64 protein-coding genes, 1 tRNA gene and 1 pseudogene (1 of these 66 running past the window's edge) are annotated in these 53,173 nt (G+C 70.0%); 36 read left to right on the forward strand and 30 right to left on the reverse strand.

The features are described 5' to 3' along the window. Positions 1–1,245, forward strand: partial view of an IS66 family transposase gene (gene tnpC, locus AC3AOF_RS29455; RefSeq protein WP_236993540.1) — the 3' portion only. It extends 39 nt beyond the left edge of the window; only the last 1,245 of its 1,284 coding nucleotides appear in the window; its start codon lies beyond the left edge, outside the window; it ends in the stop codon at positions 1,243–1,245. Here tnpC and AC3AOF_RS29460 read toward each other — a convergent pair. Both AC3AOF_RS29460 and ygfZ read right to left on the reverse strand, forming a co-directional pair. Further along, positions 1,235–1,873, reverse strand: coding sequence for a hypothetical protein (locus tag AC3AOF_RS29460; RefSeq protein ID WP_488347271.1), 639 nt, complete (start codon positions 1,871–1,873; stop codon positions 1,235–1,237). The two genes, tnpC and AC3AOF_RS29460, sit on opposite strands and share 11 nt — an antisense overlap. Before the next feature lie 546 nt (positions 1,874–2,419). Further along, positions 2,420–3,253, reverse strand: coding sequence for a CAF17-like 4Fe-4S cluster assembly/insertion protein YgfZ (gene ygfZ / locus AC3AOF_RS29465; protein ID WP_236987491.1), 834 nt, complete (start codon positions 3,251–3,253; stop codon positions 2,420–2,422). Positions 3,254–3,348: 95 nt separating this feature from the next. Here ygfZ and AC3AOF_RS29470 point away from each other — a divergent pair, with 95 nt between their 5' ends. From AC3AOF_RS29470 to AC3AOF_RS29485, 4 genes are all read left to right on the forward strand, one after another. Beyond that, a complete protein-coding gene (locus AC3AOF_RS29470; protein WP_236987490.1) occupies positions 3,349–4,689 on the forward strand; it encodes a dihydroorotase in 1,341 nt (446 codons plus the stop codon). Positions 4,690–5,021: 332 nt separating this feature from the next. Further along, complete coding sequence (secG, locus tag AC3AOF_RS29475; protein ID WP_236987489.1) at positions 5,022–5,441, forward strand: preprotein translocase subunit SecG; 420 nt, start codon at positions 5,022–5,024, stop codon at positions 5,439–5,441. 148 nt (positions 5,442–5,589) lie between these two features. After that, positions 5,590–7,218, forward strand: a complete 1,629-nt coding sequence (gene pyrG / locus AC3AOF_RS29480) for a CTP synthase (RefSeq protein ID WP_488347272.1) — start codon at positions 5,590–5,592, stop codon at positions 7,216–7,218. A gap of 165 nt (positions 7,219–7,383) precedes the next feature. After that, positions 7,384–7,593, forward strand: a complete 210-nt coding sequence (locus tag AC3AOF_RS29485; protein WP_236987487.1) for a DUF2934 domain-containing protein — start codon at positions 7,384–7,386, stop codon at positions 7,591–7,593. 255 nt (positions 7,594–7,848) lie between these two features. On the opposite strand, the gene AC3AOF_RS29490 is transcribed toward AC3AOF_RS29485, so the two are convergent. Both AC3AOF_RS29490 and bcp read right to left on the reverse strand, forming a co-directional pair. Then, positions 7,849–9,141, reverse strand: a complete 1,293-nt coding sequence (locus tag AC3AOF_RS29490) for a M23 family metallopeptidase (protein WP_488347273.1) — start codon at positions 9,139–9,141, stop codon at positions 7,849–7,851. Between the two features lie 378 nt (positions 9,142–9,519). After that, entirely contained in the window at positions 9,520–9,984 is a 465-nt protein-coding gene (gene bcp, locus AC3AOF_RS29495; RefSeq protein WP_236987486.1) for a thioredoxin-dependent thiol peroxidase, read from the reverse strand. A gap of 331 nt (positions 9,985–10,315) precedes the next feature. Here bcp and AC3AOF_RS29500 point away from each other — a divergent pair, with 331 nt between their 5' ends. Both AC3AOF_RS29500 and AC3AOF_RS29505 read left to right on the forward strand, forming a co-directional pair. Beyond that, entirely contained in the window at positions 10,316–13,693 is a 3,378-nt protein-coding gene (locus AC3AOF_RS29500) for a YhdP family protein (protein WP_442919334.1), read from the forward strand. 97 nt (positions 13,694–13,790) lie between these two features. Next, positions 13,791–13,865, forward strand: a tRNA-Gly gene (locus AC3AOF_RS29505). Positions 13,866–14,125: 260 nt separating this feature from the next. Here the strand turns inward: AC3AOF_RS29505 and AC3AOF_RS29510 are convergent. From AC3AOF_RS29510 to AC3AOF_RS29555, 10 genes are all read right to left on the reverse strand, one after another. Then, on the reverse strand, positions 14,126–15,994 hold the full coding sequence (locus AC3AOF_RS29510) for a hypothetical protein (RefSeq protein WP_488347274.1): 1,869 nt from the start codon (positions 15,992–15,994) through the stop codon (positions 14,126–14,128). Positions 15,995–15,996: 2 nt separating this feature from the next. Then, a complete protein-coding gene (locus tag AC3AOF_RS29515; protein WP_488347275.1) occupies positions 15,997–16,254 on the reverse strand; it encodes a hypothetical protein in 258 nt (85 codons plus the stop codon). Beyond that, a complete protein-coding gene (locus AC3AOF_RS29520) occupies positions 16,254–16,484 on the reverse strand; it encodes a hypothetical protein (RefSeq protein WP_488347276.1) in 231 nt (76 codons plus the stop codon). Before AC3AOF_RS29520 ends, AC3AOF_RS29515 begins: the two co-directional genes overlap by 1 nt. Positions 16,485–16,554: 70 nt before the next feature. Further along, positions 16,555–17,502, reverse strand: a complete 948-nt coding sequence (locus AC3AOF_RS29525; RefSeq protein WP_488347277.1) for a hypothetical protein — start codon at positions 17,500–17,502, stop codon at positions 16,555–16,557. A gap of 124 nt (positions 17,503–17,626) precedes the next feature. Then, the gene (locus AC3AOF_RS29530) at positions 17,627–17,899 is read right to left on the reverse strand and encodes a hypothetical protein (RefSeq protein ID WP_488347278.1); all 273 of its coding nucleotides are present in this window, start codon (positions 17,897–17,899) and stop codon (positions 17,627–17,629) included. Between the two features lie 56 nt (positions 17,900–17,955). After that, positions 17,956–18,459, reverse strand: coding sequence for a hypothetical protein (locus AC3AOF_RS29535; RefSeq protein ID WP_488347279.1), 504 nt, complete (start codon positions 18,457–18,459; stop codon positions 17,956–17,958). Continuing rightward, the gene (locus AC3AOF_RS29540; RefSeq protein WP_488347280.1) at positions 18,456–19,286 is read right to left on the reverse strand and encodes a hypothetical protein; all 831 of its coding nucleotides are present in this window, start codon (positions 19,284–19,286) and stop codon (positions 18,456–18,458) included. The genes AC3AOF_RS29535 and AC3AOF_RS29540 overlap by 4 nt, the downstream gene beginning before the upstream one ends. Positions 19,287–19,295: 9 nt before the next feature. Continuing rightward, entirely contained in the window at positions 19,296–19,832 is a 537-nt protein-coding gene (locus AC3AOF_RS29545) for a hypothetical protein (protein WP_488347281.1), read from the reverse strand. Beyond that, on the reverse strand, positions 19,829–20,341 hold the full coding sequence (locus AC3AOF_RS29550) for a GcrA family cell cycle regulator (protein ID WP_488347282.1): 513 nt from the start codon (positions 20,339–20,341) through the stop codon (positions 19,829–19,831). The genes AC3AOF_RS29545 and AC3AOF_RS29550 overlap by 4 nt, the downstream gene beginning before the upstream one ends. A gap of 53 nt (positions 20,342–20,394) precedes the next feature. Next, a complete protein-coding gene (locus AC3AOF_RS29555) occupies positions 20,395–20,688 on the reverse strand; it encodes a hypothetical protein (protein ID WP_488347283.1) in 294 nt (97 codons plus the stop codon). A gap of 246 nt (positions 20,689–20,934) precedes the next feature. On the opposite strand from AC3AOF_RS29555, the gene AC3AOF_RS29560 reads away from it, so the two are divergent. The 3 genes from AC3AOF_RS29560 to AC3AOF_RS29570 all read left to right on the forward strand — a co-directional run bounded on the left by AC3AOF_RS29560 (position 20,935) and on the right by AC3AOF_RS29570 (position 22,754). Continuing rightward, positions 20,935–21,354: a hypothetical protein gene (locus AC3AOF_RS29560; protein WP_488347284.1), complete on the forward strand. Its 420-nt coding sequence runs from the start codon at positions 20,935–20,937 to the stop codon at positions 21,352–21,354. A gap of 72 nt (positions 21,355–21,426) precedes the next feature. Beyond that, positions 21,427–21,795: a hypothetical protein gene (locus AC3AOF_RS29565; RefSeq protein WP_488347285.1), complete on the forward strand. Its 369-nt coding sequence runs from the start codon at positions 21,427–21,429 to the stop codon at positions 21,793–21,795. A gap of 47 nt (positions 21,796–21,842) precedes the next feature. Next, a complete protein-coding gene (locus AC3AOF_RS29570; RefSeq protein ID WP_488347286.1) occupies positions 21,843–22,754 on the forward strand; it encodes a hypothetical protein in 912 nt (303 codons plus the stop codon). Between the two features lie 80 nt (positions 22,755–22,834). Here AC3AOF_RS29570 and AC3AOF_RS29575 read toward each other — a convergent pair whose 3' ends face one another. Next, entirely contained in the window at positions 22,835–23,176 is a 342-nt protein-coding gene (locus tag AC3AOF_RS29575) for a hypothetical protein (RefSeq protein ID WP_488347287.1), read from the reverse strand. A 434-nt stretch (positions 23,177–23,610) separates the two neighbouring features. On the opposite strand from AC3AOF_RS29575, the gene AC3AOF_RS29580 reads away from it, so the two are divergent. Together AC3AOF_RS29580 and AC3AOF_RS29585 are read left to right on the forward strand one after the other, a co-directional pair. Continuing rightward, the gene (locus AC3AOF_RS29580; RefSeq protein WP_488347288.1) at positions 23,611–23,958 is read left to right on the forward strand and encodes a hypothetical protein; all 348 of its coding nucleotides are present in this window, start codon (positions 23,611–23,613) and stop codon (positions 23,956–23,958) included. Between the two features lie 51 nt (positions 23,959–24,009). Then, positions 24,010–24,636 (forward strand): hypothetical protein, encoded by a 627-nt coding sequence (locus AC3AOF_RS29585; protein ID WP_488347289.1) that lies wholly within the window; start codon positions 24,010–24,012, stop codon positions 24,634–24,636. On the opposite strand, the gene AC3AOF_RS29590 is transcribed toward AC3AOF_RS29585, so the two are convergent. Together AC3AOF_RS29590 and AC3AOF_RS29595 are read right to left on the reverse strand one after the other, a co-directional pair. Then, positions 24,624–25,085, reverse strand: coding sequence for a hypothetical protein (locus AC3AOF_RS29590; protein WP_488347290.1), 462 nt, complete (start codon positions 25,083–25,085; stop codon positions 24,624–24,626). The two genes, AC3AOF_RS29585 and AC3AOF_RS29590, sit on opposite strands and share 13 nt — an antisense overlap. Before the next feature lie 105 nt (positions 25,086–25,190). After that, positions 25,191–25,727 (reverse strand): hypothetical protein, encoded by a 537-nt coding sequence (locus AC3AOF_RS29595; protein WP_488347291.1) that lies wholly within the window; start codon positions 25,725–25,727, stop codon positions 25,191–25,193. 377 nt (positions 25,728–26,104) lie between these two features. On the opposite strand from AC3AOF_RS29595, the gene AC3AOF_RS29600 reads away from it, so the two are divergent. Together AC3AOF_RS29600 and AC3AOF_RS29605 are read left to right on the forward strand one after the other, a co-directional pair. Beyond that, positions 26,105–26,740, forward strand: a complete 636-nt coding sequence (locus AC3AOF_RS29600) for a hypothetical protein (RefSeq protein ID WP_488347292.1) — start codon at positions 26,105–26,107, stop codon at positions 26,738–26,740. Positions 26,741–26,966: 226 nt separating this feature from the next. Then, positions 26,967–27,140, forward strand: a complete 174-nt coding sequence (locus AC3AOF_RS29605; RefSeq protein WP_488347293.1) for a hypothetical protein — start codon at positions 26,967–26,969, stop codon at positions 27,138–27,140. A gap of 60 nt (positions 27,141–27,200) precedes the next feature. Here the strand turns inward: AC3AOF_RS29605 and AC3AOF_RS29610 are convergent, their stop codons facing one another. Beyond that, the gene (locus AC3AOF_RS29610; RefSeq protein ID WP_488347294.1) at positions 27,201–27,686 is read right to left on the reverse strand and encodes a S49 family peptidase; all 486 of its coding nucleotides are present in this window, start codon (positions 27,684–27,686) and stop codon (positions 27,201–27,203) included. Continuing rightward, positions 27,687–28,124: a hypothetical protein gene (locus tag AC3AOF_RS29615; protein WP_488347295.1), complete on the reverse strand. Its 438-nt coding sequence runs from the start codon at positions 28,122–28,124 to the stop codon at positions 27,687–27,689. A 410-nt stretch (positions 28,125–28,534) separates the two neighbouring features. Here AC3AOF_RS29615 and AC3AOF_RS29620 point away from each other — a divergent pair, with 410 nt between their 5' ends. From AC3AOF_RS29620 to AC3AOF_RS29660, 9 genes are all read left to right on the forward strand, one after another. Further along, complete coding sequence (locus AC3AOF_RS29620; protein WP_488347296.1) at positions 28,535–30,610, forward strand: hypothetical protein; 2,076 nt, start codon at positions 28,535–28,537, stop codon at positions 30,608–30,610. A gap of 229 nt (positions 30,611–30,839) precedes the next feature. After that, a complete protein-coding gene (locus AC3AOF_RS29625) occupies positions 30,840–30,971 on the forward strand; it encodes a hypothetical protein (protein WP_488347297.1) in 132 nt (43 codons plus the stop codon). A 250-nt stretch (positions 30,972–31,221) separates the two neighbouring features. Further along, positions 31,222–32,061: a glycoside hydrolase family 108 protein gene (locus tag AC3AOF_RS29630; protein WP_488347298.1), complete on the forward strand. Its 840-nt coding sequence runs from the start codon at positions 31,222–31,224 to the stop codon at positions 32,059–32,061. Next, positions 32,058–32,258: a hypothetical protein gene (locus tag AC3AOF_RS29635; protein ID WP_488347299.1), complete on the forward strand. Its 201-nt coding sequence runs from the start codon at positions 32,058–32,060 to the stop codon at positions 32,256–32,258. Before AC3AOF_RS29630 ends, AC3AOF_RS29635 begins: the two co-directional genes overlap by 4 nt. After that, the gene (locus AC3AOF_RS29640) at positions 32,255–32,569 is read left to right on the forward strand and encodes a hypothetical protein (RefSeq protein WP_488347300.1); all 315 of its coding nucleotides are present in this window, start codon (positions 32,255–32,257) and stop codon (positions 32,567–32,569) included. The genes AC3AOF_RS29635 and AC3AOF_RS29640 overlap by 4 nt, the downstream gene beginning before the upstream one ends. Then, positions 32,566–32,778 (forward strand): hypothetical protein, encoded by a 213-nt coding sequence (locus tag AC3AOF_RS29645; protein WP_488347301.1) that lies wholly within the window; start codon positions 32,566–32,568, stop codon positions 32,776–32,778. Before AC3AOF_RS29640 ends, AC3AOF_RS29645 begins: the two co-directional genes overlap by 4 nt. Positions 32,779–33,252: 474 nt before the next feature. Next, the gene (locus AC3AOF_RS29650) at positions 33,253–33,561 is read left to right on the forward strand and encodes a hypothetical protein (protein WP_488347302.1); all 309 of its coding nucleotides are present in this window, start codon (positions 33,253–33,255) and stop codon (positions 33,559–33,561) included. Positions 33,562–33,697: 136 nt separating this feature from the next. Further along, positions 33,698–33,850, forward strand: a complete 153-nt coding sequence (locus AC3AOF_RS29655) for a hypothetical protein (protein ID WP_488347303.1) — start codon at positions 33,698–33,700, stop codon at positions 33,848–33,850. Next, positions 33,834–34,109 (forward strand): hypothetical protein, encoded by a 276-nt coding sequence (locus AC3AOF_RS29660; RefSeq protein WP_488347304.1) that lies wholly within the window; start codon positions 33,834–33,836, stop codon positions 34,107–34,109. The genes AC3AOF_RS29655 and AC3AOF_RS29660 overlap by 17 nt, the downstream gene beginning before the upstream one ends. An 87-nt stretch (positions 34,110–34,196) precedes the next feature. Here the strand turns inward: AC3AOF_RS29660 and AC3AOF_RS29665 are convergent, their stop codons facing one another. The 3 genes from AC3AOF_RS29665 to AC3AOF_RS29675 form a co-directional block, all read right to left on the reverse strand. Then, entirely contained in the window at positions 34,197–34,565 is a 369-nt protein-coding gene (locus AC3AOF_RS29665) for a hypothetical protein (protein ID WP_488347305.1), read from the reverse strand. Between the two features lie 616 nt (positions 34,566–35,181). Continuing rightward, positions 35,182–35,421: a hypothetical protein gene (locus tag AC3AOF_RS29670; protein ID WP_488347306.1), complete on the reverse strand. Its 240-nt coding sequence runs from the start codon at positions 35,419–35,421 to the stop codon at positions 35,182–35,184. A gap of 10 nt (positions 35,422–35,431) precedes the next feature. Further along, on the reverse strand, positions 35,432–37,099 hold the full coding sequence (locus AC3AOF_RS29675; protein ID WP_488347307.1) for an AAA family ATPase: 1,668 nt from the start codon (positions 37,097–37,099) through the stop codon (positions 35,432–35,434). Between the two features lie 398 nt (positions 37,100–37,497). Between AC3AOF_RS29675 and AC3AOF_RS29680 the strand changes: the two genes are divergently transcribed. The 7 genes from AC3AOF_RS29680 (at position 37,498) to AC3AOF_RS29710 (ending at position 41,799) form a co-directional block, all read left to right on the forward strand. Next, positions 37,498–37,725, forward strand: a complete 228-nt coding sequence (locus AC3AOF_RS29680) for a hypothetical protein (RefSeq protein ID WP_488347308.1) — start codon at positions 37,498–37,500, stop codon at positions 37,723–37,725. Further along, a complete protein-coding gene (locus AC3AOF_RS29685) occupies positions 37,722–37,946 on the forward strand; it encodes a hypothetical protein (protein ID WP_488347309.1) in 225 nt (74 codons plus the stop codon). The genes AC3AOF_RS29680 and AC3AOF_RS29685 overlap by 4 nt, the downstream gene beginning before the upstream one ends. Before the next feature lie 130 nt (positions 37,947–38,076). Then, a complete protein-coding gene (locus tag AC3AOF_RS29690) occupies positions 38,077–38,325 on the forward strand; it encodes a hypothetical protein (RefSeq protein WP_488347310.1) in 249 nt (82 codons plus the stop codon). Further along, entirely contained in the window at positions 38,322–38,492 is a 171-nt protein-coding gene (locus tag AC3AOF_RS29695) for a hypothetical protein (RefSeq protein WP_488347311.1), read from the forward strand. Before AC3AOF_RS29690 ends, AC3AOF_RS29695 begins: the two co-directional genes overlap by 4 nt. Positions 38,493–38,859: 367 nt before the next feature. Beyond that, positions 38,860–39,309, forward strand: a complete 450-nt coding sequence (gene nikR, locus AC3AOF_RS29700; protein WP_091744806.1) for a nickel-responsive transcriptional regulator NikR — start codon at positions 38,860–38,862, stop codon at positions 39,307–39,309. Positions 39,310–39,399: 90 nt separating this feature from the next. After that, the gene (locus tag AC3AOF_RS29705; RefSeq protein WP_488347312.1) at positions 39,400–41,574 is read left to right on the forward strand and encodes a TonB-dependent receptor; all 2,175 of its coding nucleotides are present in this window, start codon (positions 39,400–39,402) and stop codon (positions 41,572–41,574) included. Positions 41,575–41,607: 33 nt separating this feature from the next. Then, on the forward strand, positions 41,608–41,799 hold the full coding sequence (locus tag AC3AOF_RS29710) for a hypothetical protein (protein ID WP_048427058.1): 192 nt from the start codon (positions 41,608–41,610) through the stop codon (positions 41,797–41,799). A gap of 245 nt (positions 41,800–42,044) precedes the next feature. Here AC3AOF_RS29710 and AC3AOF_RS29715 read toward each other — a convergent pair whose 3' ends face one another. From AC3AOF_RS29715 to AC3AOF_RS29725, 3 genes are all read right to left on the reverse strand, one after another. Beyond that, positions 42,045–42,791, reverse strand: a complete 747-nt coding sequence (locus AC3AOF_RS29715; protein ID WP_091744804.1) for a MauE/DoxX family redox-associated membrane protein — start codon at positions 42,789–42,791, stop codon at positions 42,045–42,047. 69 nt (positions 42,792–42,860) lie between these two features. After that, positions 42,861–43,253 (reverse strand): CopM family metallochaperone, encoded by a 393-nt coding sequence (gene copM, locus AC3AOF_RS29720; RefSeq protein ID WP_091744802.1) that lies wholly within the window; start codon positions 43,251–43,253, stop codon positions 42,861–42,863. A gap of 226 nt (positions 43,254–43,479) precedes the next feature. Beyond that, on the reverse strand, positions 43,480–43,965 hold the full coding sequence (locus tag AC3AOF_RS29725; protein ID WP_244538223.1) for a hypothetical protein: 486 nt from the start codon (positions 43,963–43,965) through the stop codon (positions 43,480–43,482). A 214-nt stretch (positions 43,966–44,179) separates the two neighbouring features. Here AC3AOF_RS29725 and AC3AOF_RS29730 point away from each other — a divergent pair, with 214 nt between their 5' ends. The 4 genes from AC3AOF_RS29730 to AC3AOF_RS29745 all read left to right on the forward strand — a co-directional run bounded on the left by AC3AOF_RS29730 (position 44,180) and on the right by AC3AOF_RS29745 (position 48,181). Beyond that, positions 44,180–45,262 (forward strand): YeiH family protein, encoded by a 1,083-nt coding sequence (locus AC3AOF_RS29730; protein WP_091744799.1) that lies wholly within the window; start codon positions 44,180–44,182, stop codon positions 45,260–45,262. A gap of 195 nt (positions 45,263–45,457) precedes the next feature. Further along, complete coding sequence (locus tag AC3AOF_RS29735) at positions 45,458–46,645, forward strand: molybdopterin-dependent oxidoreductase (protein WP_091744797.1); 1,188 nt, start codon at positions 45,458–45,460, stop codon at positions 46,643–46,645. An 11-nt stretch (positions 46,646–46,656) separates the two neighbouring features. Then, on the forward strand, positions 46,657–46,995 hold the full coding sequence (locus AC3AOF_RS29740) for a c-type cytochrome (RefSeq protein WP_058617457.1): 339 nt from the start codon (positions 46,657–46,659) through the stop codon (positions 46,993–46,995). Positions 46,996–47,101: 106 nt separating this feature from the next. Further along, positions 47,102–48,181, forward strand: a complete 1,080-nt coding sequence (locus AC3AOF_RS29745; protein ID WP_091744794.1) for a molybdopterin-dependent oxidoreductase — start codon at positions 47,102–47,104, stop codon at positions 48,179–48,181. Positions 48,182–48,195: 14 nt separating this feature from the next. On the opposite strand, the gene AC3AOF_RS29750 is transcribed toward AC3AOF_RS29745, so the two are convergent. The 4 genes from AC3AOF_RS29750 to AC3AOF_RS29765 all read right to left on the reverse strand — a co-directional run bounded on the left by AC3AOF_RS29750 (position 48,196) and on the right by AC3AOF_RS29765 (position 50,825). After that, a complete protein-coding gene (locus AC3AOF_RS29750; protein WP_091744790.1) occupies positions 48,196–48,555 on the reverse strand; it encodes a YidH family protein in 360 nt (119 codons plus the stop codon). Then, positions 48,552–49,439: a LysR family transcriptional regulator gene (locus tag AC3AOF_RS29755; protein WP_091744788.1), complete on the reverse strand. Its 888-nt coding sequence runs from the start codon at positions 49,437–49,439 to the stop codon at positions 48,552–48,554. Before AC3AOF_RS29755 ends, AC3AOF_RS29750 begins: the two co-directional genes overlap by 4 nt. Before the next feature lie 79 nt (positions 49,440–49,518). Then, a complete protein-coding gene (locus tag AC3AOF_RS29760; protein WP_048427050.1) occupies positions 49,519–50,316 on the reverse strand; it encodes an anti-sigma factor family protein in 798 nt (265 codons plus the stop codon). Then, complete coding sequence (locus AC3AOF_RS29765) at positions 50,313–50,825, reverse strand: sigma-70 family RNA polymerase sigma factor (protein WP_048427049.1); 513 nt, start codon at positions 50,823–50,825, stop codon at positions 50,313–50,315. Before AC3AOF_RS29765 ends, AC3AOF_RS29760 begins: the two co-directional genes overlap by 4 nt. A gap of 211 nt (positions 50,826–51,036) precedes the next feature. Between AC3AOF_RS29765 and copM (AC3AOF_RS29770) the strand changes: the two genes are divergently transcribed. Then, a complete protein-coding gene (gene copM / locus AC3AOF_RS29770; protein WP_048427048.1) occupies positions 51,037–51,438 on the forward strand; it encodes a CopM family metallochaperone in 402 nt (133 codons plus the stop codon). A gap of 36 nt (positions 51,439–51,474) precedes the next feature. Further along, entirely contained in the window at positions 51,475–52,914 is a 1,440-nt protein-coding gene (locus AC3AOF_RS29775) for a YncE family protein (protein ID WP_091744786.1), read from the forward strand. Positions 52,915–52,968: 54 nt separating this feature from the next. Here the strand turns inward: AC3AOF_RS29775 and AC3AOF_RS29780 are convergent. Beyond that, positions 52,969–53,070, reverse strand: a pseudogene (locus tag AC3AOF_RS29780) (EamA family transporter); the annotation flags it as partial. Positions 53,071–53,173 lie beyond the last annotated feature (103 nt).

The raw sequence follows: 53,173 nt of genomic DNA on the forward strand, positions 1-53,173 counted from the left end.
CTGATCGAGCTGGTGCTGAAGCTGCACCGGCCGGAGAAGACCTCGCGCACCTCGTCCAAGCCGCCGGCCACGGATCGCAAGGAGAGGCGGGAGAAGTCCCGTCCCGGCGGGGCCAAGCCCGGGCATGAGGGCCACAAGCGGGCGCTGACCCCGGATCCGGATCAGGTGGTGGAGCATCGGCCCTGCGCCTGCTCGTCGTGCGGCGAACCACTGCCGGCCGACCTTCCGGCCGAGGTCGTCAGCGTGCACGAGCGGATCGACCTGCCGCTGGTTCGCCCGGTGGTGGAGCAGCACCGGCGCCTGTGCGTGACCTGCCCGGCCTGCCGGACCCGGGTCGCCGCCCGACGCCCGGCGGGAGCCGACGCGACACCCTTCGGGTCGCGGCTGCACGCGGTGGCGACCTACCTGAAGACCTTCCAGGCGCTGTCCTACGAACGGTTGCAGGCGGCGTTGTCGGACCTGTTCGGGCTGAAGCTCAGCCAGGGCGGGCTGATGAACGTGCTGCGGCGCGCCCAAGGCTGCTTTGCCGGGGGCCGGGACGCGGCGCTGGCGCGTCTGCGGCAGGCGCCGGTGGTGGCCTCGGACGAGACCGGGGTGCGGATCGAGGGCACCAACAGCTGGCACTGGGTGTTCCGCTGCGAGGAGGCGGTGGTGCATCACGCCGCCCCGAGCCGGTCTGCTGCTGTCGTCGGCGAGGTGATGGCCGGGCACCGGCCTTTGGTGTGGCTCTCGGACCGGTACTCGGCCCAGCAGGGACACGGCGAGCGCCAGCAGACCTGCCTGGCGCACCTCGCCCGCGACGTGGCCTATGCAGCCGAAGCCAGCGACGACCTGCTCGCCCTGCGGTTCAAGTGGTGGCTCGACAACGCCTTCGGGCTCGCCCGCCGGCTGACCGCGTTGGCCGCCTCGACCCTGGCGCGCAAACGGCGCGAGTTGGAGGGGGATCTCGACGCCCTCCTGAAGGTGCCCGCCACCTGCGACCTCACCCGAGCGCTCCAGACCCGGATGCAGCGGGCGCGCGACCAGCTCCTGACCTTCGTGGCCTTCCCGGGGAAGGTCGACGTGACCAACAACGCCTGCGAGCGCGACCTCCGGCCGGCCGTGGTCCAGCGCAAGGTGACAAACGGCTATCGGGCGATGTGGGCGGCCAAAGGCGAGGCAGACGTGCGCACCGTCGTCGCCACCGCCGCCCTCCGGACCAAGGCCACGCCCTTCACCACCCTGCTCGCGACCATCACCGCCTGAGCAACCCCCCCTCCAAGTGAAAGAGGGGGGGGCGGAAAACGCGCGTGCCGAAAAATACCCCCTGGGTAATTACAAATCCCGCACCTCCTGAAAGATGGCCGCGCCAATCCGCGGTGCCAGAAGCTGTGTCCCCGTTCTGTTTCTTGATGTCGAGGGTTATCAAAAAATTTTTATCGTTTTGGCATATCACGGTTCCAACCCACTCCCCAACGAACGAGTCTCTTGCGCTCGGCTCGTTGAGCTGCGGCTTGTTTACGATGTTATGTGGTATGTTGTTTATTTCTCTGTTGGTAGTGTCAAACATTATCACAAATAATCGCTCTCTGCAAAGGCGATCTCCTTGCAGGGCCTCAGCCGTTGCTTCTTGGGACAACCCTTCGAAAGCGTCGCGGCGAATTGATGTCTGGCCTTCCAATCCAGCGGTTGCCAGTTTTCCGGCCAAACCTCCTAACTGAGCTTTGACATCACCTGCAATCTGAGCTTCTGTTTTTAGCCCCTTTGCACCACTAACCGTATTACAAATATTTGTAACCGTTTCTCGAATTAATGATATCTGAGAGGTATTCAGCTCCTTGGCGCCTAAAACTGAAGCGTAGCAGGTGGAAGCAAAGATCGGTAGGGCGACCAATCAGAAAAACATACCTGCAGTCCTCCGAGATGCTTTATCGCCCGGACCATATGTGCGTGATTGTTTATAAAACATTTCCATGGCTTGTCAATGTTCTTACATGTTTACTTTCTAATGTTCACAATAATGCAAGAAATCTCATGAATATAATTTCTTTAAAAAGAGAAATTTGGTCTTTGTTTATTGCTATACAGATAAATCGATATTGAAATACTTATTATCATGATAGAAAAAATCAGATTTGCTGGGTTGTCAGTAGCGATTTAACGGGTCATGAAGTATTTTTGTGGACAGCATCCGATGCCGTGAGCGGCGATCTTTGCAACGGCAGGCACGGATCGACGTCACGGCTTACGCTTTCTCTCAAATGATGAGGGATTTGCAAGCCGCCAAGATTCAAAAGTTGGATTTATTTTTAGTATAGATGTATCGAATCAAATAGGATGTTGCTCAGGTGCAGCACCGTGAGCGGATCGTTTCTAAAACCCCCAGCTTTGCCAGGGGATGATCGCTACAATTTTATATTTGCAGGAAAAATTATGTCTGCTACCCGTCTACAGGTACAGGCCACGCAAACGTCGCAAAACCCGGCTTCTCGACCGCGACCACCCGCCCGCCGGCCCGTACCGTCTCCCCCGCCGCCAGCGCCTCGCCGAGGCGGTCGATCCGCAGCATCGCCAGCCCGCGCGACCCGGCCCCGCCGCCGGTCTGGCCGAGGCTCCGGTCGCCGGCCGTCACCGGCTCGCCCGCCGGGCCGGCCTCCCCGTCGCGATAGACCACCGGCACGATGCGGGTGCGGGCGGTGCCGCGGTGCTGCATGCGCGACACCACCTCCTGGCCAACATAGCAGCCCTTCTTGAAGTCGACCCCGCCGAGCTGGTCCATCAGCGCCTCGTGCGGGAAGGCGTCGCCGAAGGGGAAATCGGTCCCGCCCTCGGGCACGCCGAGGCCGATGCGGTGGGTCGCATAGGCTGCGGCATCGGCATCGGCCGCCGGAAACTCCGCTGCGTGGAGGCGCCAGCCGAGGTCGGCGAGGCGGCCGTCGCGTAAGGACGGGGAGGGGGGCTCCATGCCCCATCCCGCCGCCACGGCGAGCGGCAGCGCCTCGACCGTCACGTTCGCCCGCAACTTGTAGAGCGTCAGGCGCTTGAGGAGATCGGGCGCCTTCTCGCGGGCGACATCGAGGTGGAAGCCGTCGGGTGCGCGGCAGACCAGGAAATCGAACAGGATCTTGCCCTGCGGGCTGAGGAGCGCGCCGAGCCGGGCTTCGCCCGCCGGCAGCGTCTCGACGTTGCAGGTCAGGAGACCCTGGAGGAAGCTCGGCGCGTCGGGGCCGGTGACCGCCACGACGGCGCGGTCCGGCAGGAGAGCAAGCGGCATCGGGGGTCCTTTGCTTGAACCGCGGGCGGGGCTGACATAAGCCGCCTGCGCCCGGCCCTCAATCGCGGTCCAGGGGCGAACGAGGAATGCGACCGATGAGCCAGAGCTTCGACCTCCTCCTGCGCGGCGGCACCGTGGTCAACCACGACGGCGAGGGTCTGGCCGATATCGGCGTCACGGCCGGGCGCGTCGCCGCCCTCGGCGACCTGTCGCAGGCGTCGGCCGGCCGCACCCTCGATTGCCGCGGCCTGCACCTCCTGCCCGGCGTGATCGACAGCCAGGTGCATTTCCGCGAGCCGGGCCTCGACCACAAGGAGGACCTGGAGACGGGATCGCGCGCCGCCGTGATGGGCGGCGTGACCACGGTGTTCGAGATGCCCAACACCGTGCCGCAGACGACCGATCCGGGCGCCCTCGACGACAAGCTGAAGCGCGCCCATCACCGGATGCATTGCGACTTCGCGTTCTGGGTCGGCGGCACGCACGAGAACGCCAAGGATGTCGCCGAGCTGGAGCGCCTGCCGGGGGCGGCCGGGATCAAGGTGTTCATCGGCTCCTCCACCGGCTCGCTCCTCGTCGAGGACGATGCCGGCATCACCGAGATCCTGAAGCGCACCCGCCGCCGCTCGGCCTTCCACGCCGAGGACGAGGCGATGCTACGCGATCGCAAGGGCCTGCGGGTGCCGGGCGATCCGTCCTCGCACCCGGTCTGGCGCTCGCCGGAGGCCGCGCTGAAGGCCACCGAGCGCCTGGTGCGCATCGCCCGCGAGACGGGAGCGCGCATCCACATCCTGCACATCTCCACCAAGGAGGAGATGCGGTATCTCAGCCAGCACAAGGACGTCGCCACCTGCGAGCTGACCCCCCATCACCTGACGCTCGACGGGGACGAGGCCTATGCCCGTCTCGGCACGCTCGTCCAGATGAACCCGCCGGTGCGGGGGGCGGACCACCGCGACGGGCTGTGGTGGGGCCTGTCGCAGGGTGTGGCCGACGTGCTCGGCTCCGACCATGCGCCCCACACCCTGGAGGAGAAGCGGAAGGTCTACCCGGATTCGCCCTCGGGCATGACCGGCGTGCAGACCCTGGTGCCGGTGATGCTCGACCACGTCGCCGCGGGCCGGCTCTCGTTGCAACGCTTCGTCGATCTCACCAGCGCCGGCCCGAAGCGCACTTTCGGCATCGCCCGGAAAGGCCGGCTCGCGGTGGGCTACGATGCCGACGTGACGGTGGTCGACCTGAAGCGCCGCGAGACCATCACCAATGCCTGGATCGCCTCCAAATGCGGCTGGACGCCCCATGACGGCCGCGAGGTCACCGGCTGGCCGGTCGGCACGGTGGTGCGGGGCCAGGCGGTGATGTGGGAGGGCGCGCTCACCGAGCCGTCGCGGGGCGAGGCGGTGCGGTTCGAGGAAGGGTTCCCGGCGCGGGGGTGAGGCGCCACGGCCCCCTCCCCCTCCCCCTCTGCGGAGCAGGCCGAGAGAGGGGCAGCGCGACGCTGATTCAGAGGACGCCCGTCAGAGCGGTTCCGCCTCATCCGGAAGCGGCGTCCCCTCTCCCGCCCGGCTCCGCCGGGCACCCTCCCCCGCAGAGGGGGGAGGATTATACCGCGGCGCCAGACTGTGTCTTCTTCCCCTCCATTCCACCCTCCACCCTTGGCTCCGGCGCATATCTCGTATAGGAGCGCCCGGAATTGGAGGCCCGGGCGCGTTCCGCGTGCCGGCCGTTGCCACGTTGGCGGCCCGTCGAGGGCCGGCCCGGAAGCCCGATGCAGACCGTCCTGATCGTCGTCCACCTGATCATCGTCCTCGCCCTGATCGGCGTGGTGCTGCTGCAGCGCTCCGAGGGCGGCCTCGGCCTCGGCGGCGGGGGCGGCACGCAGGGTTTCATGACCGGCCGCGGCCAGGCCAACGCGCTCACCCGCGCCACCGCGATCCTGGCCGCCCTGTTCTTCGCCACCAGCATGGTGCTGGCGATCATGTCGCACCGGGGCGCCGGCCCGCGCTCGATCTTCGACGGCGCCGGCACCAAGGCCCCGGCGGGGCAGACCGGCGCGCCCCCGGCCGGCAACGTCCTCGATCAGCTGCGCCAGCAGCAGGGCGATGCGCCGGCGACCCAAGGCTCCGCTCCGGCCACTCCGGCGGCGCCCGCCGCGCCGGCCGCCCCCGCGGCACCCCAGTCGCGCTGATCTGCGCGGAAAGACCGGCGGCGCATCCGCGCCGCCCCTCTCTCCCAAAAGAATCCTGTGAGTCCGGTCGGCCTTGCCGTCCGGACATGACCCTGTTGTGCTGGCGGCGTTTGGCAACCCGGCCACGCCTGTGTATGGAGCAAGTCCCATGACGCGGTATGTTTTCATCACCGGCGGCGTGGTCTCCTCGCTCGGCAAGGGTCTCGCTTCCGCCGCCCTCGCGGCCCTGCTCCAGGCCCGCGGCTACAAGGTCCGCCTGCGCAAGCTGGACCCCTACCTCAACGTCGATCCGGGCACGATGAGCCCGACGCAGCACGGCGAGGTCTTCGTCACCGACGACGGCGCCGAGACCGACCTCGATCTCGGCCATTACGAACGCTTCACCGGCGTGCCGGCGACGCGGGCCGACAACATCACCACCGGCCGGATCTACCTCGACATCATCACCAAGGAGCGCCGGGGCGACTATCTCGGCGCCACCATCCAGGTGATCCCGCACGTCACCAACGCCATCAAGGAATTCGTCCTCGACGGCAACGACGCCTACGACTTCGTGCTGGTCGAGATCGGCGGCACCGTCGGCGACATCGAGGGCCTGCCGTTCTTCGAGGCGATCCGCCAGCTCGGCCAGGAACTGCCCCGCGGCACCTGCGCCTACGTCCACCTGACGCTCCTGCCCTACATCCCGTCGGCCGGCGAATTGAAGACCAAGCCGACCCAGCACTCGGTGGCGGAACTGCGCTCGATCGGCATCCAGCCCGACATCCTGCTCTGCCGCTGCGACCGCGCGATCCCCCGCGAGGAGCGCCGCAAGCTCGCCCAGTTCTGCAACGTGCGTGAATCGGCCGTCATCGAGGCGCGGGACGTCGGCACGATCTACGAGGTGCCGCTCTCCTACAAGGAAGAGGGCCTGGACCGCGAGGTGCTGGCGCATTTCGGCCTCGAGACCGGACCCGAGCCGAAGCTCGACCGCTGGCGCGACATCGTCGGCCGGATCAAGAGCCCGGAGGGCGAGGTCTCGATCGCCATCGTCGGCAAGTACACGGGCCTCAAGGACGCCTACAAGTCGCTGATCGAGGCGCTGAGCCACGGCGGCATCGCCAACCGGGTCAAGGTCAACCTGGAGTGGATCGAGTCCGAGGTGTTCGAGCGCGAGGACCCGGCGCCGTTCCTGGAGGGCCTCAACGGCATCCTGGTGCCGGGCGGCTTCGGCCAGCGTGGCGCCGAGGGGAAGATCCGCGCCGCCCGCTACGCCCGCGAGCGCAAGATCCCGTATTTCGGCATCTGCTTCGGCATGCAGATGGCGGTGGTCGAGGCGGCCCGCTCGCTCGCCGGCATCGCGGATGCCAACTCGACCGAGTTCGGCCCGACGCCGGAGCCGGTGGTGGGTCTTCTCACCGAGTGGATGCGCGGCAACGAACTGGAGCGCCGCATCGCCGAGGGCGACCTCGGCGGCACGATGCGGCTCGGCTCCTACACCGCGGCCCTGGAGCCGGATTCGCAGATCGCCAGGATCTACGGCGGCACCCGCATCGCCGAGCGCCACCGCCACCGCTACGAGGTCAACATGGCCTATCGCGAGCGGCTGGAGGCCAAGGGCATGCGCTTCGCCGGCCTGTCGCCGGATGGCTTGCTCCCCGAGACCGTCGAGGTGGTGGGCCATCCCTGGTTCATCGGCGTGCAGTTCCATCCGGAGCTGAAGTCGCGGCCGTTCGAGCCGCATCCGCTGTTCCAGAGCTTCGTCGCCGCGGCGATCGAGCAGAGCCGGCTGGTCTGACGTCGGATCCGGGATCGTCCGGACCAACATAGGTTGTCGCCGGAGCGCGAAGGTTGCTCCGGCGCTGCCGTTCCGTCGCGACAGCGATACCGACCCACGGTATAGGAGCCCCGTTGAGCCGGCCCCCGGCACCTGGCGGGCCGGCGTGGGAGGAGGTCATCGGTGATGCGTGAGATACCCCTGGCGGCGATCCGGGCCCGCGCCTACGACATCTGGGAGCGCAACCACCGCCCGGACGGCTACGAGATCCAGTTCTGGCTCCTCGCCGAGCGCGAGCTGCGGGCCGAGCTGGAGGGCCGGCGCGACGCTGCCGGGGAGGACGCCGCGCCCGTCCCGGCGACGGGCGATGCCCCGGTCGAGACGGTGGGCGGTTAAGGCTCTCGCGAAGAGCCCGTTCGAGTTGGCCGACCGAATTGGAACCCTCGATGTCATCCCGGGGCCGCGAAAGCGGAACCCGGGATCCATAACCGCTGAGGGTTCAGGATGAAGCGGAACGCTGGTCGTCCTGTCCTGAATCGTCAGCGGTTATGGATCCCGGGTTCTCGTCTTCGACGAGCCCCGGGATGACGTGGAGAGATGTCGACGTATCTGCCGGATCGATCGATATCCCCCGCTCGAGGGACTTCGAGATCAGCGCGACGCCAGCCGTGCGCCCGCCCGCAGGAAGCGCTGGGGGTCGACCGGCTCGCCGTCGATCCGGGTCTCGTAATGCAGGTGCGTGCCGGTGGAGCGGCCGGTCGAGCCGACCCGGCCGACCATCTGCCCCGCCGCCACGCTCTGACCGGGCGCCACCGTGATCGCCGAGAGATGGGCGTAGCGGGTGACGAGGCCGTGGCCGTGATCGACCTCGACCATGTTGCCGTAGCCGCCCGCAAAATCCGCCTGCGTCACCGTGCCGGCGGCGGTGGCCCGGGCCGGGGCGCCGTACTCGCCGCGCAGGTCGATGCCGGTATGGAGGGCGAGGCCGCGGGTGAATGGGTCCGACCGGTAGCCGAAAGTGCTGGACAGTCCGTGATCGGTCGCCATCGGCCGCCGCAGCGGCATCGCGCCGACGATCTTCCTCAAACTGTCGCGCTCGCCGAGGTCGCGCTCGGCCTGGAGCACGGCGGTCTCGAACGGGCCCGAGCCGGCCGGCACCAGCGGGCCGCCGATGCCGCCGCCGTGGGGCGCGGCGAAGCGCCGCGCATCGAGCCCGGTCTCGGCCACGATCATCCGCAGGCGGGCCGCCTCGCTGCGGCTACTCGCGGCGAGGCGGCCGACCGCCAGGCTCTGGCGCGCCTCCAGCCCGTCGAGGGCGTGTTCCAGGGTCGCCATCCGCAGGCTCACCCCGGGGGAGGGGGCGGGCGAGAGGGCAGGCGCGAGACTGTCGGCCTCCGTGCGCAGGCCGAGCGACTCGGGCGTCGGCGCAGGGAGCGGGGGAGGCGCGGGCAGCGGGGCGTAAGACATCGCCGAGGGCACGGTCCTGGCGTCGCGGGCCGGCCAAGACGTGGCCAATCCCGCGGCCGACCCTCCCATGCCGTCCTCGCCCATCGCGCTCGGGCCGCCGGCCTGCTCGGCCAGCCCCATCAGCATCGCTTGCCGGCCCTCCAGCGCCACCTGCCGGCCGGCGAGGTCGGCGAGCCGCGTCTCGACCCCGTCCTGCTCCAGGAGCTTCTGTGTCGCCACCCGGTCGAGCCGGGCCCGCAGGGCGCTGACCCGCTCCTCGTAGGCGTATTGCATCGCGCCCTGGCGTTCCATGAACCGCGCCAGCGCCTCGTCGCGGAAGACGATGAACCACGTCGCCGCGCTCGCCCACAGGGACAGCGCCCCGAAGGCAAGGGCGGCGAGCACCAGGGTCCGGCGCCGCACCACCCAGACCCGATCCGGGCGGCCGGCCGGCGACGTGAGGGAGGCGACGAGGGACGAGAGGCGGGAGGGGAGCATCGGGACGGTCCGTAACCTGATCGGGACCGTCGCGGGTTAAGGTTAAGGATGTTTCAAGGGCGAAGACGAACCGGGGTCCCGCGGCAGTCTCGTGCCGGCCTTCGCGCAAGGTCCTCCGGGCGCTGGAAAATCGAAGTCCGATAAATAATAAGTCGCGGAATTCCCTCTCCCGAGTGGGAGAGGGGTAGAGATGAGGGTGCTGCGGTTCTGATTCTAGCTAAAAGCGTTGAGCTGCCAGCACGACAGTTCAGGCTTTACACTGAAGCGTGTCACCCTCGCGCCTGGTCCCTCTCTCACACGGGAGAGGGGAATTGCGCTTTGATTGTCAATGAGGGGGTACACGCTGCTCACTCATCGCACGCCGCCGGCCCGCGCGCCTCACAGCGCCTTCGCCGCCGCCAGGACCGCGTCGGCATGGCCCGGCACCTTCACCTTCTGCCACACCTTCGCGATCGTGCCGTCGCGGTCGATCAGGAACGTCGTGCGCTCGACGCCCATATACTTGCGGCCGTACATGCTCTTCTCGACCCAGACGCCGTAGGCCTCGAGCATCGCCTTCGTCTCGTCCGAGGCGAGGGGGAATTCCAGGGCGTACTTCTCCCGGAACTTGTCGTGGCTCTTCATCGGGTCCGGCGAGACGCCGATCACCGCGGTCTCGGCCTCCGCGAAGGCGTCGCGCAGCCCGTTGAAGGCCTGCGCCTCCAGGGTGCAGCCGCTGGTGTCGTCCTTGGGGTAGAAATACAGGACGGCCTTGCGCCCTTTCAGGCCGGCGAGGCTCAGGGTCTCGCCGCCGGTCGCCGGCAGGGAGAAGTCGGGGGCGGGATCGCCCGGGTTCAGCGCCATCGTGCCTTCCTTTCGGCCGATTGATGGTGTGCCTCTAGGGGAGGCGGGCAGGACTTGAGCCGCGGGGCGAGGGGCCGGCCCGGCGCGCCGCCCGACGGATAAGCGGCAGAACGTTACCCTCCGGTCACCGGAGCGGGCAATCATCGGCGGCGGCCTCAGGCCCCCGGAGCGCGACCCGCGCGCTCGGGGGCCTGAGGCCTCATCAAATGGCGGCGCTCGGACAGCGAGCGCCCGGAGTGGCGACGCACGCGTGACGACAGGCCGAGCGACACCAGGACCAGACCCCGTCCCGCAGCCGGACCACGCGGCCCCGGTCCCCTGCGCCGCGCGGATCAAGGCGGCGCCCCGGTCGCTGCTGCGGACCTGCGTCCGGGGCGTCCTGCTGCTCAAGCTCGCGGCCGTCATCCTGCTCGGAATCGGCCTCGGCCTGGCTTACCTGCGCCTGGCGAGCGGCCCGGTGAGCTTCGCCTGGCTCGAGCCCCGGGTGGCGGCGGGCATCGCCGAGCGCCTCGGCCCGGGCTGGAGCGTGAGCCTGCACGACAGCGCCATCGAGATCGACCGGGACGGGGCGCTGGCCCTGCGCACGGCGGGCCTCGACATCCGCAACCCCGAGGGCGACCTCGTGGTGCGGGCACCGCTCGCCGTCGTCGCCATCGACCTGTGGTCGCTGTTCGGCCTGTCGGTCCAGGCCCGCTCGGTCGAGTTCCGCGACCTGCAATTGCGGGCGCTCCTGCATCATGACGGCTCGATCGCCTTCGCGGCCTCCAACGACCCGTCCGACGCCAAACCCCACACGCCGCCGGCGGTGGTGGCCGCCCGCGGCACCGTCTCGCCGGTCTCGGCCACCGTGGCGTCGATCCTGAGCCTGGTGCTCGATCCCTCCGGCGTGATCGGCAGCCTCGATCGCGCCCGCCTGACCAATGCCCGCCTGACGCTCCTCGACGAATCGGGCGCCGAGCGCGTGGTCTTCCCGCGGGTCGACGGGCTGTTCAACCGCGATGCGGCGCGCCCCGCCCGGGTGTTCGAGATGCGCATCGTCGGGCCGCACGGGCCCTGGCGCTTCGGCGGCGACGTCGAGGAGGCGCCGGACGGGGGCCGCCACGGCGTGCTCACCCTCGACGACCTGCCGGTCTCCGACCTGCTGCTGCTCTCCGGCCAGTCGCGCCTGCCGCTCACCACCGACCTGAAGCTCTCCGGCCGTGCCCAGGTGGCGATGCACGGCGCGCGCCTCGACGGCATGACGATGCGGATGACCACCAGCGAGGGCAACCTGCTGATCGAGGAGAAGGACTTCAACCCGGTCACGATCGAGGCGGTGACGGTCGACGCCACCTGGGACGAGACCCGCCGCGCCCTCAAGGTCGATGCCCTCGATTATCGCGGCGCCGGCAACCGCGTGCGCCTCGCCGGCGAATGGGTGGCGGGCCCCGACGGCGCCGGGCCGCGCTGGACGGCCGGCTTCACGGGAACCGACGCGACCTTGCGCGGCGCGGCGCCCGGCGACGCTCCCGTCAAGATCGCCAAGGTCGAGGCCCGCCTCTCCGGCCGCGACGACGGCGTGCAGGTCGACGCGCTCACCCTGTCGGGCGATGCCGTGCACGGCACCCTCAGCGGCACCCTCGGCACGAAGGCCGACGAGGGCGGCCTGACCCTGCGCATCACCGCCGACCGCACCGACGGGCGCGCGGCCTTGAGGCTCTGGCCCGAGAACGTCGCGCCGCCGATCCGCACCTACCTCGTCGACAACCTGCGCGCCGGGCGCCTCGACAGCCTCGACATCCTGGTCGACATGAGCATGGCCGAGTTCGCCGCGGCGACCCGCGGCGAGCCGATGCCCGACCAGGCGGTGCGGATCGCCTTCGGCGTGAGCGAGGGCGGGCTCACCATCTCCAACGACGCGCCGCCGCTCTCCCGCGCCCGGGTCTCGGGACTCGTCACCGGGCGTAACACCACCATCCGAGGCGCCAATGCCGAGATCCGGATGCCGGACGGGCGGGCGCTCGCCCTCCAGGACGGTTCCTTCGTCATCAAGGACGCGGTGCCGAACGCCGTGACGGCGCAGATCGGGCTTCGCCTCACCGGCGGCGCCGACGCCCTGGCCTCGCTCATGCAAGCCAAGCTCTTCCGCTCGCTGTCCGGCACCGAACTCGATCCGGCGACCCTGCGCGGCCAGGCCGATCTGCGCATCGACTTCCCGCTCTCCCTCGAGGCGGTGCCCGACATCGCCGACCTGCCGGTGGTGATGAGCGGGACGCTGACCGATATCGCGGCCGAGCGCCTGGTCGGCAAGGAGAAGCTCGAGAACGGCCGCTTCGCGCTCGCCTACGACCGCAACGGCTTCAGCCTGAAGGGCGACGGGCGGCTCGCCGGCGCCCCGCTCACCGTCGACCTGCACCAGCCGAAGGCCGGGGCGCCGGGCGAGGCCCTGGTGACCATGGCCCTCGACGACGCGGCCCGCGCCCGGAAAGGCCTGCCGACCGCGCCCCTTCTCGCCGGCCCGGTGAATGCCCGCTTCGTCGTGCCGTTCGGCCGGCCGGGCAAGGCTCCGATCCGGGTCGAGGCCGACCTGGGCAAGGCGAGCATCGACGGGCTCCTCCCGGGCTGGACCAAGGCCGCCGGCCGGCCGGGGCGCCTGACGCTCTCCCTCACCGAGACCGGCCAGGGCAGCGAGCTGCGCGACATCGCGCTCGATTCCGGCCCGGTGCAGCTGCGCGGCAGCGCCTCGCTCAATCCCGAGGGCGGCTTCGAGCGGGCCGACCTCACCAGCCTCAAGCTCTCTCCGGGCGACGACATCCGCGCCCAGGTCGAGCGCACCGGCACCGGCTACCGCATCACCGCCAAGGGCGGCGTCGCCGATGCCCGGCCCTTCCTGCGCGCGATGACCGCGCCGCCGAAGAAAGGCGGCAAGGACACGTCCGCCCGCGACATCGAGGCCGATCTCAGCTTCGCGATCCTGACCGGCTTCAACGAGGAGGCGATGACCAATGCCAGCCTGAAGCTGTCGTTGCGCGGCGACGACGTGCGCCAGGCCCGGATCCAGGGCCGCCTGCGCTCGGCCGGGGTGAGCCTGGAGGTGGCCAAGCCCGACCGGTCCAGCCCGCCGGTGCTCAACGCCGAGACCAGCGATGCCGGCGCGGCGCTCCGCTTCCTCGACATCTACAAGCGTATGCAGGGCGGGTTCCTGTCGCTGCAGATGGGCTTGAACGACGGGCCGCAATCGGGCCTGGTGCAGGTCCGCTCCTTCGCCCTGCGCAACGAGCCGGCGCTCGGCCGGATCCTGGCCCAGGGCGAGACCGAGGACCGGCGCAGCGACGCCAACGACGTCGGCTTCGACCGCCTGCGCGCCGCCTTCCAGCGCACCGGCACCCGCATCGCCTTCGCGGAGGCCGCGATCTCCGGCCCGGCGATGGGCTTCACCCTCGGCGGCTGGATCGACACGGCCAAGGACCGCACCGACGTCTCCGGCACCTTCGTGCCGCTCTACGGCCTCAACAACGTGGTGTCCCAGGTGCCGATCTTCGGCCCGCTCCTGGGTGGCGGCCACAACGAGGGCCTGTTCGGCATCAACTTCCGGGTCGCCGGCGCGATGAGCGCCCCCAACATCAGCGTCAACCCGCTCTCGGCGATCGCTCCGGGCTTCCTGCGCAAGCTCTTCGGCGCCGGCGGCGGCGACGCCAACGCTCCCCAGTCGCAGCGCATGGAACGCTGACCCGGAAGACCGACTGCCGGGCAAGCCGGCGCAGGCCTCGTGGCGCGGCATTTTGGGGTGGACAGCGCCCGGGCGACCCCGTATGACGATGACCACCGCGGGCGTAGTTCAGTGGTAGAACGTCAGCTTCCCAAGCTGAATGTCGTCGGTTCGATCCCGATCGCCCGCTCCACACATTTTCCCTAGTTGTTACAGGTGCTTGTAGGTGGCTCCTCAACCACCTCGTACCGCCCTCGAAAGAGTGGGATACAACGGGGATACAACGCCACACCCTTAGGCGGCGTTGTATCCGAGGCAAATGCGCAGCGGGCCGCGAGCCCATCCCCGAGCCTCTCCGCTGTGGTGCCAGAGGCCGCGTGATTTAGAATCGCGGCCCCCATTTTTTGGAAATCCCGCCCCTACGCGGGGGCGGGCCTACGCCGGTACCCTTTGCTATTTTGGCTCAGAGACGCGCACCCAGGACCGGGCTCTCTCGTCCCAGTGGAAAGCCGTCCGCTCGATCCCGCTGCTGTGCCAGCGGTAACCGCGCCCGCCGGGCTGCCCCGATATCTCGATCCGGCCGACCGCACCGTCGAATAGGCGGAGGTCCGCGATTATTCGCCCCCCCTTCTGCCCGGGCGCGCGGTTTACTGCGACGATGTCCCGGACGTACGTGGGCACACCCGGCGGCAGGGCCTCCCCGATCGCGGCGTGGATCTCCGTCCGGTCGGGCAGCGTCGGCTCGCGCATCGAGAGCACGCCGGCACCGGCGACGACTTGCGCGAGCGTCCGCTTCCGGTCCCTCTCGATGCGCGGCGGCTGGGGCTGCTCCTCGGCCGCCTTGGGCTTGGGGTCGGCGGGGGCCTGCGCTGGGGGCGGCGTGGTCGCGGCGGGAGCCGGCGCCAGGGCGGGGGGCGCGCCGGCCTTGAGCTCCCTCTCGCGGGCCGCGGTGATGAGGATCCTCTTCATGCTCTGCGGCGGCGGGACCGTCACGTCGATCCCGCACCGCGCGAGGAACGCCCTCATCTCGTCGGCGAACCTCGCCCACGACCGCCGCGCGCGCTCGTGACCCTGGTGTTCGAGGCCTACTTTCCAGGCCATATTGGCACTATAGGCGATTGCCGCGTCCCGCGTCCGCCAGAAGTAGCGGCAGTCCGTGTCAATCTCAGGGCGGTGCAGCAACCAGACGTGCGTGGCTGTATTCTTTGTCGTTGCGTAGCAGACGTTCGCGGCCCAACCGAGACGCGTCTCCAACACCTGAACGTCAGCGTGGCCTTGCACGCCTGGCAGCCGCGTTATCTTGCGCTCGACGGTTCTGCCGGCCATGATCCACGCGTCCCAGCGCTTGCGGGCGGCGTCGCCAACGCTGCCGTGCTTCTGGCCGTCGGCCACGAACGCCTCGATCTCGGCGAGCTCCTCTGCGGAGAACTCGTCCGGCACCGGCTCGGCCGGGCGCGCCTTCACGATGGGCAGCTCCGTGGGCTTGGAGGCCCGCTTCTTTTTCGGCGGCTCGGGAGGGGGGCCATCGACGTCAGTCAGACCAAGGGCGCGCTCGTACGCCCTCACGTCCTCGCTGGGGCCCGGATCCTGGATGGCGAGCTCGCGCTCCGAGGGGCCAGCGGCCGTGATCGCAGCGGCGTGCGCCCGCGAGATCAGGCGCAGCTTCGCGGTCTCGCCTGGCTCCTCGCTTCCGTCGATCCCAAGGCGCGCGAGGCTGTCGCGGATACGCTGAGCAACTCCCGAATCCGCGCACGCGCTCAAGAGGGCATGCGCCGCGGCCCGCTCTGCGGCATGCCGGCTATCCCACATGAACCAGCCGACCACGTCGCAGTTCGGGTGCTGGAAGCCGCCGTCGCCGCTCCAACTTCCGTCGACCGTAAGCTCATATCCAGCCGTCCAGCCCAGGCGCGTCCGCGTGAGGCGAAGGGCTGCCTGCACAGTCTTGGTGACCAGCACGTCGATGGGGACGGGCCTAGCACCATTCAGGACGAACGCGTTCCACATCGATCCGTACGCCTCCGGATACCCGGGGGCGATCCCCTTCGCGTAGATCTCCAGCGCCTGGACGTCCTCGGGCGTCAGCGGCGAGAACTCCGGAGCGGCCGGGCGCGCCACCGCGCGGGGCAACTCGACCGATTTGGGGGGGCTCGGCAGCTCGGGCAGGCACGCGAAGAGCAGCGGCTGCGGGGCCTGGGCCGGCGGCTTGGGGCGCGTGATGCGCGGCAGGCGGCGCGGCATGCCGGTGTACGTCTCGGCGCGGATCGCATCGAGCCACGCGCGCTGCCCAGCGAGGTCGTCGTGTCGGATGATAGCGCGGGCCATGATCACGCTCCTCTCTGCAGGCGGCGGGCCAAGTTCAAAGCCTCGCCGGCGCGGTCGGTCAGGACGGCAACGAGGGCGGCCCCGATCCAATCGGGGATGTCGCGTTCGCCCGTGTCCCACCTCGCCACGAGGCGGGGGTCGATCGTCTCGCGGGCGCCCTGCGGATGATGTGGGCCGAGGTCGCGGGCGAGCGCCCGGCGCCACTCCGTGCCGTGCAGGAACGCCCCGATTTCGGCGAGGACTTCGCGGGAGATCGCCATCACCTGGCGTCCTTCGCGAGTTCATCGTTGACCCACGCGAGGTCAACTTCCCAGTCCGCCAGGTCTAGACGGCACTCGTCGACGTACGCGTGGTCCGCTTCAGTGACGGCGGTGCGCGCCTTAATTCCTAGGACCGCAGCGCTGTTGTTGCGGGCGGTCGTCAGGAAGTCCTTGTATGCTTCGAGAGAGCCATAATCGGCGATGACGCCGCATCGGCGGAGGTAACTCACAGGGGGTTCTCCGGAGAATGAGGGGGCTGGAAGGGGTCGGTGGTCTGGGGTCGGACCCGACCGGGGCTGGTCAGCGGTAGAGGGCCGAGCGGTGCGTCTCGATCCAGTATTTGGCGGTCGTCGCGGTCTTGATCGCCCGCGTGGAGGGGGACTGCCGGCGGACGGCGTCCCTGATCTTCAGTGCGTAGGCGACTTGCTTCGGGGTCCCGGACAGGGCCGGCATCCCGTCGACCTCGCGCTGCCCCTCCGCCTCGATGCGGGCCGCTTCGGCCGCGTTCTGCGCCGTCAGGGCCTCACGCTCGATCCGGCGCCTCTCGACCTCGGCCCTCTCGCGCTCGATCCGGGCCTCCTCCTCGCGCTTGCGGCGGGCCTGGGCCTGGTCGTGCTCGTCCGCCTGCAGGGGATAGAGCCGGCGCAGCTCGGCGCGGTACTCCCCGCGGGAGAGCTCGGTCAGCGCGCCGCCGTACGTCGAGACGTAATAGCTCTCGGAGGAGCGCGAGTTGTACGCGACGCCGGTCAGGACGTAGAGGCGATCGGCCTCCAGATCCCACAAGCACGAGCCGCTGCGCTTCGAGCCCGACCGGTCGTCCCGGGCGATCCGGATGCGGATCGAGGCCTCAAGGCCGGTCGCGGCTTCGACGTTGCCGGGCCCGTGGGCACCGCCGCCCGTGACCTCGCCGTAGAACCGGATATTGTCCCCCACGCGCCAGAGGCGGCCGCGGCCGAGCTCCAGCTCGATCCTCTCGGGCTGCGCCGGCGCCTCGACCTCGGCGACGGGCTCGGGGGCCGGCTCGGGCTGGGTCTCGGCCGGGGCCGCGCAGGCCTGCGCCTGCTGGACCGGCAGCGGCACCATAGCATCGACCGGCTGCGCGGCGGCCGCCTTGGCGACGGACCAGGCGGCCTTCATGGCGGCGCCGATGTGCTGGCGGACGCCCTCGCCGGCGGCGGCCGCGGCCTCGCGGGCGGCGGTCCAGGCGCTGCGGAGGATGCCGGCGCGGTCGTAGGATTTCTTCGTCATCATCGTTCTCCATGGTTTCCCAATTGGGACCGCTTGTGCAGCGGCGCAGAGCGGCATGGCCGTCTCGTGGTCCTCATAATGAGGACACCTCGGGCAGAATGCAAGCCTCTCCGTTAACTATTTTTCAGCCGATCGCGGATTCCTGTAGCCACTCGTCTTTCGGGCGCTTCCCGACGCGCGCTCGCGTGCGGGCCTCCCGAGCCTCCGGGAACGCCTGATCCGCGAGCTCGCCGAGCTGGCGGCGCAGCGCGACCGCCTCGGCGAGGAGCGGGTGCGCGGAGTACCGGGGGTTCGTCGCGACGACGAGGTTGCTGTGCGCCGCAGCTATCACTGAGCACCGGGACGACCAGGCGTCGGAGAAGTCGCCGTGGTGAGCGGGCCGGCGGCCGTCGCGCAAGCGGAGCCCTCTCTCCCAGTAGACAACCGCTTTGCGGCCCTGGATCACCGCCGGCGTCAAGTCGTCGAGCGGGAGATCATCTGTTCCGGGGGCGGCGTCACGACGTGCCGGCACTCCGGCGTGAACCGGGGCGCCGGCCGCTGCCGGCTCACCGCAAAAGGGCGGGAGGCGGCCTCCTCGCCGCCGACGGTGGTCTCGGGAATGGGAGCGGTCTCGGGCTCCGGCGGGGCCTCGGGTATCGGCGCCGGCGTCTCGGCCGCGGCGGAGGCCAGCCTCTTCAGGAAAGCCAGCGCCTCCGGGCCCGCCTCGGCGACGCCGCCGTGCGCCCGGGCGTAAGCGCGCACGATCTCCACCGGCATGCCCGCGTGCTCGGCGGACGCATCGCCGGGCTCGTGGAAAATCTCGAACTGGGCGAGGCCGGACGACTGGCGCATGGCGTCGCGGAAGCTGGCGTGAACGACGACCCGGGCGCCCGGTCGATCCCGACAGCCCTCGGGACCGACGGAGAAAACGGTGCCGTCCTTGCAGCGGACGGCGTTGGGCTTGAGGGGCATGCTCATAGTGTCAGGGCTCCCAGGGCTTCGGCATCTTCGACGGGGATCACGGCGTGCTCGGGCAGAGCGTCGATCTCGCTCTGGCGTCGAGCGCTGCGCATCAGGGCGAGCGCGGCCTCGGTTCTGAGATCTCCAAGCCAATGCCTCAGCGTCTCGCGCGTCATCTCAACCGCGTGATGCGCGTCGCGAACGACCGCAGTGCCGGCATCGAGGCGAGTGCCAACGAGCCACGTCGGGACGTAACCCCGCGCGGCCCATTTCTCAGGGACGATCGAGGCTGAGTCGTTCCTGAGGATCTCCCGGACACTCTCGGCGATCGTTTCTTCGGCCGCGAACCGAGCCTTTCGATCGAGCGTGGCGGCTCGCTTGCGCGCCGTCGCGGCCGCCTTGTCGATCGCAGCCTGCTCGGCCGGCGGAAGGCCGCGCACCTGCCGGGCTTCCCGGTGGTAGCCGGTGCCGACGACGATCCAGTGCGGCTCCCTGTCGAGGATCCGCCAGCCTCGCTCGCCGCCAGGGCCGGCCTCCTCGCGAAGGAGCCCGAGGCGGACAGCGTGATGGACGAGATTGCCGGCATCGGCCCACGTCCGGGGCTCGTCGGCCGTGCCCTTGTATCGGGAGAAACGCGCCCGCAGGCCGGCGGAGTGGCGCTCCACGATGGCGACGCGGCCCAGCCAATCGTCTGCGCCCCAGACGCCCAGGATGTCGGCGTTGACGTACGCATTCCAGCAGCCGTCGCCGGAAGTATAGCCGCCGCCGTCGAGGACGGTGGCATCGAACGTGGCGGGGAACGCGACCGGGTTCGAATTGATGAGGGGGAGAGTTTCCGAGCTCACCGGGGCCTCCTAGAACGGGACATCTTCGTCGAGGGACGGCGGGTTCGCGCAGACCGTGCACCGGATCTGCCGCTCGTCCTCCCATCCGCAGCCGCCGCGGCGGGCGTCAGCCTCCGAGCAGCCGCACGACCGGCAGACAGGCCCGAGATCGGCGGGGATCTTCCAGGCCGTCCCGCGCAGCGCGGCGAGCACAGTCTCCGGCACTGGCGCACTGCCGAGCTCGTCGAGGCAGGCGTGATAGTGCGCGGCGTAGGCCCGCGATGCGGCGGGCGCGGTGTTCTCGGCCCGGGCCGCCATCTCCCCAGAGACGAGGACGCCGAGCCCGAGGATCCCGATCGCCCCCCGCTCCTCGTCGGACAGCCCGCGCCAGAGCGCGGCCAGGTCAAGGCGCTCCTCCGCGATCTCGCGGTGGGGATGCTCCGGCACCGGCAGGCCGTCCGCGCGCAGGGGCTCCTCGATAGCGTGCCAGGACGCGTCGTACCGCTCGCTCTCCTCCCGCATGCGGTCCCAGTCCACCGGACCGTCGTCGAAACCGATGCTGCTCATGCGGCCCTCCGGAGGCGGGAGTACGGGATGAAGGCGGACGGCCGGGGAGCGGTCCCGCTGACGCAGATCGCGCGATGCGCCTCGCACCACGGCGAGCCCGAGACGGCGGGGTGCCCACAGCACGTGGCCTGGCCGCCCTTCGGGTCGTCGGCGATGTACCTGCACTGTCCGTCGCGGACGTCCGTCAGGGGGATCTGCAGGGAGACGGGCAGGCCCGTCGCAGAGGCGGCCTCGATCCTCGGGCGCGGGGGCGCCTTGGGCTTTGGGGCGGCTTTCGGCTGAGCGGCCTTCGGCGGGCGGGGCGGCTTCGGCGGGAGGCCCTCGCGGGCGGCGCGGCGGGCTTCGTTCTGGCGCGCGTTCCGGGCGATCCGGGAGGCGCTCGCCGCCGCGGGGCGCTTCCAGCCGGCGTTCGCCAAACCGGCGCGATAGGCGATCCCGATCACGGCGCTCTTCGAGGCGGAGACGCCGTATTCCTCGGCGATGACGCCGGCGATCTCGGATGCCCGCATCGTGCGGCTCAGCCACAGTTCGCACACGCGGGCTTTCGCAAGGGCAGGCCAGGTCACCGGGCCGCCCCCCGCATCACGAGAGCGCTCTCCACTCCCACGGAACGCCGGAGCATCGCCGTCGGCGGGCGGCGGCCGCTGAGCGCGCTGGACAGGTCGCCTTGGCTGATGCCGACGCGGTCGGCGTAAGCGCGCTGGGACCCGGCCGCGGCGACGGCGGCGCGGAGGAGACGGAGCACGGTCGCGTCGTCGACGACGATGGCGACCGCGGGCGGCGCCGGCGGGGGCGCCGGGGTGTCGGGAAGGCGCGCGGGATCGACCGCGCAGCCGGGGGCGCTCGAAGAAGCCACTGAAGTCTCCATCGGGGGGCGGCCGAATTCGGCCTTGACATAAGGAATAGGCAGCCGATTGCGCTTTGCAATAGGGCCAAGAGGGCTACAATGCGAATAATCGCGTCGATCCGAAAGTTTCCAGGAAGCCTGGGACGATCGAGCCCGTGAACAACGTTTACGGAGCGACCTTTTTCAAGAATCTTCACGCAAGCCGTATCGTGAAGATTCTTGAAAAAGGACTCCGTTAACCCTCTAGAGACCCCCATGTTGCCGACCACGCCGCCCTTCGACTTCGGCGCCGCCTTCTCGCCGAGCAGCGACCGCAACGACCGCAAGGGCACGGAGACGCCGATCTGGATCGCCGCCCCGACGGAGCTCTCGGCGAAAGCCGGCAGGCTCTTTAAGAGGGATCTCGCCCGCGCCGGCTTCCGGCCCGGCATCTACGTCCGCCTCCCCGGCGCGACGGGGCTCACCCTCCACGACGTCTGGTGGCCCTCCGATTGCCGGGCGACCGCAGAAGAGCTGGCCGACCTCGGCGCCCGCGTCGCGGGGATCCCGGAGGAGGAAGAGCGCGCCCGTGCGCGTGCGGCGGCCGCGGTTGCGGAGGCGAACGCCGCCCGTGCCGAGCGAGGGCGGGCCGGCGCGGCGCGGCTCGCCGGCATCGTGCAGAGCTCGCCCTGGTAGCTCGGCCGGCTGGCCTCCGAGGCCGCCCGGATCCTCGAAGAGCCTCTTACCGATTCGGCGGCGTCGAGGATCGTGGCGCTCCTCGCGACCGCGGACCGGGCGGTCGCGAATGCCGAAGCGCGCCTTCGACGCATCGCGCCCCGCGATTGGAGGGCTCTCGCCGCGGATCCGGACGTCCGGCAGGCGGCGCTGGAGGGGTGCGTCTTTTTGTCCGAGCGCGACGCCGACCGCGCGACGAAGCGGAACGATCGCGGCTGGGGGGCGGACGACACTGGCGTCGGGCACACGCTCGCCGGCCGGGAGAGCCTCACGCCAGCCGAGGCTGCCCACGCGCTCGCGCTGCTGTCCGTGCATCGCCGCCAACTGCCGCCGGCCCTCCTCGCCCGGCTGGCCGGTGACGCGCCGGCGGCAGCGCCTGCCCAAGCCGCCCTTGCACTCTGAGTTGCTGGCCGCGCTGCTTTACTGACCACGGGAACGGGAGAATGGACATGAAGACGGGGTTGCTGTCGACGACGAAGGCGCCGGCCGAGGTGGAGGTGCCGGACGCGGAGAAGCTGAAGGCATGGCGGGAGCTGGCGATGGCCCTGGTGCGGCTGTTCCGGCAGGCCTGGGCCTTCCTCTTTGGCGGCTCAGTCAACGAACTCGCCGGCGACGTGCGGGCAGCCAAGCGCTTCGCCGGGCGGGCGGCCGACGCGGGCGGGCATGCTCTGGTCGGCGCGGGGCATGCACTCGATGCGGGCCTTCGCCTGACGCACGGGGCGGCGCGCGTCACGGGCCAGATCCTCGGAGCCCTCGTGCCGCGCGCGGCTCCCGGGCCTCTCGACGTCGCGGCGGCCGTGAGCTCGCACGACAACGAGGAGGCGCGGGCCAGTGCCGACCTGCGGGCGGACGTCAGGGCGGAGCTCGCCGCGACGCCAGCCCCCGTCCCGGTCCCCATGCCCGAGCCGGCGCCCCGCCCGGCCTTGTCTCCGGTGGAGACCGTCGCGGCAGTGCACGACGCCGTGCGGCGGATGCAGGCCGGCGACCTGTCCGCGCAGGCGTCCCTCGCGCGGCTGCCGGCCCAGGTCGAGCGGTGGCTGTGCACGCTCGGCGAGGCGGACGCCCGGCGCCTGATGGCTCTGCCGAACGGGGACCTGTACCGCCACGTCGCTGGGGTCGCGAACGTGCCGGGCTTGCCGCCGGTGGCGGGCGCCTCGACGGACTGGCGCCTCTCCGACGCTGACATGGCGCGGCTCGTCAAGCGCTCGATGGCGACGATGCGATCCGACGAGGCGGAGATCGCCTCTATGGCGGGGCGACCCGGCGCCGGCCCGCGCCCCCGGCTCCCCACGGAGCCCGTCTACGACGAGGACGCCGAGCGGATCCTCCGGGCGGGGACCCCCTCGGGCCGGGCCTACTGAGCCCGCAGCCACCGCACCAAGAAGAAGGCCCGCCCGGGCGACCGGGCGGGCCTTTTCATTTCAGGAATCCCGCATTTGACTCAGCGAGCGCCGGCTTGCCGAAGGGCAGCGGTCACGCGCTGGCTGTAGGCCTGCTCCTGCGCCAGGGCGGCCCGCTCCTCGGCGAGCGCGGCCTGCGCGGTCGCGAGCTCCCGGCGGGTCCGGGCGAGCTCGGCCGCGAGGTCGCGGGCGGCACACAGGGCCTCCTGCTCGGACGCGCGCACGATGGCGAGGCGGTCGGCGAGGCTGGCATTGGCGATCGCGCGCTCGGCCCGGCGCATCGCGACGCTGTCCGCCACGGCATCGACGATCCCACCGAGGAGGAGGCCGCCCGTCACGATCCTGGAGGCGCTGCTCAGTGCTACATGGCTCGTGGCGCTCATCGGGGCTCTCTCCTAGCGGCTCGATCTCTCCCGTATATAGAGCGCCTGGCCGGGACCCGGGGTCAACGCCGTCTGGCTAGGTTATCCCTGGGCTCGATGCGGAAATCTCGTCCTGGCTGTCGATTTCCTCTTGTGCCTTGCCCTGTGCGCCCGAATTGGACCGCCGTGCGCCTCTATTGGCCTTTCCATCCTCTTACCGGAAATCCTCGAATTCGCGTTACCTTCGGCCTTCGTATGGGCGAGCCAAAATCGATAGGTCCGTCACTCTCCCCGTTACTCCTAGACAGTGTAACGAGGATTTCGAAATTCGTACGCCAGGATTCCTGCGGATGGACGGGCGCGCCCGAGGGGGGCGGCGGGCGCGGGGGCATGGTGGCTTGCGTACGTATGGGCTCAACTGGGCGTACGAACGCATACGTACGCTGGGTGAGCCCGTGAACATCCCGATCCCGACCACCGCCGCCGAGACCGAGGAGCCCCCGCGCCGCACGCCGGCCCAGCGCGCAGCGGAATGGCGCGCCCGCCGTGAGGAGGAAGCCGCGGAGCTCCGGCGCCGGGCGGCCCTCGATGCGGCGATCGTCGATGCGCTTCTCGTCGAGCTGGCCGAGCGGGACGATGCCAATCGCCGCGCCGGGATCGAGGGCCCCGCCAGGATCGGCATGCGCGAGGTGATAGCGGCGGTCCTGCGCCGGGGCGAGCCCGTGATCCCGCGGCAGGAGATGGCCAGGCAGCTGCACGCTCGCCTTGCGCCCGGGCGGCCCAACCCATACGCGGCGGCCTGACCACCCCCGGCGTGTGTTGGAGGTTGCGCACCGGCGGCGCAGCCTTCCCTCATGAAGTTGGAAATCGAATTCGACGTCCGCGCTTTCGAGGCCGCTGCCGAGGCAGTCGTCTCCACCGCGGTCGGCCCCGCCATGGTGGACGCCCTCAACGCGGCAGCCGAGGCCGGCCGGCTCGCGGTCGTCGAGGCCATGCCCGCCTACATCGACCGACCGACCCCGTTCACGACGCTGGGCGTCGGCACGTTCCCGGCGGTCGTCGATCCCGCAGGACTGCGCGACCCGGCGGCCCTCGTCCGGATCAAGCCGGACCAGGCCGCCTACCTCCAGTACGAAATCCTCGGCGGAACCCGGGGCCCGGGCGATTACGCGACCACCGCGCTGGGCCCCCTCGTACCCGGGCCCGACGCGCAGCTCGACGCCTACGGGAACATGCCCCGCCACTATGTCGACGATGAGATCGCGGACGGCGCCGCCTGGGTCAGCCTCAAGCCGGGCGAGCCGCCGGCCCTCGTGAGGAGGACCGGCGGGCGCCTGGAGGTCCTCGCCATGATCGTGCACGAGATCCACTACGACGTCGCGCGGCTCCCCTTCTACGACCTGGTCACCGGCGCGGCGACGGCCGCATTCCCGGCCGCCTTCGACGCGGCGCTCGCCGCCCGGCTGGCTCAGGTCAGGTAGAGCGGCTGCAGATTAGGCGCGCCCGGCAGCGTCGGGAATTGCCCCTGAACGGTGCAGGGGGTCCACGTCGCTCCGCCGTCTTTCGAGTAGGCCAGCGGCTTCGCCCCATCGTTCGAGGCCGCGATCAAGGCGCCGTCGCTCGGCAGGGCGAACGGGAAATTGTTGGTCGCGCCGTCGGGCCGGTTGGCTGTGGCGCCCAGCACCGGGTTGGCGAGCGCCCATTTGTAGAGCCCGGGAAGGCCGCTGCCTTTCGTCCCGTAGAGATAGTCGCCGAGGATCGCCGTCGGCCATGGGCGCAGCGGGGCCTCGGTGTTAGTCGGGAAGTCGGCGATGTAGAGCGACGTCATATCGTTGCCCGATCGCTTGTAGAAATTGCTCGTCGCATTGCGGCGCCACGCCTGGACGACCGTGCGGGTCCGCTTCTGCAGCCCGAGCGCCTTCACCGTCACGGCGCCTGTGCGGTCGATCAGGATGAGAACTTGGTCGTTGATGACGTCGCGGGTGACGTTGTAGCCGAGGTACTGCGCTCCCCCGCCGTTCTGCGGCGGGCGCGGTCAAGCGACGCCCATGTTCTTGGCAGCGGCCAGCCACGGATCCTCGGGCTCGGCCTTCCCGCCGGCGCCGGTGCCGAGCTTCGGGTTCGGGGCGGAGGCCTCCATCGCCTTGCGGAAGGCGCCGGCCTTCGGGGACTCGGTGGCCTCGCGCGGCGCCGGGGCGTCGGAGGCCTCGGTGTCCACGTCCTCCAGGGCCGCGAGCATGACGGCCTCGGCGTCCTCGGCCGACAGGTCGGTGTCGTAGGCCAGGTGGTCGGCGAGCTTGGGCAGCATGGTGGCCGACGCGGAGCCGGTGATCGCCTTCATGCGGGCCTTCTCGGGCGAGAGCGCCTTCACGGGGGCGGCGGCCGCGGCGGCCTTCTTCCCGTCCTTCTTCGGGGGCGTGACGCCCTCGCCGTCGTCCTCGTCGTTGTCGGAGGCCTCGTTGTCCTCCTCCTTGCCGTCGGCGCCCTTCTTGCCCTTCATCTTCTCCTCCTCGGTCTGGTCCGAGGCGGTGCGGGGCGCGGCCAGCTTGGCGCGGAGACGGGCGGTCGACATGGGCAACTCCGGGGTGCGGGGAGCCCCGGTGGGGGCCCGAATTCCTGCTGTCCCGGGGAGGCTCCCTCCCGCCCGTGCAACCTCCAACACATGCCCACAGGGATTTTTCGGGGGCCCGGGTGCAGCGGGCTGCTGGCTGGCAGCCGCACCCGGGCGGCGCCCCCGGCCGCGCCGGCCGCAACCGGGCCGCGCCGCGTTTAGGACCCGCTAGACCCGGGCCTGGCCCCCGCCGCGCTGGCCGCAGCCGGGCCGCGCGGGCGCATTTTTAACGCCTCAGGATTCCTGCGCCTTGGAAATTACCGGCGCCGGTAACTCGGGTGGGGACGAGCCGACGTTTAGGCTTGCTCTTTATACCGCGGTGTGGCTCTATAGGCCGCATGGACGCCCTCGAAGCCCTCATCGCCGCGAAGCGCAAGGACATCGTCGACGTGGAGGCGCAGATCGCCAGCCACGAGACGGCGATCACGCGACTGCGCGACGGCTTGAAGCTCGCACACGTCGAGCTTGCCGCTTTTGAGAAGGCCGCGCGGCTCCGTCCGACCGGTAAGCCCAACCTCAACGAAAGCGCTTCGGACCATGCCGGCGGAAAAAAGCGCGGCCGTCAGCCGGGCAGCATCTCGTTCCCTTGGCGTAAGGCCCTAGGCTCTCTCTATGGCCTTGGCGAGCGCTTCCACTACGAACTTATGCTGACTGCCGCGCATCAGAGCAATATCAACACCACCCTCTCATCGATCCGCGATCGCGCCCGGCTTTACGTCGAGCAGGGCCTGCTTGAGGGATCGTCGGAGGAAGGATTCCTCGTCACGAAGAACGCCGTCGAGAGGTTCGGTTTCGACCGGATACCTTCCGAAAACTTTAGCGCGCCTAACGTGAACGAGGATATCGAGGAAGAGGAGGATGAAGGCGAAAACGAAGGTAGCGCCGCGAGCGAACCCGAAGTCGACGCTTTTGACGCTTTGCTCAAGTTTGTGACGAAGCAGGCACCTGAGCAAAACTCCTCGGACGACAACTAGGATAGGAGCAGGCTCATGACCAACACTTCGGCGGCCTGGTCCGACCAGTCGAAGTAGACGGAGCCGGGCGTTCCACCGTCCGGCTCCGTCAGGACCGTCAACCAAGCCGCTCCCGGGTGGGGAGCCGTGGCTTAAGTGAACGGCGCCGCACGCCAACAGTCTCACTTCTGGCCGCAGTTTTCAACCCGGGAGCCCCTTAATCCTGATATCCACAGGAGGGCTCGCCATGCGCGGCCGCTTCCCCTGCACGTTCCAGAAGGCGTGCAACGTTCTCTATGCCGTCGATGTCCTGGGTCTCACTCAGACCGAGGCGGCGATCATCATGCACCTCAACGTCGGCACGGTGTGCCACGTCGTCCACAAGCGCCGCTTCCCTCACGCTTACCCCGTGAGATACTAAGCGGCGAACAGGACTTCGGGGGTCGGAGCGGGAAACCGCCCCGGCCCCCTCGCACGTCGTTTAGACTGCGGACAGCACGCCTTCCCTCTCGCCCTGTTCCTCATCCGGGACGAGCGCGGAAAAGACCTCCTCGAACGTCGCGATCTCGTCCGCCAGCCCGGCATCGACGGCATGCTGCCCGATGAGCACGGCGCCCTGTCCGCACGCCGGGCTCGCGACATGGTCGACGCTCAGGCCCCGGTACCGGGCGACCTCCTCAATGAAGATCTGCGCGGTGTTGTCGGCCACCCGCTGGATCGCGGCGCGGCCGGCGTCCGTCGCCGCGTCGGGGCGCTTGCCGGGCGTCTGGGACGAGATGATCTCCCAGGTCTTGATCCCCTGCTTGGCCTGCTGCTCGCGGTTGTCGACGATCGAGCAGCAGCAACCGAGCGAGCCGATCCCGGCGGTGGGCGTGGCCGCGACGTGCGAGGCGGCGCTCACGAGCCACAGGGCCGCGCTGCAGGCGTCCCCCGAGACGTAGGCCACGACCGGCAGGATCTTCGACACCTACCGGATCATGCTCGCGGTCTCCGAGCATCCAGTGACCTGTCCGCCGGGGCTGTCGACATCGAGCAGCACCGCGGTCAGGGCGCCGTAGCTGACGGCCGCCGCGAGGTCGTTGCGGATCCGCTCGTAGGATGTGATCCCGCACAGGTCCTCCAGCCAGGATGCCTTCGCGATAAGGGGCCCGTAGACCGGCACCACCGCCACGCCCTCGCGGACGAAGGCGGCCCCGACGTCGCGCAGGTACTCGTCTCCCTCCTGGAGCGCGTCCCGCTTGGGCTCGTCACCATCCGAGGACGCGGGGGCCTGGCCGTCCGTGGCGCGCTGCTCGGCCTTGCGGGCGAGCGCCTCGAAGGACGGCGTCTGCCGGGCGGCGAGAGCGACTAGCGTGTCGAGGCCTCCCTGTGTGATGGCCCACGGCTTGTCCGTGAGCGCGGTCATGATGCGAGCGAGCTCACGCGCCATCGCGCTTCCCCTTCGGCCCCATCCTGGCTCGTTGCAAGGCTTCAACCGGGATCGCGCCCGATGGCGTGTAAAAGTGCACCGCTATTCGTGTAAACTTGCAACGGAAGGCGCGCTAGGTCCGGGCTTGATCCCACCCCGTTCCCCTAGGGCGAACGGGTCAGTTGGGCCGGTTTCCCGGCCGATGCGCGGTTGCAATACTAACAGACACCGACACCGCTCTCCCCCGGCCATGGGCCGTCAGGGCCGCTCCAGGCCCGTCTCGGGCCGGTCGGCCCTGAGATTTAGTATTAGGGCTCGGAAATCGGCGCCACGGACACGCTCCGCCCTCTTGTAGAACGCCAGCTGGGGCGTACACTCCCGTTGAAGCTTTACAAACGGGCGCCCCGATGAGCACCGCCGCCAACGCCAGACCCGCCGAGTCCCGTCGCCGGGCGCCCTTCGTCGCTGGCGTCCGGGGCGACCTCGTCGCCGCACTGGCGTCGCCGGAGGACTTCCTGGCGATCGCCCCGTCGGTCCCGCGATCGGTCATGTGGCTCCGGGACGGGACGCTGGCCCGGTCCGACGTCACCGCCCGCGACGTGGCGTTGCTGGAGACGCTCCTCGCCCTGACCGCCGCGTCGACTGGGGCGGAGACCGAGGACAGCATCCGCGCCGCGCGGCAGTGTACGGTCGAGAGGGCGCTGACGGTCCTGTCCGTGGGCGGCAGCCCGGCGCAGCCCCGCGAGCTTGTTGCCAGTCTCGCCCGCCTGTTCGGTCGCGAGCCGGACCCCCTCAAGCGCGACGCCAGCTTCACATTCCACGTCCCCGCCTGGACCGTCCCGCTCCAGCAGCCCGGCACGCGCTACGCCCATCTGGACCTCGCCGTCCTCGCCCGGTTCCGGCGCCGCGCCTCCACGCTCCTCTATCGGGACATCCTCGCCCACGTTGCGTCGGAGAAGCTCCGGTACGAGCCGGGCGCGTCGGCATTCACAATCGCCTACGCGCCGGAGAAACTCGCCAACATCCTCGGCATGCCCGAACCTCATCACGTCGGGCAGCTGCGCCTCCGGTACGTGGATCCGGCCATCGCCGAGATCCGCGAGCACGTGCGCGCGTTCGAGCTCCTCGACGTCTCGGCCCATCACGAGGCCCGTCGTCGCGCCGGTGAGCTCGTCCGCGGCGAGGACGGACAGCTAGTGGATGCCCGGGCGGTCGCCGTCATCGTGCTGACCATCCGCCTGCGCCCGCCCCAGCGCCTTGAGACGACCGCGGCCCGCGCCATCGGCGAGGAAAATTTCGCCTTCCTCCGCGAGCGCATGGACGCGCCCCCGTTCGCGATCCGGCCTGAGACGCTTGTGCGGCTCGGCAGCACGCTTCCCTCCACGATCCTCACCAGGAAGGTGCGCGGCGGCGCCCAACCGCTGCTCTCTTCCGAGATGCAGACCCGATACCTCTACTGGCTCGCCGCGATCCATGAGGCCCTGACCGGCGAGGCGATCACCGAGGCTCATGAGACCGCTCCGCTGCGCGGCCAGCGGCTCCTCGACGCCATCGCGCGCGACGGGGCCGACCGGGCGTTCTGGGCCTTCTCGATGGCCGAGGCAGAGGCGCCAGATATCGCGCCGGCACTGGAGGGCCCTTCCAAGGCGAGGCTGCGCGTGGCGATCGAGGCCTCGCGCAAGGCTCGGGCGGACGCGGCGAGGAAAGCGGCGGCGAAGGAACGCCGGCAGGCCGTGCGCGAGGCGCGCGCGGATGGCACCATTCCGGCGCCCGTCCCAAAACGGGAATCCACCGATTCGCGTGAGAAACCTGTGATCAAGGAAGCCGCCCCCGCGCCCGTGCCGCCCCCGGCCCCCCAGCCCGCCCCGGTTGGAGAGGATGCCGTCGCCCGCGCCATGGCGATCCTGGCGACGCCCGAAGCCCGCAAAGAGGCGAAGGCGCTCGGCTGGCATTGGCAGTTCGCCGTGGATTTCCCGTTTGCCAACACGGCGCGGATGGCCAAGCAGTTTTTGAAGGTCGATTTCAAGAGCCGGTTTCCGTTGCTCTGCGAGGCTGATGTCCTTCTTGGAAGGCCATACGGAAACAGCATCGTTCTCCTGGCTAAGATCTTCGGCGTCACTAAGGAGAACTTTAACGAAGATGGCGTGCCGGAGGCGCCGAAGCATCTCGACGCAGGCCTCGCTGAGGCAGCGACGCTCGTCCTCGGGAAGGGGTTCGCGTTTCTGGTCGAAGGGCAGAAGCTCGACGTTTTAGTGGAGGACCTCGCCAGCAAGCGCGAGTGGATGATCTCTCGGAGGAAGGAGGCGTACGAAAAGTGGCGAGCGCAGGAGGCCGCCAAGGCCAAGGCGGCCGCTCAGGCGCGGGCGACACGCCCCTCGTTCCGCGAGCGATACGATAACGCCTCCACGTTCCACGGCTATCCCCGCACGATCGCGTTGGCCCCGACGGGCGCCCCCGGCCGGCCCGGGGCCGAGGAGGATTGACTTCCCTCGCGCGGGACGCCGGGAACCGAACTAGGCCGGGCGCATTAGTTCGCTCGGCCTAGCCATGCCTAGACACTGACAAGATCAGTGGCACCCTGATTTCTCGCGGCGAGCAAAAAACGATTCGGTGTCTCGCCGGGGGGTCAGCAGGCAGATGAGCGAGCGGGTCAACGGGACGATCGCGGTCTATCCCCAGGGGGATGCGTGGGCGATTAGGATGCGTCCGTACGTGACGGACGAGCTCAACAACGACAAGTCGGACATCCTCGACATGGTCCGCAAGCGGATCAAGGAACGAGGGATCAAGCCGGCCGATATCCGCCGGGCCGGCGTCACGTCGTGGACGCCCGAGAAGCACTAGCGCCTCGACCAGGGCTGCTACTCCATCAGCGTCGAGGTCGCCTACCAGCTCGCGACCGCCGTGGGGCTGAAGCGCACGAAGGCGCTCGCGTTCGCCCCGTGAGCCCCCCGGCATGTGTTGGAAGTTGCACGGCTGGGCCGTCCCCTATCCCGACGCTGCCCCCGGCCACCGGCGACGCCTCACCCCGTCCCCCGCTCGCTTGGACGTCCACCGGATCGCCGGGGGCGGCCCCACATCAGGGGACGCCTCCGTGTCAGCATCGAATTTCCAGGTCGTCATGGCCCTCGTCCTGCAGCACGAGGGCGGGTTCACCATCGACCCTCGCGACCCCGGCAACTGGACCGGCGGGAAGAAGGGCGTCGGCGTCCTCAAGGGCACGAAGTTCGGCATCGCCGCCAACTCGTTCCCTACGCTCGACATCAAGAACATCACGTCCGAGCAGGCGGTCGACATCTACCGCCGGAAGTACGCGCGGCCCGTGCGGTTCGATGACCTGCCCAACGGCGTCGACTACGCCGTGCTCGACCTCGCCATCAACTCCGGCGTCGGCAAGGCCGCCCTCGTCCTGGAGCAGGCCCTCGCCGCCCTCGGGCAACGCCTCAAGGTCGACGGCGTCCTCGACGAGGAGACCCTGGCCGCCGTCCGTGCCGTGCAGCCGTCCGCGCTCATCGACGCGATCAGCGACGCCCGCCTTGCCTACATGAAGCGGCTGAAGAACTGGGCGACGTACGGAAAGGGCTGGACCCGGCGTGTCGGCGAGGTGCGGACCCTCGCGAAGGGCATGATCATGCCCGGCCGGCCGCTCGCCCTCGTCAGCGTCGAGCCAGCCCCGTCCGCCCGCGGCGCCGACGCCGCCAAGGTCGCGCTGACCAAGCTCCGGGGCATCAAGACCGCGACGGTCACGGCCCTCAGCATCATCGGCGAGAAGTCGGCCGACATCCTGGCGCAGATCCAGCCCTTCGCCGACGTCGGCACCATCAGGACCATCTGCACGGTCCTGACGGTGATCTCGGTCGGCTACGGCCTCTACCGGATCGTCCAGGCGAACAGCGCCGAGGCCAAGCCCGTCAACGCCGAGGCCGCCGCGTGACCTGCGCCCTCGCCACCGCGGCGCTCGCCGCCTCCCTGGCCTCGGCCCCGATGTGCCCCCGGGCCGATCGGCAGCCCGTGCCCGGCGAGGTCATGGCGGCGCTGCTGGGCGAGCCTGTCCCCCCGGCCCCGACCCCGTCCGATGTCCGGGCGGCGATCGAGGCCGTCACCCCTCCCGCACGGAGCCACCGCCGGTGAACACCTGGATCCTCCTCACGGGCCTGCCGCTGGCGGCCCTCTGCGCCCTCGTCATGTCACCGTGGGGCGCGCCAGCCCTGGCGCTCCTCGCGAACAGCCGGATCGCCCGCGGGGCCGCGATCGTGGCGGCCGCGGCGTGGGCCCTGTTCGTCGCCCTCGGCCGATCCCGCAAGGCCGGCCGGGACGAGGCCCTCGCCGAGGTCCTCCGCCGCAACGCCGAGGCCCGCGAGGAGCGGGCGCGCATCGACCGGGACGTCGCCTCCCGATCCGACGAAGAGGTCACCCGGCGGCTGGAGAGGTGGTCCCGATGAGACCCGTCGTCCTCGCCGCGGCGGTCGCGGCGTCCCTGTCCCTCGCGGGATGCGTCACCACCGGCGGCAGCCGGGGCGGATCGTTCTGCGAGACCGCCGCGCCGCAGCGCCCCTCCCGGGCGGAGATCCAGGCCATGACGCCCGAGCGGCGCCGGGCGGTGCTGGCCCACAACGAGTTCGGGGCGAAGGCCTGCGGGTGGCGGCAATGAGGTTCATCCGCGTCGTCCCGACCGTCTACACGCCGGCCCGCGACCTCGAATGGCTGGGGGCCTTCATGGCCTTCGCCTTCGGCACCGTGCTGGCCCTGCCGGGCAACACGTTCGCCACCGGCCTCCACCGGCAGCGGTTCGCCGCCATCATGCCCGAAGGGGCGTGGGCAGGCCTGATGATCGCGCTCGCGGTCGTCCGGATGCTGGCGCTCACGATCAATGGGCGCTGGCGCCGGACGCCCCTGCTGCGCGCCATCTGCGCCGTCCTCGGCGCCGCAGTGTGGGGCTACGTCGCGATGCTCATGTATGCGCCGGCGCTCGGCGGATCCAAACCGGGGTCGGCGTCTACACGGTCGCCGCCCTCGCCCACGTCTGGTCAGCCTACCGCTCCGGCCGGGACATCCCCGTCGCCGAGCGCGTCCATGCGTGGATGCGGGACAACCCGCCCGCGCCCATGCCCCAGGGGTTTGCACCGTGAACGGTTGGCTCGCTGGCGTGGCCGAAGCGCTCACGCCCTGGAAGGAAGTTCTCGGATCCGCGTTCGCGGCGCTCGCGGCGATGGGGGCCGTCGTCGGCGCGGTGCTCAAGGGGCGCCGGGCCCCCGACGTAACGTTCCCAGAGCCGGCCCCGGCGCCCGTCGTCCGGCTGCACGCCGACGACCGCGAGATCCTCGGCGATTTTCGCGAGTCTGTGACGGAGCTCACGCGCGCGATCCGGCACCTCACCGGGGCCTCGGAGGACAACACGGAGGCACTGAACCGCCGCCGCGGGGGCCGCCCATGATGCGGCTCCTACTCATCCCCACAGTCGCCCTAGCGGCGTGGGCGATCGGCGTCCTCACGGGGATCGCCCTCATGGCGCGGCAGGAGATCCCGGCCGCGCCGATGACGGATCCCCCGCAGCAGTGGGAGCGGTCCGTATGACGGTCGCCGTCCCCCCGCCGGTCCCGGACGACATTCGGCCTCCGGAGGTCGACCTCGCCGTCACGGCGATCCTCCTGCGGGCCGGCCTCTACGGTGAGGCCGCCCTCGACTATGCGGGACGCGGGGGCCCGCGTGCGCTGGTTCTATAAGCGGACCGAGGGCGGCGAGGACGTGGGCTGGCAGGATCGCCTCGACGCCGAGGAGCTCGTCGAGGTCCCGGAGACCGTTCCTGTCAAGCGGCAGGACGGGACCGTCCGCGAGAAGCTCGTCATCCGGCTGTGGGTCACCCCCCGCGGCGTGACGCGCCTCGCCAGGCTCATCGTGGCAGGCAAGGACCCCTTGCTTCCTGTGCCCGCCGATATGAGGAGGGTCCTCGCTGCAGCCAGAGACCTACACCTCTTCGACTGAGACGCCTGAAGAAGCAGAGGGCCCCGGGAATGACCCGGGGCCCTCCTCGTTTGGAAGCGAAGGCCATTTCGGTAGCATTTCCCTGCATCAGGGCAGCGGCTCGATCTGGGGCTGCCCCACGCGGGGACAGCCGGGCAGCGACGACATCCAGAGCCTCGGCTCGGCCAGCGCGATCGTGAAGCGCCCGGCCGCGCCGCGGTGTTCGAGCCACCGGTCGTCCGCGACGCTGGCCCCGCGGTACGTCGAGGCCTCGGGGCGGGCATGGCGGTCGCCGGCGCCCGTGCATTCCAGCGTCCAGGCCGTCGTGTAGCGCCGCCTGGTTGCCGTGAGCGTCGCGGTGAGCTCCCCGCCGGCGGTCCGCTCAACGACGACGACGCTGTACCGGGTGACCGGGGGCTCCGCCTGCGCCGGGGCCGGCCCGGCGGCGAGGGCTACGAGTGTCAGGATCGCGCGCATCTACCACCCCTCCGCTCGGAATGCCGACTTGCCCTCGCTGTGGGCATCGCATAGGCACTTGACCCAGGATCCCTTGCGAAGAATACCCGGGGCACCGCAGTATTCACAGATATAACCTGAAAGATGATCCATGCAATCGACGATGCTGTCTGCATAGTCGGCGCACTCGTTAGCCTGGATATCCCATCTCAGCGTGCCAAACTTTTCCTTCGTGTCGGTCGTCTTGAAGCCGCGGGGGGTCCCATGCTCTGTGATGAGCTCAGCCCCAGCCTCCCAAAGCCACGACCAGCCAGCGTGACTTGAGGGCGGGAAGTCGAAGATCGCGGGGTGCTTGGCGGCGAGGTCCTCCGCCCACGTCTTCGGTGCGTGGGGCGGCCCCGCGCGCCATCGACACGCGAGGTACCGCGCCAGCACAGTCAGAAGGAGCGTGCCCGACGGCGGGCCGAGGACACTGAAACCCCCTGTGATCGGCCGCCGCTCGCGCTCGCGCGAAAGGAGGGGCGCCCGCCACTCGATGAGGGGCCCTGCCGGGCTGGGACGAACCGCCGTCGCGGTGACGCTGTCGGCGCCACTGTGGGAGCGCAGTGCGCGGGAGGCGACCGTGAGGAACTCGTCTCTAATCGGCATGGCGGCAGGCTCCAGCGTAGGGCAGTGGGGCGAAGCAGAGCGCGAGCGCTTCGGCCTCACGGGCGCGATCGAGGGCTTCAGAGGAGGAGAGCAGGCCGGCCGATACGAGCCGGCCGAGGCGGACGACGCGGGCCCGTGCTCCCCGGCCAACAAGGGGGCAGACCCGGCCGCTCTTCCAGGCGGCCTGGATCTGGGAGGCGATGGACGAAAGGTCGTCGTGTCGCTGCATGACGGCCCCCTTAGTGCCGGGGGGCCAGCCGGTCCCGGCTGGCGAGCATCGTCTCGACGAGCCGGCGCAGGGGTCGCAGGCTGCCCCCCTTCCAGTGCTTGGCCAGGAGGGCGATCTCGTCGCCATCGAGGTCAGGCATCCACACCGCATCGAGCCCGCGCTCGGCGCGGATCTCGGCGACGAGGTTCGCCGCGACGACAGGCAGATGCTCCCGTCCCGGAGCCGGGACTTCTAGGATCCTGAGGCGGTCCCGGAGGGGCCCGGGGACGCCTTCCATGGAATTGGCGGTCACGAGGAACGAGACAGCCGAGAGATTTACATTCGCCTCGATATAGCTGTCGAATATAGCCTTTGAACTCTCACGCTCAAGGTAAGGTAGGAGCGTGTCTGAGAGCGCTCCATTTCTGCGATCCAGGGAAGCCTTCTCGATCTCGTCAACGCCAATCATGACGTTGGCGACACCCTCTTGCAGGATAGCCTGGAGAGGGATCGACGCGCGGCCGGTGGCCCACTGCCGCGACGTGCCGCCGAAAGAGCCGTCCGCCGCCCCGGCCGCGTTATAGACGCGCAGCGCCAGGCCGAGCCCGCGGGCGACCGCGCGGATCGCGGCCGTCTTGCCGGTACCGGGGCGGCTGACGAGTGCGGTCGGGCGGGTCCAGGCAAAGGGGGCCCCGACGAGATCTGCCGCGAGCACCTCGAAGATGGGCCGCAGCCAGGGCGCCCGGCGCACGCCCTCCTCGACGAACTCGTGCGGATCCGGCGCGGGGAGCAGCGGCAGCAGCTTCTTCTCGATCCGCTCGAACTCCGCGCGGGGGCTATCGCGCCTCTCCCGGGCGTGCACGGCCGGCTTCGGCAGGTGTTCGAGCGAGCCGACGACGACGAGCGTCCGTCCGACCGGCGCGGGGATCGGGAGCGGCTCTTCCGGCTCCGGAAGATCCTGAGTGCCCGCCATGAAGTCGCGGTCGGGCAGGTCCAGGGCGAGGTCGCCGTCCCCGTCTTTGGAAGGAAGCTGTCCAGCGCCCCCCTTCAGGATTGCGTCCGCGATCAGCGACTGGGCCTCCGCGTCGTGAAGAGCCATCGCGAATTGCAGCAGCCGCCGCGTGTCGAAGCGGTATTGGGACAGCTGAGAGTAGTTAGGCTCGCTGTAATAAGGCTGGTCCGTGAAATCCATGGAGGCATTGCCGGCCCAGACGATAGCCGATCTTAGGCACATGCACGCCTCGGCGTGTCGGCCGGCGCCTAGAAGCTGGCTGAAACGATCGAGCGCGGCTGCCGTAATCTCTCCGTGCGCCTGAGGACACCCAAGCGCGGCGAGGTTGAACGCGAGCATCTCGTGGACGACCGCGCAGTCCTTCGTATACATGTCGGGAAGATCCCGACGCGCGCTCTCATCAAACAGCACGGCCCGCGCCCGGCGCAGGGCCTTAAAGGTCGGGTTGGCGATCGCCTTCTCGACCGCGCGCCGGGAGCGCTCGGAGAGCCACTCGATCGGGAGCCCCTTGAGGCGGGCGACCGCGTCCTCGATGGCGGACCAGCCGACGAATTCACCGCCGGCCAGCATCTCCAGGCGCCCCTGGGGGGACTTCGGCTCGCGGGGGCCGGGGATCGTCGTGTCGCCGGCCATGGCGCGCGCGACTGCATTCGCCGCCGCCTGGCGGCTGTGCTTCGTGTTGGGCATCTGGGATCTCGCTGGGAAAACGGAGGACGCGCAGGGGCGCCGAGCGGGTGGCTCAGGCGGCGGTCGGTAAGATCCGTTTCGATAAGCAGCGAGCGAGGGTCACGGGGGGGCTCTCCCAGTCGAGCCACCATCATTCCCTGGACGCCCTCGCCGGGCAAGGGCCCTCTTCCGGACAGCCGTCGGACGGCCGAAAACTGGTTGCCGATCCCCTACTGAGACCGCTCGAATCCTGGCCAGCTCACCTGCGGCGGATGCCCGCACCTAAGCCTCGTTGAGACCGCCCCTCCCTAGGGACGCCCTCTGCGACTCAGGCCCGCTGCGCTTTTTCGTTGCCAGCGTCCAGTGCGAATCGATGAGGCGTGGCAGCCTGAAATCCTGTGGACAACGGGACGGGCCAGATGGTCGAAAAGCGGTTCAGACTAACCGACTGGAAGCGGCAGAACTGCGGTTCGGTGACGTGTCGACTTGTCGAGCGGGATCACGACGGGACCGAGCTCATCGTGGCGGAGTTCGACCGCGAGCCAGCGCCGCTTGGCGAGATGCTCGCCCATGTCGCGCTGGGGACGGCCAACGCCTATGCCGAGGCCAACCCTCAGCAGTTCACGCGTCGCGAGAAGGCCGCGTGACCGCCGAGGCGATCGACCCGGCGATCCGGGCCCGCCTCCATAAACGGTTCCCCAAGTCGCCGCGGTGGGCCCCGCCCGCCCCGGCGGCCCCGTCGCCCTGGCTGGTCATCCGCGAGGTCCTCGACCGCACGCAGGCCGACGGCCTCTCGACCCTCCAGCAGGCTGGCGCCGTCTACACCGCGCTCGTCCACCAGGGCCTCATGGACGGGGGCCGGGCGTGACGACGGCGTTCGTGATCACACCAGGCGACGTAATCTCGGCCGCCTTCCTCTGCCCCGGCCTCGCCTCTTACGGCTGCCTCGTGATCCCCGGAGCCCTTAGGTCGCGCAGGGAACGGCGGAGGCAGCGGCAGTGAGGCGCGCCTTCTACGCCCTAGACCGCGACCAGCAAACCGCGTTCCGCCGGGCGGTCTCCGCGGTGCGCCGCGGCCGGGCGCCCGACGGCGTCGAGCGGGCCTGGGCCGAGCTGGGGATCCTCGGGGCCGTCGCGCGGACGCACACGCTGGATCTCTACGACCGCGTGGACGACCTGCTCGCTCTGATGCCGCCGCGGGATCGCTGGCTGGTCGAGCGCCCCCTATTCGGGGGGCCCCGCGCATGAGCCTGCCTGACCTCGTCATCGCGATCTCGGCCGGGCTGCTGCTCGCCGCCGTGGCGATCGTCGCGACGGTCGAGATCCTCGCCCGGCAGGTCGCCGCGGCGCGCGGGCGGTCGCGAGCTTCTGGAACTGATGGAGCCCCGGCATCGCTAGGGTCAAAACCCAACTAGCCTGAGCGTGTGAGGGGCCGCTTCCGACCCCACTCAGATGTTCCGGTGGTACTTGCGCAATCCACACTCCTGACCCGAAGCGGCTCCTCGCAAGCTCTGTCGGGAATGTCCGGTCGCGAGGATTTTCCAGACATTTGATTTCATGACACGGCTTCCTGACATTCGCTGCGTCGCCGGGCTCTCGCGTCAAGTGCGTCACCGCCGAAGGATCTTCTGGCTGTCAGGAACGGGTCGATTTTCTTACATGCCAGTTCATGTGATGGATGGACGCTGGAGGCATGAGCCGTGCGAAGGCCCGCCATTCCCCTAGCTGTTCACGCGCTCGCCATGCTCCTACCAAAGCCATCAAGCAGTTGACGGAGCGGGCATGCAGCGCATCACGATCACCATTGACGACGAGCTGCTGGCGGCGATGGATCGTCTCTGCACCGAACGCGGCTATGGTAGCCGCTCGGAGGCCGTGCGTGACCTCGTCCGCGATGCGGTCGCCCCATCCCAAGGAGATCAGGCGGGTGCTGCGCCCTACTACGGGACGCTGAGCTACGTCTACAATCATGGTACCCGCGACCTGGCGCGCCGTCTCACCGATGAAGGACACCACCACGAGGTGTCCATCGCCAGCATGCATGTGCATCTGACCAGAGACGATTGCCTGGAAGTTGCGGTGCTGCATGGATCTGTGCCGGCCATGCAGGCTTACGCCGATCGCATCATCACCCAGCGGGGTGTGCGCTACGGCCACCTGCACCTCATTCCCGAGAACAGCGCCGAGCCGGCCAACCACCCGCACCCGCACGATGACAACGCTGACCACTGAGGACCGCCGGCCACAGCCGGCGGTGTGAACTTTGCGTAGATTTCTCATACGCGGGACGTGCGAGGGGCACGCCTCGATGCCGCTTCTGGAATGCCGTTGGCCCGCTCTACCTTGTCGTCTGCCCTCCGGGTGCGTCGATACAGCCTGCTCAGCTCCGCCACCGTCCTGCTGGTCGCCTCCCACGCCTGGGCCGCGCCGCCGGTGACCGAGACCGCCGATACCATCGCGCTCTCGGAGATCACGGTCGCACCGGAAGCACCGGCCGCCACGACTTCGGGCACACCTAACGCCAGCGCCGGCTATGTCGGCGGCGTTACCGGCATCGGCGGTGCACTTCGACCGGTTGATGCTGCAAGTGCCGGCATCATCACGGGGGCGCAGATCAACAGCCGCCCGGTGACCCGACCCGGCGAGGTGCTGGAGGAAGTGCCGGGCCTCATCATCACGCAGCACTCGGGTGAGGGCAAAGCCAACCAGTACTTCCTGCGTGGCTTCAACCTCGACCACGGCACCGACATCGCCATCACCGTCGACGGCATGCCGGTGAACATGCGCACCCATGCCCACGGCCAGGGCTACGCCGATCTCAACTTCCTGATCCCCGAGCTCGTCGGCGCGGTCGAGTTCCACAAGGGCCCGTACTTCGTGCGCGACGGCGACTTCGCCGCGGCCGGCTCGGTGCGGATCGACTATCTCGACAAGCTCAACCGCAACATCGCGCTGACGACGCTGGGCAGCTTCGGTCTCAAGCGAGCCCTCTCGGCCGCCTCGGCACCGCTCGGCGCGGGCAACCTGCTCGTGGCGGGCGAGGCGCAGACCTATGACGGCCCGTGGGTGGTGCCCGATACCCTCCGCAAGTTCAACGGCGTGGTGCGCTACAGCCAGGGCACGCCGCTCGACGGCTTTGCGGTCACCGGCATGGCCTACTGGGCCAAGTGGAATGCCACCAATCAGATTCCCGAGCGGGCGGTGGCGGAGGGGATCATCGGCCGCTACGGCACCCTCGACCCGAGCGATGGCGGCGATACCGGCCGCTTCTCGCTGTCGGGGCGCTGGAGCCAGTCGGATGCCGGTGGCATCACCCGGGCGTCGGCCTACGTGATCCGCTACCAGATGAACCTCTGGAACAACTTCACGTATTTTCTCAACGATCCGGTCAACGGCGACCAGTTCCGCCAGCGCGACAGCCGCGTGCTCGGCGGCGGCGAAATCTCGCGCGTGTTCCAGGGTGACCTGTTCGGGCTCGCCATGGAGAACGAGATCGGCGTGCAGACCCGCACCGACGACATCCGGGTCGGCCTGTTCAACACGACGGCGCGGCAGTACCGCTCGACGGTGCTGGACGACCGGGTGCTGGAGGCCAGCGCGGCGTTCTACTACGAGAACCGGGTGCGCTGGACCGACTGGCTGCGCACCAGCGTCGGCTTCCGGGCAGACGGCTACTATGCCGATGTCCGCTCCGACACCCCGGCGAATTCGGGCCGCGCCCGCGACGGCATCGTCAATCCGAAGCTCGGGGCGGTGCTCGGGCCGTGGCTGGATACCGAGCTGTACGTGAACTACGGCGGCGGTTTCCATTCGAACGATGCTCGCGGCGTCACGGCCACCGTCGATCCGGTCAGTCCGCTGTTCAACGTGTCCCGCTCGCCGTTCCTGGTGCCCTCGACCGGCTACGAGGTCGGCATCCGCAACCGCTCGATCGCCGGGCTGGAAACCTCCCTGGCGCTGTTCCGGCTCGATTTCGCGTCCGAGAACCTGTTCCAGGGCGACACCGGCACCACCGAGCCGAGCCGGCCGACACGGCGGTTCGGTATCGAGTGGAGCAACCATTACGCCGTCACGCCCTGGCTGGCCCTGGAGGGCGACCTGACGATCACCAACGCCCGCTTCGCCGACCGCGACCCGGTCGGCCGGCGGGTGCCCGAGGCGCCGACCACGATCGCGTCGGCGGGCATCACCTTCGGCGAAGGCCAGGGCTGGTTCGGCTCCCTCCGCTTCCGCTATTTCGGGCCGCGCCCTCTGATCGAGGACAACTCGGTGCGCTCGAAGCCGACCGCGCTTCTCAACGGCCGGGTCGGGTACAACTTCGACAACGGGGTCAGCCTCTCCCTCGACGTGCTGAACTTGACCAATGCCAAGGCGGATCAGATCACCTACTACTACGTGTCACGCCTGCCGGGCGAAGACGCGGCCGGCGTCGCCGATCGCCACTTCCACCCGGTCGAGCCGACAGCCGTGCGGCTGACCCTCGCCGGCCGGTTCTGAGACCCGATTTCCCTACCTGATAAGGATTTTCGCATGCGCACCCTCGCTGTCTCGATCGGATTGCTGACGGCTCTTTGGATCGGCCCTGCCGCGGCGCATGGCTGCCATCATGGCTGGCAGCAGGCCCCCGCGGAGGGTTGGCACAGCCACGGCCTCAAGTGCGATGCCCGCAAGGGCCTCGGCGTGTCGCGCCGCGGCAAGGGGCACGCCCGCCGGGCGGCGTAGCATCGAGGTTCGAGGCGCGTGACCGTGCGGGCATCGGGTTCTCCGATGCCCGCACGGTCGTTTCTAGAGCCGAGCAGCTTCGCCGCTTCGAGAGCCGCTCGACGCGTCGAGCAAACAGTGCAACGGGCCCGGACCGGCACGGTCCCGGGGGTGCTTGGGCCTTGGACTCAAAGCAGATCTCTGCCCCGTCCGAACCCGGGCAGACTGGATGCCGCCTGATGTGCGACGTCGGCCGGCCGCGGCGCTCATGCGTGCATCGCCAGCATCCAGACCGACATGGCGACCATCATCAGGTTCTCGGTCAGCGACACGAAGCCGAGCGGCACCTTGCTTGACCCGCCGACGCAGGCGCACTTGATCTCGCGCTTGTCGACATAGACCGCCTTGAACACCGAGACGGCCCCGATCGTCCCGATGAACAAGGCAACTGGGATCGACAGCCAGTTCAGGGCTCCCGCGACCATGAGGATGCCGGCGAGGCCTTCCAGGAACGGATAGGCGTAGGCGTAGCGGACCCAGCGTTGGCCGAGCAGGTCGTAGCCCAGAAACATCGACGAGAAGCTCTCGACGTCCTGCAGCTTGAGGAGGGCGAGCACACACATGCTGAAGGCGATGAACCACTCGGCCGCGCGCATCGTGAACGGCGTGCCGGTGACGGCGTAGCTGGCCGCCAGCGCCATCAGCGCCGTCATGGAGAACACCGCAACGACCGGCGTGTAGGTCGTCGCGTTTGGGTCGTTCGCCGTTGTGCCGAAGCGACGGCGCAGGTCGTCGTACCCCCCGACGCGCGCGCCGTCGATGAAGGTCTGGGGTGTCGACTTGACGTCGTGCTCGGCCTTGAAGCGGTCGGTCTCCTCGCGCGTGGTGAGCCAGTGATCCTCAACCGCGAAACCCTGGCGTTCGAGCAGGTCCTTGGCCTTCAGCCCATACGGGCAGAGGTGCTTCTCCATCACCATGCGGTAGAGGACGGCCTTCTGGGCGGTGGCTGGCATGCGAATTTCCTCAAGCAGTCTGTCGATATCGGGGGAAGCGGACCGGGATGAGCCCGGCCCGTGCGGTGCCTACCGGCCGTGCCGCTTCAGCCACGCCTCCATGTCGGCGATCTCCTTTTCCTGATCGTCGATGATCGTCTGCGCCATCGCCCGGGTCTCGGGGTCTTTGGCGTGCGTCAGCGCGACCTTCGCCATGGCGACAGCACCCCTGTGGTGCGGGATCATGTGCGTGCGGAAGTCGACGTCCGGGTCGCCCGTATAGGCGACGTCCATCTCCTTCATCATCGCCGCGTCGGCGGCCTTGAACGCGACGGTAGAGACGGTGTCCTTCGGGTCCGGCTTCGTCTTGCCCATCCCGTGCCCGGGCATGGAGCGATGGTCGTGCGACGCCTGCGCGAGGGCGGGACCGGCGAGGCCGGCCGAGATGAGGACGATGGCGGCGAAGGTGCGAGGGGAGGTCATGGATCGGTCTCTGTTTCGAATGGGAATCAAATCGAACGGCCGCCCGGGACGGCCCCGGGTGAGGCCGGGGCGTGCGCGGACTTCGCCTAGGAGGCGGGTCGGCCGCACCCAGGGCGGCGAGAGGCGGGATCGGCAGCCACGGGATCTCCCCGTGCCGGTAGGGCCGGAGGTGCACCGTCGATGCGGGCACAACTCGGGCGTTGCGCGCCTTCAGGCGCGCCTCATCTCACGCGCGGGCTCGGGGAGGCCTGGGCAGGGCTTCGGGTCCGGCGCCGGTGCGAACGGGAGCATCGCGCGGGACCAGCCTGACGGCCCGGAACGGGATCGGCGCCAGGGCGGGCGGGCCGGGCAGAATGCCGGCGGCACAGCAGGCCATCGTTCCACAGCAGCGGACCCGGCAGGGGCCGGGGCAGCAACCATCGTCCCGGACAGGCCCGACAGCAGTGATCCGGAGCGCGGTCTCCAGGTAGGCCGGAGGCTCGCCCCGGGCGACATGCCCGGCAGGATTCACGGCCGGAACCGCTGCCACCGAGGCGGTCCGCATGTGCGTCGCGGGCCCGTTGCCGGCGTGCTGCGCGTGTCCCTCATGGGCCTGGCCTGCCGACGGCACGAGGGAGGCGAGGATCACGAGGATCACCGCCGCCAGCAGGCGCACGATCGGCCGATCGAGGATCATGAGGCTGGCTCGCACCTGCTCCGGTCGCAGGATCATGCCCGTCTGCCGGGCGTGACCGTTCACCGGCAAGTTTGGTCATGGGCTCGGAGTTTCAAGGGCCGGCGAACCTGTCCATCCGACGACCGGCATCGTCATCGGCACAGTCGCAATCATCGACAATGACGAACAAAATTATCGCAACGTTCTGTTGGATCGAATGCTCGCGGATCGGCACGGTGGGAACAGATCCAAGCGACCCCGCGAGACCGTTATGATCACCGCGACCCTCATCGCATCCCTCCTCGCCCCCCTGCGCCGCATCCTGCCCGGCCTCCTCCTGTGCCTCGCGGTGACCGGCGCCGCCCTCGCGCTCGAATCGGCCGAGGAGCACCTGTTCGGCCGCGCCTGGCTTGAGGCTTTGGTGCTCGCGATCGTGCTCGGCACAGCCCTCCGCACCGCGTGGAACCCGGGCGCGCGCTTCTTCCCCGGCATCGCCTTCGGCGCCAAGACGGTCCTCGAAGTCGCCGTCGTCCTGCTCGGCGCTTCGCTCAGCCTCGCAACCCTGCTGGCGGCCGGACCCGGCCTTCTCGTCGGCATCGCCGTGGTGGTGATGGCGGCGATCGCGGCGAGCTACGGCATCGGCCGCGCCCTAGGTCTGCACCCCCGGCTCGCGATCCTCGTCGCCTGCGGCAACTCGATCTGCGGCAACTCGGCGATCGCCGCGACCGCCCCGGTGATCGGTGCGGACGGCGAGGACGTCGCCTCCTCCATCGCCTTCACGGCGGTGCTCGGGGTGCTGGTCGTGCTCGGCCTGCCCTTGCTCGTGCCGCTCCTCGGCCTGTCGCCGATGCAGTACGGCGTGCTCGCCGGCCTCACCGTCTACGCCGTGCCGCAGGTGCTCGCCGCGACGGCGCCGGTGGCGGCGCTGAGCGTCCAGGTCGGTACCCTGGTCAAGCTGGTCCGGGTGCTGATGCTCGGCCCGGTGGTGCTGGCGCTCTCCCTCGGCGCGAGCCGGCTGCGCGAGGAGACGGACGAGCTGGCCCCGCACGTCACTGCGGGAGAGCGTCCGAAGCCCGGCCGCGTCGCGATCCACCGCCTCGTGCCGTGGTTCATCCTGGCGTTCCTGGCGATGGCCGGCCTGCGCTCGGGCGGTCTGATCCCGCAAGCCGCCCTGCCGCCGATCGCCGCGACCGCCAACGTGCTCACCATCGTGTCGATGGCCGCGCTCGGGCTCGGGGTCGACGTGCGCAGCGTCGCCGGCGCGGGGCTGCGGGTCACGCTGGCGGTGGTCGCCTCCCTGCTCGCCCTCACCGCGGTCAGCCTCTGCCTGATCCATATCCTCGGCATCGCCTGACCGAGCGTCCTCGGACGACCGTTTCCCGGCGCGCCGGAGGGAAACGATCTCTCCAATCGATCGGAACGAGCAGGACTTTCCGTTGGAAGCCCTGTCTCATGGAAGATACTTTCCATCACCCAAGGGAGAGCGCGAGACGCTCGGCCCGGACCCGGAGGAACACCCTTGAGCCATCCTGCCATTCCCCGCCGCGCGATGCTTGCCGGTCTCGGCCTCGGCGGCCTCGCGGCCGCGCTGCCGGCCTGGGCTGCGGGCACGATCAAGCTCCCGCTGCCCGGCGGCCCCGACCTGCGCGACCTGACCACAGCCTTCCCCGGCAAGGGGCCGATGATCCTGCAGCGGACGCGCCCGCCGCTCCTGGAGACTCCGTTCGAGGTGTTCGACCAGGGCGTATTCACCCCCAATGACCGCTTCTACGTGCGCTGGCACTGGGCCTCGATCCCCACCGAGGTCGACGCGAACGCCTATCGGCTGACGGTGCGTGGCCATGTCGACCGGGAGCTGTCGCTGTCGCTCGACGAGCTCGCCCGGCTGCCGCGCTTCGAGATCGCCGCCGTCAACCAATGCTCGGGGAATTCCCGCGGCCTGTTCGAGCCGCGGGTGCCGGGGGCGCAGTGGGCCAACGGCTCGATGGGCAACGCGCGCTGGACGGGCGTGCGCCTGAAAGACGTGCTCGACCGTGCCGGGGTGAAGGCCGGGGCCGTGCAGGTCCGCTTCAGCGGCCTCGATGAACCGGTCGTGGACGAAGCGCCCGACTTCAAGAAGTCGCTCGACCTCGACCATGCCCGCGACGGCGAGGTCATGCTGGCCTACGCGATGAACGGCGAGCAGCTGCCGCTGCTCAACGGCTTCCCGCTGCGCCTGGTGGTGCCGGGCTGGTACTCGACCTACTGGGTCAAGATGCTGTCCGACATCGAGGTGCTGGACAAGCCCGACGACCAGTACTGGATGAAGACCGCCTACCGCATCCCGGACGTGCCGGGGGCAAACATCAAGCCCGGTCAGACCGGGTTCAAGACGGTGCCGATCAACCGCATGGTCCCGCGCTCCTTTGTCACCAACCTGCGCGACGGCGCACAGGCGACGGCCGGTTCGCCGGTGGCGGTCCGCGGCATCGCCTTCGGGGGCGATTGCGGGGTCAGGACGGTGGAGATCTCCGCCGACGGTGGCGCGACGTGGTCCTTGGGCAAGCTCGGAGCCGACGAGGGCCCCTACAGCTTCCGGCGGTTCGAGGGCGACCTGCCGGCTCTCGCGGCCGGCACCCACGCGATCAAGGTCCGCTGCACCAACACGAACGGGCTGGCCCAGCCGATGGAGCGGGTCTGGAACGGGGCCGGGTTCATGCAGAACGGCGTCGAGACCGTGTCGCTTCACGTCGCCTGAGGGAGAGAGCCATGGTCACATCCCGCACCGCGTTCTTGCTCGCCGCGCTCGCGCTGGCCTCCGCCCCGACATTCGCCGCCGAGGCGGCCGAGCCGATGCGCTTCACCTCGCAGCAGGTCGAGCTGCCCACCTCCGACCGCTTCTTCCCGGAGGGCCCCGGGGCGGAGGCCGCCAACAACAACTGCCTTGCCTGCCATTCGGCCGGAATGGTGCTGACCCAGCCCAAGTTGTCGAAGGCGCAGTGGACCGAGACCGTCAACAAGATGGTCCACGTCTACAAGGCACCGATCGACGAGGCCGACGTGAAGGCCATCGTCGACTACCTCGCGGCAATGAAGCCGCAGCCCTGACGGCGACGTGCCCGGCCCGCCGTCGCGACGGCAAAGCCGGGGAAGCACGCCGGGACCGATCCGGTCCCGGCACGTTGTCCCGCGATCCATCAGCCCGGAGACCCGCATGTCGAGCTTGGCCGAGCGCAAGGCGCGCCTGATCGTCCACGGGGAGGCGCCGTACAATGCCGAGCCGCCCCTCGCGCGGCTGCGCGCCTACTATCGTACGGCAGCCGACGACTTCTACGTGCGCTCGCACGGCGACCTGCCGGAGATCGATGCGGACGGCTACCGCCTCCGCCTCGATGGCGCGATCCCGACGGCGCTGGAGTTGTCGCTGGACGACATGCGGTCGCGCTATGCCGAGGCCACCGTCACGGCGACGATGCAGTGCGCGGGCAACCGCCGCGCGGACATGCGGGCGGTGGCGCCGGTCTCCGGTGACCCGTGGGACGGCGGCGCGATCGGCACGGCCGACTGGACCGGTGTCCGCTTGGGCGACGTGCTGCGCGAGGCCGGGATCGCCGAGAGTGCAGACCTGCACGTCGCCTTCGAGAGCCACGACCTCGTCGAGGGTCGGCCCTACGGAGCCTCGATTCCGCTGGCCAAGGCGCTCGCGCCCGAGACCCTGCTGGCCTTCGCGATGAACGGCGCGCCGCTGCTGCCGGAGCACGGCTTCCCGCTGCGCGTCGTCGTGCCGGGCTTCGCCGGGGTGCGCAGCCCGAAATGGCTAAAGCGCATCACGGTGCAGGACCACCCGTCGGACAACCCGATCCAGGCCGAGGACTACAAGCTGTTCCCGTCGGACGTAACGGCGGAGACGGCCGACCCCGCCCAGGGTCACACCATCAACACGATGCCGCTGAACGCGGCGATCTGCGAGCCCGCACGCGGGGCACGGCTGGCGGCCGGGGCGAACACAATCCGCGGCTACGCGGTGTCGGGCGACCGCACCGTCGTCCGCGTCGACGTCTCCGGCAATGGCGGGCGGACCTGGGCGCAGGCGGCGCTCGAGCATGATGCGCGGGCGCGCTTCGCCTGGACGTTCTGGACGATCGACCTCGATCTTCCCCCGGGCGAGCATGAGTTGGCGGTGCGCGCCTGGGACGAGGCCGGGCAGACCCAGCCTGCGCTGCCGGACGACACCTGGAACTACAAGGGCTACCTCAGCGCCGCGTGGCACCGCGTGCGCGTGACCGTGGAGTGAGCGCCGGGAGGTACTCAGACCTGCCACAGCGTCACGGCCGCGAGGCTCGCGACGGCGGAGAGCAGGAGCGCGATGCCGAGGGTCAGGGCGCGGGGCATCATCCGCATCGGTGCCGACGCGAGGGACCGCCTCACGGCGTGATCGCGCCAGGCCGCCGCACAAAAACATCCGAATGCGCAGGCGACGAGCGCCAGGGCCATGATCCGCAGCGGCCAGCCGGGCAGCACCTCCGACAGGAAGCGTTGCGCGGCCAAACCGACGCTCAGGAACGCGAGCCCGGTGCGCAGCCACGCGGCGTAGGTGCGTTCCGCGGCGAGCACCGTCCGGTCTTCTGCCAGCCGCACGCGCGGATCGTCGGGTTCGACGTTGCTCACGGCTCGGCCCCCCGGATCAGGTCGAGCAGGGCATCCGCGGCCCGGCTGCGGTATCGCTCCTTGTGGCGTAGGACCCGGAAGGTGCGTGCCGGCAGACCGAGCGGCACGGCGACGAGTGTCCCGTTCCGCAGGGAGGGGGCGACCACCGCCTCCGACAGGACGCTCGCGCCGGCCCCCGCCGCGACGGCGGCGAGCACCGCCTCGTTCGAGGGCAGTTCCAGCGCCACGGTGAGCGCGTCGGGTGCGAGGCCGGCGGCCGCGACGGCGGATTCGAGAGCCGAGCGCGTCCCGGATCCGGGTTCGCGCAGCACCCAGGCGATTGCGGCGAGGTCCGAGGGGCCCGGCTGCGAGCAGCCGGCCAGTTCGTGCCCGGGGCGGACCACGAGGACGAGCCGATCCTCCGCGACCGGAAGGCTCGCGAGGCCGTCATCCTCGACGGCGCCCTCCACGAAGCCGAGCTCCGCCATTCCCGAGCGGACCGCTTCGGCTGCCTGCGCGGTATTGCCGATGCCGAGCCGCAGGATGATGTCCGGATAGGCCGCCCGGAACGCGACGAGGTGGCGAGGCAGCCAATGACCGGCGATGGTCTGGCTCGCGCGGATGGCGAGGGTGCCGCGGCGCAGGCCGCTCAGGTCGGCGAGCACCTGCTCGGCCGCCTCGGCGCGGGCGAGCACCGCGCGTGCCTCCGCGAGGAACAGGCGGCCGGCCTCGGTCAGCTCGATGCCCCGCCCGACCCGGTGGAACAGCTTGACGGCGTGCCGGCCCTCCAGGGCGGCGATGGCCGCGCTGACCGCCGACTGGACGAGGTTGAGCGCCTCGGCGGCCCGGGTGACGTGCTGGCGCTCGGCCACCGCCACGAAGATGCGCAGCTGGTCGAGGGTCATGGCCGTCCGGACGGCCCCGGCACGCGTTCCGTCATGCTCGCTCCCCCTGCCCATCTTCTCGACCGAGCTTGGCCCGGCGTCACCGCGGCCCGCTTTCTCGTCCGCTCGCCTGGGCGTCGACCGCCTCGGCGACCCGCAGCAGCCGCGCTTCGTCCGTGCGCGCGGTCACCACGTAGGCCATCCCGGCATCGATCCACGAGAAAGCGGCGACGTCGCCCTCGCGGGCGTAGCGGAAGACGCCGCGTCCCCCGGCCGCGCCGGCGCGGCTGTAGAGCGTCAGGCGGGTGCCGCGGTCGTCGTCATACATCAGCATCGCCGCCGGCTCGTCGCCGGCCGGCAGCAGGCGCCCGCCCATCAGGCGGAACCCTTGGGACTGCAAATCCGGCGCCCTGACCGGCCGGCCGACGCGCCGCGAGAGCCACTGCTCCAGATGCGGCGTCCCGTCGGCGCGGACCTCGACCGGATGGACGGCCTCGACCACGTAGGTGCGAAAGGCCGAAACCGCCGCCTGCGTCATCGGCTCGACCGGCGCCGCCGCGGGCGGTACCGCCCCGCGCCCGACCCAACCCACCGCCCCGCCGAAGGCGAGGCAGACCATCGCCGCCGCGGCGCCCGGCAGCCAGCGGCTGCTTCGGGCGGGACGCGGGCGCGCCAGATGGGCGACCCGCAGCCGGGCCGGGATCGGCTCGTCGGCGATCGGGGCGAGGCGGGCGCGCAGGCGGGCGCGGGCCTGCCCGTCGGCGGCGACCCGGGCCGCCGCGTCCGGGTGCTCGGCGAGCCAGGCCTCGACGGTGGCGCGGCGGCCGGGATCGAGCTGGCCGTCCACGAAGGCGTGAAGATCGTCCTCGCCGACGGGCCGGGGGTCGGACGCGGTCATTTCACCCTCCGCAGGTGTCCGGTGACGACGGTCGGTGCGAGGTCCAGGAAAGCGCGCATCCGGCCCCGCGCCCGGCTCAAGCGCGACATCACCGTGCCGATCGGCACGGCGAGCACCGCGGCGGCCTCGGCATAGGACATGTCCTCGACCGCGACGAGGAGCAGGACCGAGCGTTGATCCTCGGGCAGGCCGGCGAGCCCGTCGAGCACGTCCCGGACGCCGAGGGCGGCCCCGGGATCGGCGGAGGCATCCGCGACGTCGTCGAGCAGCTCCGGGCCGACCTCGACGCCGCGGCGGCCGCGCCCCCCTTCGAGGTAGCGGTTGCGCAGGATCGCGAACAGCCAGGCGCGCAGGTCGCCGTCCCGGCGGCGCTGCGGCCAGGCCCGGATCGCGCGTTCGAGGGCGTCCTGGACGAGGTCGTCGGCCGCCTCGCGCTCGCGCAGGAGCGCGACGGCGTAGCGCCGCAACGCCGGGATCTGCGGCTCGATCAGGGCGGCGAGGTCGTCCAAGGCGTTCTCCACAAGGGCGCTCTTCGGGGCGGGCGGTGGCGGATGGATGCCGCGGCTCGCGACGAAAGATGCCGGATGAGGCCGCGGTATTCCCCCGTCCGGTCGGAAAATCGCATCACGCAGCCGTGATCGGTGCGTTTCGCCCGGTCGGGGAATATCCGCCGCTCCCCGGCATCTCTCCCGGCGTGACCTTCGAGAACCGGGAGAGACGATGCGCGGCGCACCAACGGCGATCCTGATCGCCACCCTGATGGCCGGCGGCCTGGCGGGCGGCGGCATGATGATGATGCGGACCGGGCATGCCGAGAGCGCCCCGGACGGCTTCGACGCGCTGATGGCCCAGTCGATGACCCGGATGCACGCCGACATGGCCGTGCCGCCCTCCGGCGATCCGGACCGGGACTTCGCCGCCATGATGATCCCGCACCACCAGGGCGCGATCGATATGGCGAAAGCCGAACTCGCCTATGGGCGCGACCCCGTCCTGCGCCGGCTCGCCCAGGGCATCATCGTCGAGCAGGCCCAGGAGATCGAGGTCATGCGGCGCGCGCTCGCCGAGCGCCCTCCCGCCGCTTCCGCCACGCCGAAAGCTCCGGCCCCGCACCATCACTGAGCCGGCCGACCCACACACCCAGCGAGACGACATCCGATGCGACACCTCATTCCGGCGGCCCTCGTGCTCGCCCTTCTCGGCGGAACCGCGCTCGCGGGCCAGGCGCCTGGCCCCGCCTCGGCGCCCGACGTGCCGGTCGGCCCCCGCGACCGCTTCTATACCTCGGACCAGTTCTCCAACACGGTCTCGGTGATCGACCCCGCCGCCAACACGCTCCTCGGCGTCATCCGCCTCGGCGACACCACGCCCGCGAACCTGAGCCCGCTCTATCGCGGCCAGCTCCTCGTGCACGGCATGGGTTTCTCGCCCGATCGCAAGACCCTGCTCGCGGTCTCGATCGGCTCGAACTCGGTCAGCTTCATCGACACCGCCACCAATACCGTGCGGCACACGACCTATGTCGGCCGCTCGCCGCACGAGGCGTTCTTCACGCCGGACGGGCGCGAGGTCTGGGTCAGCGTGCGCGGAGAGGATTACGTGGCGATCCTCGACGCGGCGACGGGCAAGGAGACGGGCCGGATCACGGTGCCGAACGGGCCCGGCATGACGATCTTCTCGCCCGACGGCCGGTACGGCTACGTCTGCTCCAGCTTCAGCCCCGAGACGGTCGCGATCGAGGTCAAGAGCCGGCAGATCGTCGGGCGGATCAAGCAGGAGAGCCCGTTCTGCCCCGACATCGCGGCGACGCCCGACGGCAGCCAGGTCTGGTTCACCCTGAAGGATGTCGGCCGGGTCCAGGTCTTCGAGGCCTCGCCGCCGTTCAAGCCGCTCAAGACCCTCGAGACGGGGCCGATCACCAATCACGTCAACATCGCCCGCACCAGGGCCGGCCAGTTCGCCTACGTGACGGTGGGCGGGCTCAACCAGGTCAAGGTGTTCCGCACCGACGACTTCTCGCAGGTCGCGACGATCCCGACCGGCGCGCTCCCGCACGGCCTCTGGCCCTCGGGCGACGGGTCGCGGGTCTATGTCGGCCTGGAGAATGCCGATGCGGTCGCGGTAATCGACACCGGCACCAACGCCGTCGCCGCGACGATCCCGATCGGCCAGGGCCCGCAGGGCGTCGCCTACCTGCCCGAGGCGGTCCCGGAGGGTGCGGGCGCCCCGAACCTGCAGCCCCTCGGCGCGGCCGGCCAGTCAAGCCGGCTGACCCTCGACGGGCCGGACGGCAAGCCGGCGACGCAGGTGACGCTGTTCGACCAGGGCGTGCTGCAGACGCTGCAGGCCGCGGTCACCGGGCTAACGCCGAAGAGACCCTACCTGCTCGCTCTCTCCACCGACCCGAAGGGCACCGGAACGCTGGAGCCGCTCGCCGCCTTCATGACGAACCCTGCGGGCGCCGCCATCGTCAACGCAGTCGGACCGATCCGCCAGGTGACGCAGAACCCGAACGCCGCGGCGCGGCGCATCCTCGTGATCGTCGAGGGCAAGCCCGGCGAGACCGGCGCGACGGTCCAGGTCCAAGCCGTGCAGTAACGGTGCCGAGGGGGCGGTCGTCGGATCGCCCCCTTCCGTTTCGGGGGGCCATCCTCACGCCCGGTAGGCGACCAGCACGGCGCCGGCGGCGATGAGCGCGATGCCGAGCCAGTTCGGGGCGGCCAGCCGCTCGCCCAGGAACAGCCCAAAATATACCCCCTAATATGCTCGGGCACCTGCTAAGCAATCACGGCCCTCTGAAGTCCGCTGTCGGACGGCGAGCGACCATTCGAACAGCCAGTGGCGAAGGTCTGGAAAT

The sequence above is a fragment of the Methylobacterium sp. 142-1Y genome, from assembly GCF_057747795.1.

Coding starts and splice junctions, on each gene's coding strand:
- AC3AOF_RS29620 (WP_488347296.1), top strand. CDS start 28,535: ATGAGCACCGCCGCCAACGCCAGACCCGCCGAGTCCCGTCGCCGGGCG.
- AC3AOF_RS29485 (WP_236987487.1), top strand. CDS start 7,384: ATGCGTGAGATACCCCTGGCGGCGATCCGGGCCCGCGCCTACGACATC.
- AC3AOF_RS29745 (WP_091744794.1), top strand. CDS start 47,102: ATGTCGAGCTTGGCCGAGCGCAAGGCGCGCCTGATCGTCCACGGGGAG.
- pyrG (WP_488347272.1), top strand. CDS start 5,590: ATGACGCGGTATGTTTTCATCACCGGCGGCGTGGTCTCCTCGCTCGGC.
- AC3AOF_RS29575 (WP_488347287.1), bottom strand. CDS start 23,176: ATGAGCGCCACGAGCCATGTAGCACTGAGCAGCGCCTCCAGGATCGTG.
- AC3AOF_RS29615 (WP_488347295.1), bottom strand. CDS start 28,124: ATGACCGCGCTCACGGACAAGCCGTGGGCCATCACACAGGGAGGCCTC.
- AC3AOF_RS29490 (WP_488347273.1), bottom strand. CDS start 9,141: ATGCTCCCCTCCCGCCTCTCGTCCCTCGTCGCCTCCCTCACGTCGCCG.
- secG (WP_236987489.1), top strand. CDS start 5,022: ATGCAGACCGTCCTGATCGTCGTCCACCTGATCATCGTCCTCGCCCTG.
- AC3AOF_RS29695 (WP_488347311.1), top strand. CDS start 38,322: ATGAGCCTGCCTGACCTCGTCATCGCGATCTCGGCCGGGCTGCTGCTC.
- AC3AOF_RS29645 (WP_488347301.1), top strand. CDS start 32,566: ATGAGACCCGTCGTCCTCGCCGCGGCGGTCGCGGCGTCCCTGTCCCTC.
- AC3AOF_RS29525 (WP_488347277.1), bottom strand. CDS start 17,502: ATGACGAAGAAATCCTACGACCGCGCCGGCATCCTCCGCAGCGCCTGG.
- AC3AOF_RS29665 (WP_488347305.1), bottom strand. CDS start 34,565: ATGCGCGCGATCCTGACACTCGTAGCCCTCGCCGCCGGGCCGGCCCCG.
- AC3AOF_RS29670 (WP_488347306.1), bottom strand. CDS start 35,421: ATGCAGCGACACGACGACCTTTCGTCCATCGCCTCCCAGATCCAGGCC.
- AC3AOF_RS29775 (WP_091744786.1), top strand. CDS start 51,475: ATGCGACACCTCATTCCGGCGGCCCTCGTGCTCGCCCTTCTCGGCGGA.
- AC3AOF_RS29760 (WP_048427050.1), bottom strand. CDS start 50,316: ATGACCGCGTCCGACCCCCGGCCCGTCGGCGAGGACGATCTTCACGCC.
- AC3AOF_RS29605 (WP_488347293.1), top strand. CDS start 26,967: ATGCGCGGCCGCTTCCCCTGCACGTTCCAGAAGGCGTGCAACGTTCTC.
- AC3AOF_RS29470 (WP_236987490.1), top strand. CDS start 3,349: ATGAGCCAGAGCTTCGACCTCCTCCTGCGCGGCGGCACCGTGGTCAAC.
- AC3AOF_RS29680 (WP_488347308.1), top strand. CDS start 37,498: ATGGTCGAAAAGCGGTTCAGACTAACCGACTGGAAGCGGCAGAACTGC.
- AC3AOF_RS29740 (WP_058617457.1), top strand. CDS start 46,657: ATGGTCACATCCCGCACCGCGTTCTTGCTCGCCGCGCTCGCGCTGGCC.
- ygfZ (WP_236987491.1), bottom strand. CDS start 3,253: ATGCCGCTTGCTCTCCTGCCGGACCGCGCCGTCGTGGCGGTCACCGGC.
- AC3AOF_RS29725 (WP_244538223.1), bottom strand. CDS start 43,965: ATGATCCTGCGACCGGAGCAGGTGCGAGCCAGCCTCATGATCCTCGAT.
- AC3AOF_RS29550 (WP_488347282.1), bottom strand. CDS start 20,341: ATGCGGGCATCCGAGATCGCCGGCGTCATCGCCGAGGAATACGGCGTC.
- AC3AOF_RS29510 (WP_488347274.1), bottom strand. CDS start 15,994: ATGGCCCGCGCTATCATCCGACACGACGACCTCGCTGGGCAGCGCGCG.
- AC3AOF_RS29730 (WP_091744799.1), top strand. CDS start 44,180: ATGATCACCGCGACCCTCATCGCATCCCTCCTCGCCCCCCTGCGCCGC.
- AC3AOF_RS29675 (WP_488347307.1), bottom strand. CDS start 37,099: ATGCCCAACACGAAGCACAGCCGCCAGGCGGCGGCGAATGCAGTCGCG.
- copM (WP_048427048.1), top strand. CDS start 51,037: ATGCGCGGCGCACCAACGGCGATCCTGATCGCCACCCTGATGGCCGGC.
- AC3AOF_RS29570 (WP_488347286.1), top strand. CDS start 21,843: ATGAAGACGGGGTTGCTGTCGACGACGAAGGCGCCGGCCGAGGTGGAG.
- nikR (WP_091744806.1), top strand. CDS start 38,860: ATGCAGCGCATCACGATCACCATTGACGACGAGCTGCTGGCGGCGATG.
- AC3AOF_RS29710 (WP_048427058.1), top strand. CDS start 41,608: ATGCGCACCCTCGCTGTCTCGATCGGATTGCTGACGGCTCTTTGGATC.
- AC3AOF_RS29705 (WP_488347312.1), top strand. CDS start 39,400: ATGCCGTTGGCCCGCTCTACCTTGTCGTCTGCCCTCCGGGTGCGTCGA.
- AC3AOF_RS29755 (WP_091744788.1), bottom strand. CDS start 49,439: ATGACCCTCGACCAGCTGCGCATCTTCGTGGCGGTGGCCGAGCGCCAG.
- AC3AOF_RS29535 (WP_488347279.1), bottom strand. CDS start 18,459: ATGAGCATGCCCCTCAAGCCCAACGCCGTCCGCTGCAAGGACGGCACC.
- AC3AOF_RS29595 (WP_488347291.1), bottom strand. CDS start 25,727: ATGTCGACCGCCCGTCTCCGCGCCAAGCTGGCCGCGCCCCGCACCGCC.
- bcp (WP_236987486.1), bottom strand. CDS start 9,984: ATGGCGCTGAACCCGGGCGATCCCGCCCCCGACTTCTCCCTGCCGGCG.
- AC3AOF_RS29515 (WP_488347275.1), bottom strand. CDS start 16,254: ATGGCGATCTCCCGCGAAGTCCTCGCCGAAATCGGGGCGTTCCTGCAC.
- AC3AOF_RS29600 (WP_488347292.1), top strand. CDS start 26,105: ATGGACGCCCTCGAAGCCCTCATCGCCGCGAAGCGCAAGGACATCGTC.
- AC3AOF_RS29560 (WP_488347284.1), top strand. CDS start 20,935: ATGTTGCCGACCACGCCGCCCTTCGACTTCGGCGCCGCCTTCTCGCCG.
- copM (WP_091744802.1), bottom strand. CDS start 43,253: ATGACCTCCCCTCGCACCTTCGCCGCCATCGTCCTCATCTCGGCCGGC.
- AC3AOF_RS29715 (WP_091744804.1), bottom strand. CDS start 42,791: ATGCCAGCCACCGCCCAGAAGGCCGTCCTCTACCGCATGGTGATGGAG.
- AC3AOF_RS29735 (WP_091744797.1), top strand. CDS start 45,458: ATGCTTGCCGGTCTCGGCCTCGGCGGCCTCGCGGCCGCGCTGCCGGCC.
- AC3AOF_RS29655 (WP_488347303.1), top strand. CDS start 33,698: ATGACGGTCGCCGTCCCCCCGCCGGTCCCGGACGACATTCGGCCTCCG.
- AC3AOF_RS29585 (WP_488347289.1), top strand. CDS start 24,010: ATGAAGTTGGAAATCGAATTCGACGTCCGCGCTTTCGAGGCCGCTGCC.
- AC3AOF_RS29545 (WP_488347281.1), bottom strand. CDS start 19,832: ATGAGCAGCATCGGTTTCGACGACGGTCCGGTGGACTGGGACCGCATG.